This is a genomic window from Gilliamella sp. wkB112 (genome assembly GCF_001690685.1).
Taxonomy (GTDB): domain Bacteria; phylum Pseudomonadota; class Gammaproteobacteria; order Enterobacterales; family Orbaceae; genus Gilliamella; species Gilliamella apicola_J.
This window is the reverse complement of the sequence record NZ_LZGL01000018.1, coordinates 1-57,671: the sequence shown is the minus strand read 5'-3', so window position 1 is coordinate 57,671 and position 57,671 is coordinate 1. Positions and strand designations below refer to the sequence as shown.

Below are 57,671 nucleotides of genomic sequence, written 5' to 3'. Positions count from 1 at the left end.
TGGTGATTTTATTGCCGTTGATCATGTTAATTTTTCCATTAAACAAGGGGAAATATTTGGTTTTCTAGGATCAAATGGTTGTGGTAAATCCACCACCATGAAAATGTTAACCGGATTATTACCGATCTCATCAGGTGAAGCGTGGTTATTTGGTAAACCTGTTGACGCCAGTGATATTAATGTTAGGCGGCACTTGGGTTATATGTCACAAGCGTTTTCTTTATATAGTGAATTAACCGTTGAGCAAAATTTAGTTTTACATGCACGCTTGTTTGGAATTGAAGAGAGTAAGATTCCAGGACGAGTTGAAGAATTACTTAAACGTTTTGGATTAGAACAAGACTCACAAAGTCTACCGGATAGTTTGCCGTTAGGGGTAAAACAGCGGTTATCTTTATCGGTTGCTGTGGTGCATAATCCTGAAATTCTGATTCTGGATGAACCAACTTCAGGGGTAGACCCGATTGCTCGTGATGATTTTTGGCGTTTAATTATTGAACTTTCCCGCCAAGACAAAGTCACAGTATTTATTACTACCCATTTTATGAATGAAGCCGCGAGGTGCGATAGAATCTCACTGATGCATGCAGGTAAGGTTTTAGCTAGTGATACACCGGATAATATTATTGCCTCTAAAAAGGCTAAAACTTTAGAAGAAGCATTTATTAATTATCTGGTGGAAGCTGGTGCTGACGATACCGCTGAGGCAGAAAACACCACTGCAGTAACCAATACTGTCGTTAATAACGATGCTGATAAAACTACTGAAAAACAATTTGCTGGTTTTAGTATGACGAGAATGGTTGGCTGTTTATGGCGCGAAACCCTTGAGCTGTCACGTGATCCTTTAAGAGCAGTTTTAGCCTTGTTAGGTTCAGCAATTTTGATGCTAGTTATGGGCTATGGTATCACTTTGGATGTTGAAGACTTACGTTTTGCAGTGCTCGATCGTGATCAAAGTGGACTTAGCCAAAATTACACGCTTAATTTATCTGGTTCCAAACGTTACTTCGTCGAACAACCACCAATTACTGATTATGATAATATGGATGCACGCATGCGCAGTGGTGATATTGCTTTGGCAATTGAAATACCGCCTAATTTTGGGCGAGATATTCAACGTGGGGATCCGGTTGAAATTGGCATTTGGATTGATGGCGCAATGCCAATGCGAGCCGATACTATTAAAGGGTATGTGCAAGGTATGCATTTGGCTTGGCTGAATGAAAAAGCTAAGGAAAGTTTAGGGCAAACTGCTTCTAGTCTAGCTGATATAGAAACTAGGTACCGTTATAACCCGGATATTAAAAGCTTGCCAGCCATGGTACCGGCGGTTATCCCTATATTGTTGCTGATGATTCCATCCATGTTAGCAGCGCTATCGGTAGTGCGTGAAAAAGAAATGGGTTCGATTATTAATCTTTATGTTACGCCAGTTACCAGAGCGGAATTTTTATTAGGTAAGCAAGTCCCGTATATTATTATTTCGATGTTGAGTTTTTTGCTATTGTTAATAATGGCGATGACTATTTTTAATGTACCAATCAAAGGTAATGTGCTCACTTTGTGTGTTGCAGCTTTAGCCTATTGTATTATTTCGACGGGTTTTGGTTTGTTAGCATCAACCGTTACCCGCAGTCAAATTGCGGTTATCTTTTTAACCTGTGTGGGAACTATGTTGCCAGCAATCCAATTTTCTGGTTTGTTAAATCCGGTGTCATCACTCGAAGGAATAGGTAAATATATAGGTGAAGTCTACCCAACAACGCATCTATTAATTATTGCTAGGGGGGTATTTAACAAAGCTCTTAGCTTTGCTGATTTACATAGTTCTATATTCATTTTATTGATCACCATTCCGATTGTGCTTGGGGTCAGTATTGCGCTTCTTAAAAAGCAGGAAGGATAAATATTATGCAAAGTTTAACTAATATTTATCGTTTAGGTATTAAAGAACTATGGGGATTATTGCGCGATCCTATTATGCTGCTGTTAATCGCTTATTGTTTTACTTTGGATATTTATACCGCGGCTACAGCGACATCTGATTCACTGCATTATGCGTCGGTAGCAGTGGTCGATGAAGATGATTCGCCGTTATCCAGACAAATTATTCAGGCGTTTTATCCACCCATGTTTATAAAACCAGTAAAATTATATTCCATGGATGAAGTTGATCGGGGTATGGATACTGATCAGTTTACTTTTTCACTCAATATTCCACCAAATTTTCAGCGTGATGTGCTGAATAATCGCAGCCCGCAAATTCAACTTAATGTCGATGCAACACGTATGGGGCAGGCATTTGTTGGTAATGGTTATATTACCCAAATTGTGAATGGTGAGATCACTGAATTTGTTAATCGCTATAGTTCTACTAATAGTTTACCGGTAAGTATTCAAGTGCATACCTCCTTTAACCCTAATTTAACAAGGTCGTGGTTCGGTTCGGTTATGGAAATAATCAATATAGTAACCACCATATCGATTATTTTGACCGGGGCAGCGTTGATGCGTGAACGCGAACATGGCACTATCGATCACTTGCTGTCAATGCCGGTAACGCCATTTGAAATTATGATGTCGAAGATCTGGTCAATGGGATTAGTAGTGTTAGTTTCAACTTGGATTTCATTATTAGTGGTAGTGCATGCTTGGATAGGTGTTCCGATTACCGGTTCGGTAGCGTTATTTTTAACCGGAGCGGCGTTGCACCTGTTTGTAACCACATCAATGGGTATATTTATGGCAACGGTGGCGAAATCAACCGCGCAATTTGCCATGTTATTTATTTTGATTTTATTACCATTGCAAATGCTGTCTGGTGGTAGTACTCCACGCGAAAGTATGCCGGAATTTGTCCAGAATATTATGCTACTAGCTCCAACCACTCACTTTGTGGAATTAGGGCAAGCTATACTATATCGTGGTGCTGGCATCGAGGTTGTTTGGACTTCGTTTGTATGGTTACTGGCGATTGGATCGGTGTTCTTCGTCTTTTCCCTAATGCGTTTCCGTAAATCAATTGTGAGTATGGGATCGTAACAATCTATTAATTATTGAATCTGGACTGATAATTATTTAACTACCTTAAATGTTAAGGTAGTTAAATATAGTTTGAATAAAAATATATCTTCAAAAAATATTTTTATCTAACAAGCATAATGCTAAAAAACATATCTCACTGTTGCTCTAGCTCCTACTGTTACAGCAATAAAATCAATTTAGCTTGAAATAGTCAAAGTTAGGTTTAAGTACTATTATTTTGTTTATCAAAAAAATAAGGGGAATTAACATTTTGGATCTTCCTTTCATTTTGTTCTTGTGTACTATAACGATATTTTTGTGGACTTAATCCAATTCTTTTTTTGAAAACACGAGAAAAATAGAGTTGATCTTCAAATCCTATTGAGCGTCCAATATCGGCAATGCTCATATTAGTCGTTTGTAATAAAATTTTTGCTCTACTTACCCGTTGTTCTTGTCTCCATTCTCCAATTGACATGCCAATCTGATCTTTAAAAATATGTGCAATTCTTGATGTGGATAAACAGATTTTTTGAGCCACGGTATCTAACATAAATTCATGTTCATCAAGAGTATCAATCAAATAATTACATACTTGTAACACCCGAGTATCAATATTTGATGGGTAAGTATTAGACGTTTCTTGTGCACAACGAATTAAAAATTGTTCCAACATACTCATGGCTAAATTTTCAGAGTAGATAGTGGTAGATTGCCCCACTTCTACAATTTTAATAAATAGTTGTTCTAATTCCTCTTTTACTTTGGTGTTAGGACGATAAAACCCAGTTTTTTCAATCCGATTATCCCAAGATAATAAATATTTCCAAGTAGATTTTGGTCTGAAATAGATCCAAAAATGAAACCAATTGTTTTCATCTTCTTTTCGTCCATACAGATGCGGTTCTTTGGGGGGGAAAAGAACAAAATCACCGGGATAACAATTAAATGATTCATTATTACGATAAATAGTACCTTGTCCCGCATAGGTTAAATTAATAATATAGCCATTTAATCCTTTCGGACGATCAATAAAAAAATCAAATTTTCCTGCCTTCTCAATGGGAGTTAATCCAGATACAAGATGGACATTAAATGAATAGCCCGGTAGTAAAGGATCATTTTGTTGAACATTATTCATTTGTTATCTTCTTATTTTTTGAGATTATTTTTATTTTTACATAAAAAATTATTTTGAATAGTCTTAATTATGAGATCTATATCACAAAATAACTGACCTAGACAGAATCGTCTATATTTATAGCAGCAAATAACCTACTTGTTTCCAGTTAAATTAATTATTCTTCCGTAAAAGTTCAATTTACTTAGTCTTTGAGGTGCTATTCAATGAATGAAAAAATAACGATTGGATTAGATTTTGGCAGCGATTCTGTTAGAGCTTTAGCTGTTAATTGTCAAAATGGTCAAGAATTAGCGACTGAAGTTGTCTATTATTCGCGTTGGTCAAAAGGGCAGTTTTGTGATCCTAAAAAGAATCAATTTAGACATCATCCACTTGATTATATTGAGGCAATGACCCAATCAATTCAATCTGTTGTCAAACAATTGGATACTTATGCTAAAAATGTCGTGGCTATTGGTGTTGATTCTACCGGATCAACTCCCGCACCAATTGATGAAAATGGTGATGTTTTAGCACTAAAACCTGAATTTATGAATAATCCGAATGCGATGTTTATCTTATGGAAAGATCATACGTCGGTGAATGAAGCTGAAGAAATCAATCATCTGTGTTCAATTCAACCTTATTCAAAATACTTGGAATATTGTGGTGGTGTGTATTCTTCAGAATGGTTTTGGGCAAAAATCATGCATATTTTTCGTCAAGATAATGCGGTAAAACAAGCATCTGCATCGTGGATCGAACTGTGTGATTGGATACCGGCTTTATTGTCGGGCACAACAGCCCCCGATAAAATTAAAAGAGGACGATGTGCTGCAGGGCATAAATGTTTTTGGAGCGAAAAGTGGGATGGTTTACCTCCTTATGAGTTTTTTGAAAAACTGGATCCGTCATTGGTTAATGCATTGCCATACCCACTATTTAAAGAAACATATACCGCGGATAAAAAGATAGGAATCATTACACCACAATGGGCTACAAAGTTAGGTTTACCTTCATCAGTCGTGATCGCCGGTGGTGCTTTTGACTGCCACATGGGAGCCGTTGGCGCTGGAGCAGAGCCGTATACTTTAGTAAAAGTCATAGGTACATCTACATGTGATATTTTATTAGCAGAGCAAGATGTAATTCAAAATCGTTCTGTTAAAGGTATTTGTGGTCAAGTTGATGGTAGTGTGATGCCAAATTATATAGGGCTAGAGGCGGGACAATCGGCTTTTGGTGATATTTATGCATGGTATCAAAAACTTTTATGTTGGCCTATTGAACAGTTAGTGAAACAATCGCCAGAATTGCAAACTGGTGCTGAACAATTAAAAAATAAGCTATTACATGAGCTTGCTCTACAATGGTCTGAAAATCCAAATTTAGACAATATTCCCGTCATTCTTGATTGGTTTAATGGGCGTAGAACACCATTTGCGAATCAACGAATCAAAGGTGTTATCACCAACTTAACCATTTCAACCGATGCATTAACGCTATTTGGTGGTTTGATTTTAGCTACCGCTTTTGGAGCAAGGGCCATTATGGAGTGTTTTATCGAACAGGATGTTCCGGTCAATAACATTGTGGCATTAGGTGGGATAGCTAAAAAATCTCCGGTCATCATGCAAGCATGTGCTGATGTCATGAATCGTCCATTAAAAGTTGTAAATTCTGAACAGTGTTGTGCATTAGGTGCTGCGATATTTGCAGCTGTTACTGCCAATCTTTATCCGGATATTCCAACTGCACAAAAAGTGATGTCCAGTCAGATCGAAACCACATTTATTCCAAATGCTGAGCGGGTAGAAAAATATCAAGAACTGTATGAAAAATATTTAGTTTGGTCAGTATCTTGCGAACCTAACTATTACGTTTAGTTGTTATATTCAATTTACGAAACATTCGAAGGAGACCATTATGTTTGTTTATGAAGAAGCTGAAATTTGGTTTGTTGCCGGTAGTCAACATCTTTATGGGCCAGAAGCATTAGAACAAATTAAAAAAAATATTCAATATGTCACTGATTATTTTAATAAAGAAGCAAATTTGCCAATTAAAATTGTGCTTAAACCACTAGCAACCAGACCTGATGATATTTATACATTATGTCAAGAAGTTAACTATTCCAAAAAATGTGTTGGTTTAATTACATGGTTGCATACGTTTTCACCCGCTAAAATGTGGATTAATGGTTTAACCCATTTACAAAAACCATTGCTACAACTGCATACTCAATTTAATGAACTTGTTCCTTGGGGTTCAATGGACATGGATTTTATGAATCTTAACCAAACTGCACATGGTGGTCGTGAATTTGGTTTTATCGGTTCTCGTATGCGCCTTCCTCATTCTGTGGTAACGGGTTATTGGAAAGATAAAGAAGTACATGAAAAAATCGCAAAATGGATGCGGGTTTGTGTTGCGATTAATGAAGAAAAAAACATGAAGTTAGTTCGATTTGGTGACAATATGCGAGAAGTTGCAGTAACGGAAGGTAATAAAGTTTCTGCACAAATTAAATTTGGATATTCAGTTAATACACATGCTGTTGGTGATTTAGTGGCTGTTATTAATTCAGTTAAGGAAGGTGATATTTCTCAACTTATTGATGAATATGAAACACTATATCAAATTAGTCCGGTCGCACAAATTAATGGCGAAAAAAGACAAAATTTAATTGATGCTGCAAGGATTGAACTTGGTATACAGCAATTCTTGAAACAAGGTAATTTTTCAGGTTTTACTACAACGTTTGAAGATCTACATGGTATGGCACAATTACCAGGACTAGCTGTTCAGCGGTTAATGGCAAAAGGCTATGGTTTTGCTGGTGAAGGTGATTGGAAAACTGCAGCACTTCTTAGAACAATGAAAGTGATGGCAAAAGGTTTACCTGGTGGCACAGCATTTATGGAAGATTACACATATGATTTTACTAAAGGTAATGAACTTGTTATAGGTTCACATATGTTAGAAGTCTGCCCAAGCATTGTTGATGATGGTGTTAAACCATTATTAGATATTCAACCGTTAGGTATTGGTAATAAAGCTGATCCTGCTCGTCTTATTTTTTCATCCAAACCAGGCTACGCAATTAATGCAAGTTTGATTGATATTGGGAATCGTTTCAGATTGGTGGCAAATGCGTTAGAAACGGTCAAACAACCTAATCCGTTACCTAAATTACCAGTTGCTTGTGCCGTTTGGAAACCAAAACCATCATTGGATGTTTCTGCTGAAGCGTGGATTTTATCTGGTGCTGCTCACCACTCTGTTTATACCCAAGCACTATCAATGGATTATTTTAGACTTTATGCACAACTCCATAATATTGAATTATTAGTCATTGATGAAGAAACAAAAATTAGTGATTTTAGAAATGAGTTACGTTGGAACGAGATTGCGTATTGTAATCCTTATGCTTAAAGCAATTATTTAAATTAGATAATTGGAGATATTGTCTCCAATTGTTCTCAACAATACATAATGAAAGGAGTAAATCTATGGATATGGATACGCCTACTATGATGAATAAAACGACAAAAAGTTCTGCCCAAAAAATGACATTCTTAATTGGTTTTTCGGCTGCTATGGCTGGGTTACTGTTTGGTTTGGATATTGGTGTAATTGCTGGAGCTTTACCTTTTATCACCACCCAATTTGAGCTCACTACTCGACTTCAAGAATGGGTCGTAAGTTCCATGATGTTAGGTGCCGCTTTGGGAGCATTATCAAATGGTTGGTTATCTTTTTATTTAGGAAGAAAGTATAGTTTATTAGCTGGTGCATTATTTTTTATTGTAAGTTGCTTTGGTTCAGCCTTGGCTCCTAATGTGGAAGTGCTACTAGTTTGGAGGCTTATCTTAGGATTTGCTGTTGGGATCGCTTCCTATACTGCGCCACTATATCTTTCTGAAATGGCACCAGAAAATATTAGGGGGAAAATGATAGCTGCATATCAATTATTAGTAACAATTGGTATTTTATTAGCATTTTTATCTGATACATATTTTAGTTTTACTGGTAATTGGCGAATGATGCTTGGAATTATCTCAGTTCCAGCTATTATTCTTTTTCTTGTGGTTATATTCCTGCCAAATAGTCCAAGATGGCTTGCATCTAAAGGTCGTTTGAATGAAACCGAACAGGTATTAAAGTTGATCCGAAATGATCCTGTAAAAGTAAAACAAGAATTTGATGATATCAAAGAAAGTTTACAACAAAAACAAGAAGGGTGGACATTATTTAAGATTAATAAAAATGTACGCCGCACTGTTTATCTCGGTATGGCATTACAAGCGATGCAACAGTTCACTGGCATGAACATCATTATGTACTATGCTCCTAAAATTTTTAGTCTTGCTGGATTTGCAACAACCGAACAACAAATGATAGCAACAATTATTGTTGGTCTCACCTTTGTTTTAGCCACTTTTATTGCAATCTTTACAGTAGATAAATTAGGAAGAAAACCAATTTTAAAAGTAGGTTTCAGCATTATGGCATTAGGAACGCTAGTTTTAGGTATTTGCTTGCTACTAATTGAAAATGGTAATGCCTCATCAGTAACTTCTTATGCAGCCGTAGGTATGGCGATTATGTGTATTGGCGGTTATGCAATGAGTGCTGCTCCAGTAGTGTGGATTCTTTGCTCTGAAATTCAACCGTTAAAAAGTCGTGATTTTGGCGTGACTTGTTCAACTACCACAAACTGGATATCTAATATGATTATTGGCGCAACATTCCTCACATTATTAAATCATATCGGTGTTGCACAAACATTTTGGTTATATACCGGTTTGAATATTTTATTCATTTTTATTGTTATTTTCTTTGTTCCTGAAACAAAAAATATTTCATTAGAACACATTGAAAAAAATCTGATGTTAGGCAAAAAACTACGTTATATCGGTAACGATAAATAAAAAAATATGATAAGCAAAGGACAATTAGTATCAAAACGTCCTTTGCTATCATTTGATCGGTTTGGATTACTAAATAGGATGCTTTGCATGTATACATTATTAAAAGAACGAGTATTGGCCGCAAACTTATTACTGCCATTTTACCAACTTGTGACCTTTACATGGGGGAATGTGTCAGAAATTGATAGAAAAAATGGCATCATTGCTATTAAACCATCTGGAGTTGCTTATGATAAGCTTACGGTTGATGATATTGTGATTGTTGATCTTGATGGAAAAAAGGTAGAGGGGCACCTTAATGCTTCGAGTGATACTGAAACACACCTTGAACTTTATAAAGCATTTGACCAGATTGGTGGAATTATTCATACTCATTCGCGCAATGCCACCATTTGGGCACAAGCTGGACTGGATATTCCTGCTTTAGGCACCACACATGCTGATTATTTTTATGGCGATATACCTTGCACACGAACATTAAGGGCCACAGAGATAGCTACTAATTATGAGTTAAATACTGGTAAGGTGATTGTTGAGGAGTTTAGCAAACGTTCAATTGATGCTATGGCAATTCCAAGTGTGTTGGTATCTGGACATGGACCATTCGCTTGGGGAACAAACGCTAATAATGCTGTACACAATGCCGTTGTATTAGAAGAGGTTGCAGCAATGGCATTAGCTACACGTAACCTTAATATTGGTATTAAGATTCAATCTGAATTATTAGATAAACATTATTTTCGTAAACATGGTAAAGATGCATATTACGGACAAGGATAAACTATTATACTTATAGTCCATCAAACTAACCCTTATGAAAGTTTGGAACTAATTAACTTCCAGATATTTCAGTAGGGTTTTTAACTTTTAATAAATCTAGAATACCAGCTAATTTTAATATGATTAAACATTCATTATAGCGTTAAGTTTTATTCTACCTAATAGGGTAATGGTTAATTCCCTGCGATTAATGTCTTGTTTAAACCAAGCTTGGTATAGCATTGCTTTTAGTAGTTGTGAGCCTAATTGACCACCTATATGATCGCGATGTTCGGTAAAATCTATACAACGTTTGCCAGCAATTTTGTTGTCAAAGTCATCAGGTAATAATTGGTGGTGATTTAAGAACTTTTTTCCTGCAGTAGTAATTAAAAACAGATCTTCTTGAATTGCTATTAAGTTATTTTGTAGTAATGATTGCGTTAATGTTACCGACCATGAGCCGGCCAAATGCTTATAACAAGTTCGCGCTTGCTGAAATTTTTGTTTGTTGCTGGTATTGGTTAAAATTAGATAATCATTGGGCGGAATAATTCTAAAGGTTGATTCTATAAAATCGGCTGTATCTTGATTGTTAATTTCATAGTAATGGTGCCTGCCGCAAGTTCTTTGATGAATTAGTTGAGCATCTTCTAGTTTTTTTAAATGAAACCGCGTTGCCGATGGTGATAAATTTAATTGTTTTGCCAGCCATGATGCACAAAGGGCTCGACCATTCATTAACTCAGTAATAATCATTACTCGATTAAAGTCCGACATGACATCAGAAAAATGGATTAAATCTTCACAATATAACTTTTTACTCATCTATTTAATGGTACCCCAATAGATTATTAACCTACACAATCTTACTCCTCTTTTGCATTATATGTTTCAACTTAATTTTAAACATAATTAACTAATCATAAATAAACTCATGAAATATGATTATGATTAAAACTTGGCTTTATAGTAGGTAGCTAATGAGTGATCAAACCACTGATGCAAAACCCAGTTATTCTATTTATATTATTTGTGGTTTAGGCTTATTTTTATCAACCCTTGATACCGGTATTATTAATTTAATTCTGAATTCACTAGCAAATAGTTTTGCTACTTCATTAATGTTTATAGGATTATCGGTTACTTTATATTTATTATTTTTGATTATTTTGCTTATACCTAGTGGTTGGTTTGGCGATGTATATGGGCAAAAAGCTGCGTTAATGTTGGGTTTTTTACTGTTTACCATAACTTCATTTTTAGCTGGAATTAGTGAATCAGCTTGGCAATTTATTTTAGCTAGATGTGGGGAAGGGATAGCGGCGGCATTATTACAAGCAAATTGTTTAGGAATAGCTGGAATACAATCAACTAAGCAAAAATTGCAATTGAATGCGGTAATTATGTTAGCCATTAGTATAGGGCCAATATTGGGACCTAGTTTAAGTGGTTTTATTTTACAATATTGGCAATGGCGATTACTCTTTTTTATTAATATTCCTTTTTGTATTTTAGGTTTGGCAGTGACGTTGTCACTAAATAAATCACCTTATAACAGGCATCGTGCCGGTGCTTTATTCGCTTTCGAGTTATTACTTCAGTCAACTATTAGGTATGTGGCAGTTGGTAGTTTTATTTTTGGGTTTACTGCTGGAGTTATTTTTTCTGTTTCCCCAATTATGTTGATCAGGGAAACTAATTATCCTATTGATATTATAGGACTAATTTGTATGGCTTCACCAGTTGGGGTGACTTTAAGTGTTTTAATCAAAAAATTATTAGGCAAAGATGTTAACCAAATAATCTTGCTCTATGCTTTACCGGCAATGTTGCTGGCATTTACTTTATTTTGGAGCACGAGTTTAAATATTTCAGCATGTGCATATATTGTAGCAGCTTTAGGTTACGGTATTGGTGGTGGGTTATTGCAAAGTTCATTAATCCATGTAGCAATGCAACAACAGCCAGATAAACAATCTACGATTGGTGGAATGTTAAGACTGTGTCAAAATTTAGGCATTATTTTAGGTACCGAGTATGCTTTAGTTATTTTAGGCACCAATTTAAATTATTCTGATGCAGAATCCAATGTGGAAATGTATCAACAATTATGGGGATTAACTCTCATGATCCTAATCTGTATGTTTATTTATTCGTTCAGATATAACCAAGCGATTAAAAATAACCAATAGCAGAGGGTTGGCACTGAAGCTGATATCTTGTGACGAACAAAAATGAGTTGAAAAAAGCTAAATAATTGGCAAGTTGTTTGCCAACAAACAGTCATATTGTAATTAATCATGCATAGGCAAAAAATAATAACTAGCTACTAGATTTTAATTGGTAGTCAGGAAATTAATCACATTATCTACAAAAATTTTTCGTCCATATGGATTCCTATCCAAATGAACAAAATGAGTTCCATTTGCAATCTCAACTAATTTTGCATTAGGTGCTTCATTGATGATTGCTAAGGCATCTTCTTTACGGCTCCAAAAATCATTTTGTGAGAAGATCACTAACGTTGGCATAGTCAAATTTTTTGCTTGCCATTGCCGTTTGCCAATTGCCAGCTCGAAGCTATCAGCCATAGCACCATTAGGTGAACGGAATTGCGGGGGAGTATGGGTATAAGATTGTGGATCGGAAGCTAATGCTGCTTGTGCATACGCTTGGCTCACTAAAGGATCGCGCCACAAATTTTTATCTTCTACAGCAATACTGTTATCCCATGCTGGGAACAGACTCTCTTGGGTATTGAGTTGATAACCACCTATGTTTGGATTAAGTTGGCCTGAATGTGCAGGATCGTCCAAAAAAGAACCTTTACCAAGTATTGGATGATTTTGTGTTGTGCCATACAGTGAATTATAGATTACCAGTTTATTCACCGTTGCTGAATATTTAGTCGCATAAGCCGCAGACCAATGCCCACCGGTTGCCCATCCTAATAAATTGACTTTAGACGAAGCTGACAATTGCATAATGTGATTAATGGCACAGGCAATATCAGCTACGGCTGAATCTGTTCTAATTAAGGGTGCGGATTGTTCTGCTGGCTGTGACATCGCAGTTGGTCTAGTTGATTGACCATATCCCCTGAGATCTAATAAATAGGTATCTATTCCTGCTTTAGCGAGTTCCTCTGCTAATGATCCTCCCGCAACGGGTAAATCAAAAGAGCCTATTGCTGGTACTCTGGCTCCATGAATTAGAAGTACTGGGGCGGGTTTATTAACATTTTTATTTGCTGCAAGTTTAATTTCTCTAATAAATAAGCGTTGCTTGTCAAAGCATGACTCAATATAAAAATCCTGTTTTTGTAATGTATTGGCACTACTCATAGAAATAAATCCTAACGTAAATAGAAAAACTAAAAGTCTCGACATGTATTAATGCTTCCTATATTAACAATTATTTAAAGTAAGCCAATTTTTAGTATTTAAAAATATAACAAAATTTATTATTTTTTAATTAAAATTTCCGACTTTTAAATACTAACCAAAAAGGTATTAATAACAAGCAAATATAGATACTAAATAGCATTCGGTATTGCATTACGTTTAATATGAAACTGCCTAAATAAGTTCCTATCCCGCCACCACCAAAGATAGCCACGCCAATGAGTCCGGAAGATAAGCCTTTATTGTCACCTGCATGTTCAAGGGCTTTACTAGCTAAAATTGATTGAACTAATATATAACCAATTCCAAGCATCATAGTCGCCAGATAAGCTAAAGCAACACTATTACAACAATATAGTAATAACGAGATTAGTGAGCAACTTAAACCTAAAAATACGACATTTTTAGAGGCAATATTTTTTAAAAAAATCCTATTGATAAAACCGGTAAAAAAACAGGCTAAACCAAATAACATTAGTCCCAGACCAACATACTTATAATCGATAGCCAGCGATTTGAAAAAATACGAGCCGATAAAAGAATAACTGCCTAGTACTATAAATCCATTACAAAAAGCTAGAAAATATACCGTTAATAAGGCTTTATTTTTCAGTAATAGAACAGTTGTAGGGATAAAATTTGATTTTGCCATATTCTTCGGGCTAGTTGGCAAGCTAAAAAGTGTCATAAAAGATAACAGGGATAATATAGAAAATATTAGAAAAATATTTCGCCATGTGCTAATTTCTATTAGCCAACCACCAATAGCCGAACTTAATCCTTGCCCTAGAAAAATTAATCCCAGAAAAATACCAACTAGTTTAGTTAATATTTCATTTTTATATAACTCACCTAAAATACCTAGTGATACGGCGACAATGCCAGCAGCAAATAGTCCTGTAATAAATCTATAAATGGTTAGCAATAGCAAATTTGGTGCAAAAGAACAAAGCAGGGTGGCAAGTGATAATAACAACATTAAGGCAAGTAATATATTTTTTCTACCATATTTGTCACTATAATATCCATAAAAAGGCTGTAGTACACCATAAGGAAGCAAATAAGCTGTAAGCACGATACTCACTTGTGAGATGGCAAGTCCAAAGTCAGTAGCAATATTAGGCAATAAAAGTGAAGCAACCCAATTGTCAGCGGCAGAAATGAATCCCGCCAAACCAATAAGCATTACCAACCCATAATTTTTGATAAAGTTCATCTGCAAACTTCCAGCGTATTAACCAAATTAAAAATAATACTCTTATATTTGATTGAAAACACTTATTTAATAAATAATAGACACACTTAGCCAACCGAGACGATTCTAACTTAGAAGCGTAGTGATTATGTTAACTACGTTTTTTGAGCATGTCTCGGTGTGGTGCTTCACCAAATTGGCGTTTATATTCGCGGCTAAATTGGGATGGGCTTTCGTAACCAACTTGAAAGGCTACCGTTTTAACATCTTTGCCTTCCACTAACATTAAGCGTTCGGCTTCATATAAGCGTAATTGTTTTTGAAATTGTAAAGGACTAAAGGTGGTAACTTGGCGGAAGTGGCGGTGAAAGGTTGAACTTGACATATTGACAAATTTAGCTAATTGTTCAATATCTAGTGGCTTGGCGTAATTGTTTCTTAACCAATCAATAGCTGTTGATATTTGGTTAATTTTGGTGCCGCTGGAGTTGGCAAGGCGCAAACTTTCGCCAACCGGACTACAAAGCAAATAATAATGCAGTTCTTTAATTATCATTGGTGCGATGATTTGGATATTTTCAGGTTCATCTAGTAGATCCACTAAACGTAAAAAACTTTCGAGGATTGGTAGTGATACTTCCGCAACACTAACTTGTGATGTCGGTTTTCGCTTTAAAGATGTCGGTTTGATTGGCATTTCAGTTAATAACTGACTGATGATGTGTTTGTCAAGTTTGATTGAAATTGAAATAAACGGTTCTGCTGGAGTTGCTCCGGTTATATGGTAACTTCCTGGCAAATCGACACTAACTACCATAAAGTGGTTTTTACCATAATTAAACTCTTCATTACCAATCATAGATCGTTTAAATCCTTGCACTACTAAGGCAATCATTGGTCTATAAAAGCAATTTTCCTGCGGACTGTCATTATCATGGCGTGAGAGTATAAATCCCGGAATAACAGTAGATTTACGTGCAGATCGTGGTAAGTGCTGGATTATCTTTCGTTTGAGATAATAATTAGTTTGTTCTAGTCGATCATTTGGCATTCTGATCTTCCTGTCATTGAGAATAGTTTTTCTACAATAAAAGAACTTATTGATCAATATATCTCAATTAGGTGTTTTTAGGTATGCACAAAAATAGCAAATTATTACCCGATTCGCTCAACTCTATTAATATTCCAAATATTAATAGAGACAAATAATAGTCGATGTATTTATTTTATTAAGTAATTTTTTATTTGTCTAAATTGGCAAATTAGTAAGTTAATCTCATTAAAATCAAACTAACGAAAGTTTGTTTACCCAATCGACAACATCATTTTTGGCATTCTCAATTTTGTCTCGATAAATTGTCAATCCATCTTGAGCATGAAAATTAGTATGAGGTTGCAGTTTGGCTATAGTTGAGCGAGTATTGGCAAAGCCGCTACCGCCATGTGTTCCAAATGGAATGAGTTTTTTACCGGCAAAATCATGTTGCGACATAAAAGAATAAACGGGTGTAGGTAAATCTGCCCACCAAATAGGATAACCGAATAAAATAGTATTGTATTGATCGAGGTTGTTGAGAGTATGCTTAAGCGCGGGTCGATAATTACTATTTAATTCATTTTTGGCTTGAGCAATTAACTTGGCATGATCAGTAGTGTCATAAGGAACAGTGGTTTCAATACGGAATAAATCTACATTTTTTAATGCTTCTTGAATAACCATCGCCATATACTGGGTATTGCCTAAGATTTGATTATTAACCGTAACCGTACTATTTTCACGATGTTCAGGGAGAGTACTATTCGTTTCTGGTAATGAATAGTAAACAATTAAAATAGAGTTACCATTTGGCTGCGTGGTGGGTGATTGAGCGTAGACTTTATTATTTGATAATAGATAACCAGCGGTAATTGCAGTTAATCCGGTTGCCATGGTTTTTAAAAAATACCTTCTTGAAACGGTGTTCATCATTTACTTCCTTAATAATAACTTGAACTGGTGAAAATTAGTTGTTAAATGAGAGTAACATGTTGTCGCGAGCAACCGAATACATAATTAAGGCAATTTGTTGCATAAAATAGGCAATTTATCGCTTTTAAGGTATTAATATTTTAATGCATCGATAACTAGTTTGAATACGTTTGAGTGGCCTTGACGACTAGGGTAATAAATATAAAAAGAATCGTAACTAATGGCAAATTCAGCTAATAATTCAACTAGTTGACCGCTGGCTAATTCGTTTTCTACATCGGGTCGGCCTAACCAAGAAATGCCTAAACCATCTAATACGGCTTGTTTACGTATACTACTATTAATTTTAAATTGTGAGTGTGGTTGGTATTTTACTATTTTGCCATTTTCAATAAATTCCCATGTTAATTCCGTGCCATGTTGGGCAGAAATTTGCATGCCTACCAGGCGATGATTATCTAAATCTGTAATTTGTTTAGGTTGATCTTTACCTACTAAATAGCTAGGGCTAGCCACTAATGCCATTTTTAGCGGAGCCGAGATTTTGACCGCGATCATTTCTTTGGCAAGATCGTTACCTAAACGGCAACCCATATCAAAGCCTTGTTTAACAATGTCAGCCCAACTATTATCGGCTTGGATTTCGATTTTAATTTGTGGATATTTGGGTAAAAAATCACGTAATTTAGGATAGATGATATGTTCAATGGCAAAATCTGGTGCATTGATTTTAATAGTACCGGCAGGCGTATTAAGATAATTATTTAATGCATTAACTTCATGATTAATAGAATTAAATAAAGGAGAAATTTGTTGGTAAAGTTGTTTGCCTGCCTCAGTGAGTGAGACATTACGGGTAGAACGATTAAATAGACGTAAATTTAAGCGATTTTCTAATTTGCGTATGCTGTGGCTCACCGCAGAAGAGGAAATTCCCAGCCGTTTGCCTGCTTTTACAAAATTACCGGTTTGGGCAATGGTAATAAAATAGTTCAATTCATTGAAGTTATACATAATATGCTCGGGAATTGTTGAATTTTATTCATCATACCATAAAACAATAGCTAATTTATCTCAATAAAGGGAGTGTCTAAAATAACGATTAGTTAGTCTAAGCAAAATAGTTGCTGCCTGATCATCAGAAAATAGCGAATTCTCTCCATAAACAGTGACCATCGAGGTTAATAATGTCTACAAAAGTGATTGTTTTGAGTGGTGCTGGTGCGATTGGTATAGCCATTGCCAGGCGCATTGCGGTAGGTAAACAATTAGTGTTAGCGGATGTCAACATAGCCAATGCGGAAAAGCAAGCTCAAGAACTGCGTAATGCTGGATTTACGGTGCATACCATTGGTTGTGATGTATCAAATCCAGACAATGTTAATAAATTAGTCGATTTTGCAGTTAAACTTGGCGATATTATGGGACTGATTAATACTGCTGGTTTATCGCCATCACAAGCATCGGCTAAACGCTTATTTGCCGTTGATCTATATGGCACGGCGCTGTTATTAGATTCCTTTGCTGACGTGATGGCAAAAGGCAGTAGTGCGTTAGTGATCGGTTCGCAATCGGCCCATCGGTTAGAACCGTTACCGATTGAACAAACCAAAGCACTAGCATTAACACCTACCGAAGATTTACTTAAGTTACCCTTTATTCAAGCCGTTGATGACAGTTTAACGGCCTATCAACTTTCTAAACGCGGTAATGCTTTGCGTGTACAAGCGCAGGCAGTGAAATGGGGGCATCATGGTGCCAGAATAAACTGTATCAGCGCGGGCATTATTCATACTCCACTTGCTAATGATGAGCTTAATGGCGAACGTAAACAATTTTACCGTAATATGCTTAACAATTTACCGGTGGGGAGAGGTGGTTCACCCGATGAAGTTGCTAATCTGGCGGAACTGATTATGTCCGAAAAAGGCGCTTATATTACTGGCAGTGATTTTTTAATTGATGGTGGTGCCACGGCAAAATTCTGGTGGGGTCAAGCTGACTAATTTAGTTTAAGCTTAATAAGTAATTAAGGAATAAAAATGAACAAGGTAACCGCAGGTAGAGATGTTTTGGGCGATTTTGCCCCAAAGTTTGCACAACTTAATGATGATGTATTATTTGGTGAAGTGTGGTCGCGCGAAAAGCAGTTATCTAAACGTGACCGAAGCATGATCACAGTAACCGCATTGTTAGCCAGTGGTATTTTAGATAGTTCTCTGCAATATCATTTGCAAACAGCTAAAGACAATGGCATAACTAAACAAGAGATTGCTGAAGTGATTACCCATGTAGCCTTTTATATTGGTTGGCCAAAAGCCTGGGCTGCTTTTCGTTTTGCTAAAGATATTTGGACTGATTAATAGATTTTAAAAAGTGGAGATTATATGAACTACGTAAAACTTGGTAATTCCAATATTACTGTATCCAATTTTTGTTTGGGATGTATGAGCTTTGGTGATCCGGCAAGTAAAATGCATGCATGGACGCTTAACCCAACTGAAACCGAAACCATTATTAAACATGCATTAGATCTAGGTATTAACTTTTTTGATACTGCCAATACTTACTCTAATGGAACCAGTGAAGAATATGTTGGACGGGCACTTAAAAACAATATTGCTCGCGAAAAAGTCATATTGGCAACCAAAGTCTATTTTAATGAAGGGCATCTTTCCAAACAGGCAATAGCAAAAGAAATTAACGACTCACTTAAACGCCTTGGTACTGATTATGTCGATCTTTATATTATTCATCGTTTTGATTATAACACTCCGATTGAAGAAACCATGGAAGCGTTAGATGAGTTGGTCAAAGCGGGCAAAGTCCGTGCGTTAGGTGCATCAGCCATGTATGGCTATCAGTTTTTTAATCTCCAGCTTGCAGCTGAAAAGGGCGGTTGGACACCATTTGTTTCCATGCAAAATCATTACAATTTGTTATATCGCGAAGATGAACGTGAACTTATTCCCATTTGTAAACAATATAATGTTGCACTAACTCCATATAGTCCTTTAGCCGCTGGCAGACTTTCTCGTTTAAATTGGCAAACTGATACTTTACGTAGCAAGACAGATAAAGTCGCTATTGCTAAGTATGATGGTACCCAAAAGAATGACAGCAATATAGCACTAAGAGTACATGAACTGGCTGAAAAATATGGTGCTAGCATGACACAAATTGCGTTAGCTTGGCAATTTGCCAAAGGCGTGACTTCACCAATTATTGGCGCCACTAAAACAAAATATCTTGATGATGCAATTGGCGCGCTCAATATAAAATTAACTGAGGAAGATATTAATTATCTTGAAGAATTGTATTTGCCCCATCGCATTATGGGCGCTATTTAACTATTGTTAATATTAAGGATAATTAATATGAAAATAATCGACAAAACTGAATTTGCCAAGGCAGATATATTTGGAGTAGGAGAACCTAATACCTCCTATGCTAACTATTTTGTTGGTAATTCATTTCTTAAACCGTTAACCGATTCAGCCAATACATCCTTATTTCTGGCAAATGTAACTTTCGAACCGGGTTGTAGGAACAATTGGCACATCCATCATGCCAGTGAAGGTGGCGGGCAAATTTTGTTATGCACCGCCGGCAGTGGTTGGTATCAAGAACAGGGTAAAAAAGCAATTAGTTTACAACCGGGCTTTGTTATTGTCATACCGCCAGAAGTCAAGCATTGGCATGGTGCCAAAGCTGATTCTTGGTTTAGTCACATTGCTATAGAAGTACCGGGAGAAGATTTACGTAATGAGTGGTGTGAGCCGGTGTCGGAACAAGAGTATCAATTATTAAAAGGTTAATGTTATTTTTCTTAATGCATTGATTTATAGGGTAATAACAAGATACTAAAGAAGTATCTTGTTAGACAAACCTTATTTTAACTATAATCTGGTAAATGTTAGTTACTTTGATTATTGGCATTTGCGATTAAATATTCAACTAAACAAATAAATAGCGAACATTGGGATAGACTAGAGTAATCATTAGAGAAAAACTCATTTCCATAAATGTCAGTGATAGTGATAGTATTTTTCCAATTATGGGTGCCAATTGATTGTAACTGATTATAAGGGGATACATTGATGTTATCAAATTGGATTTGATTTTGAGTTAATATGATCTCTTTTTTCTGATCATCAAAATTTTTTAAATAATTACGGCCGACTAAATAGTTTAATAAATTATTCTTATTTTCTATATATTCAAAACTTAATGATTTATTTTGCGCAAGAAGCGCTAGTTTTTCTTCAAAGACTTCATCTATATAGTTTTGTAACCAAGCTTCTTTGTTGCCGCCACTTAATTTATTAGAACTATAATATGTTTGGTCATCATCCATTTGGATGCTAAGAATGGAAATAAAACCATGTTGATCAGGGAAAAAATAGAGATTTTTTACCTGATTGTATGAATAACTTACCGGTTGCCTACCTTTTTTAATTATTAAACCTTTTTCAAAAAATTGCATGTCAGTATTTTTACGTGCAAAAAAGGAAAATACTGCATAAAGAATTAAATCAACGATGGTTGCAATAGTAATAAGTACAATTGTTTCGTTTAAGGATAATAGATTGATTAGATAAAGAGCTAGAAGAGATATAAATTCGAATGCAAATAAAATATAAACTGTCAATTTCGGACCAAGTCCTAGTTTAGTAAGATGAACAATCTTTATTCCCAAGGGTGACGTTGTCATAGATTAATTTCCTTTTTTAGAAAATACTTTTAATTATAGATATTTATTAATAAATCTAAGTTAGCTATTATTCAGATTTTTGGTAGTGAAAGTTTAAATTTAACCTATTTTTATGGCTGATTTTATACAAAGTAAGGGATTATTTTAAGAACCATTTGGGCTTTTATCAATTTTTATTAACATAAATACTTTTGGTAAATAACTTCTTTAAATATATCCGACTTTGTAACAGGCACCATATCTATTAATATAAATACTGATAATAACTTAATAAATCCCATATACTGCTGTTCCTCACCATTTTTCATCGCTAATACCAAATATTATAGCGATTTTTGGATTCTTTTTCGTGGAATATGATGGACTATTACTATCGATTTACTAATTCTTGTATAATTATTTTATGGAATATAAGCTCTATAACTTGACAAGTTATGTGATCATATAATATTACATAAATATTTTTTTCAGTATGATTTATTAGCAAGCATAATGATAACTTTTTGAGGTAAATACATATGGGTACAAAATTAGCTAAGTAGTGTTTATTGTAATCTATAGATAGACGAGAAAAATATCATTTTTATGATAAAAAAAAATTATAAGGTATGTTGCTCCGAAACTTGGGGCTGGGAACTTAAATCTTTCTAGTGGCGGCAATAGCTTATTCATATTGATCCTTTTTAATTATATTTTTTAATAAACCATGAGTAAAAATATAGAATTACTACTAAACCCATACCGTCAGCTTGAAGCTTGGTATTTATATCATTTATATTCTTTAGAATATGGTGAGCGTTGTTTATCGGCGTTGCAGGCTATTTACGATAAAGTGATGGAGTATGACAAACTCAATAAAAAACGATATTCGCGCTGGTCATCAGAAAAAACGTTATATTACTTTTGGCAGGATTTTGCTATCGACCGCTTTATCGGTCCTAAGTTATCGGAACTTAAAGAAAAAGTAACTATTAAACGTAAATATCCATTGCAAGCAGTCAATTTCTCTATTGGAATCGCTGATTTTATGCGAGTTAAGTCGGATAGTTTGTTTTTTGATGATGCGCTACCACAAGGGATTGATGCTAATGCTCCTGGTGAAATTAATGACTTATTGAAAAAAGATTCTGGATTAGATGGTCGTATTCAAGAATTAATCAGTGATAGGGGAGGATGCCCTATATTATCAGTTGTTAGAAACCTATTCGATAATAAAGTGCGGGATTATTGGGATGTATTTGTTGCCAAAGATGCAAGCAATCCTTTTGTGCAAGGTTGTTTAACCGAACCAGCAGTCTATCCCAATTATTTAATTCACTGGTCAGAAACATTCCCTACTGGTAATCCTATTACTCAAACTGGAGTATGGATGCCGGAGCATAATTATATGCCTATGTATTACTATGATAAACCAGATGGTGAATTCCTAGAAATATCTTATCCTCAGGAAAAAATTATTCTTGGTCCAAAAGAATATGGTTTAACGCCAACGTTTAACTATCAAACTGAAACTAGCACAAGTCAAGGCAATATGAGAAGTCCTACTATTTGGACTTTTATTGAAGAAATTCCACCTAATACCGAAGGTATTCCTAATAACCCACTAAGGTTAGAGCATTTGCGTATTCCTTTAGAACCTGATTCGACGTTAACTAACAATGATAAACATTATGAAACTTATCAAGAGGTAGTTGAAAGATATAAAAACTTTTACCATAATATTAAGGATACTTTAAAATAAATTGAGTATAAATCTTTATTCATAATGTACGTGTTGGGCGATCTCTGTAGCAAAACAAGCGTTAATATATATGGAAATAAACCATGAGTAAAAATATAGAATTACTACTAAACCCATACCGTCAGCTAGAAGCTTGGTATTTATATCATTTATATTCTTTAGAATATGGTGAACGTTGTTTATCGGCGTTACAGGCTATTTACGATAAAGTGATGGAGTATGACAAATTCAATAAAAAACGATATTCGCGCTGGTCATCAGAAAAAACGTTATATCACTTTTGGCAGGATTTTGCTATCGACCGTTTTATAGGTCCTAAGTTATCGGAGCTTAAAGAAAAAGTAACTATTAAACGTAAATATCCTTACCAATCGGTCAACTTTTTGATTGGAATTGGTAGTTTTATGCGAGTTGCGTCAGAAAGTTTGTTTTTTGATGATGCGCTACCACAAGGGATTGATGCTGATGCTCCAGGTGAAATTAATGACCTATTGAAAAAAGATTCTAGATTAGATAGCCGTATTTATGATTTACTCAGTGATAGAGGGGGCAACCCCGCATTATCTGTTGTTATGGATTTATTCGATAATAAAGTGCGTGATTATTGGGATGTATTTGTTGCCAAAGATGCAAACGATCCTTTTGTGCAAGGTTGTTTAATAGAGCCAGCAGTCTATCCAAATTATTTAATTCACTGGGCAGAAACTTATCCTACTGGTAATCCTATTACCCAAACTGGGGTATGGATGCCTGAACATAACTATATGCCTATGTGTTACTGCGATAAACCTGAAAGGAAGTTATTAGAAATATCCTACCCACAGGAAAAAATTATTCTAGGGCCAAAAGAATATGGATTAATCCCCCCATTTAATTCGGAAACAGAAACTCAAACAAGCCAAGATACTATTGATAGTCCTACTATTTGGACCTTTATTGAAGAGGTACCACCTAATACTGAAGGTATTCCTAATAACCCGTTAAGGTTAGAGCATTTGCGTATTCCTTTAGAACCTAATTCGACGTTAACCAACAATGATAAACATTATGAAACTTATCAGCAGGTAGTTGAAAGATATACAAGGTATTACTTTCAATTTAAGCAACAAATGGAACGAATAGGAGTTGATAAATAGAACAAAATGGGAATAAAAAATAATTTCATCTAATTAACCAGTAAACAACATCGTGACTATTTTAAATTTTTATTATCCTTTTCAATGAGTGCCTCTAATATAGCTTTAATTTGCTTTCCTGGATTGTCGACATTTTGTAATAACAAACCTTCAGTGAGTGCGATAAATATTTGCGCTAAAGATTCAGGGGACAAGGATGGTTTGACTCCTTTAAAAGCAAATACTTTACAAATTATTTCCCCTAATGCTTTATTATTTTCTTGTTGGAACTGGTAATAAAAAGATTTAAATTGCGGATCCCTGCTAGCAATAAGTTGCATTTCTATATCTAAAATAACACAAGCAGTATTGTTTTTTATATGGTCAAAATAAGCATTTAAACCATTAGTAGAAATGGTGTGTTTTTTATCATTAATATTAAGTGATGACTTTAATAGGGTTCTTTCTTCATCCTTAAGCTTTTCTGTAAGTTGCAATAACAAGTCGTACTTATTTTCAAAATTAGAAAAAAAGGCACCTTTAGAAAAACCAGCAGCTTCTGTTATTGAGTTAATACTGGTTTTTTCAAAGCCAAACTTAGTTATTTGCTCCATTGCTGCCGTAAATAACATTTCTTTAGTTTGTTGTTGCTGTTGTGCTCTTGTCATTCTTTGCATTTCAAATGCTCTGTATATTCTTAAATGTTATTAAAAGTTAACTTAAAGTAGATTGTTAATTAACAGGTATTAATATATCATGCTTAAATACAAATACCAATTGGTATCTGGATTTTGCTTGGTATTTAAAATCGCTATCTTATTCAAAGAGGGGTATTCATAATGAACGTAGTCTTTGTTACTGGTGGAACGGGGTTGTTAGGTAGTAGTATTGTTAGAAATTTGATTGAGCGCAATGTCAAAATTAAAATTCTGGCTAGATCTGTGGATAAAGCTAAGAAACTATTTCAAAACCCACTAGTAGAAATTATTGAGGGTGATATTCTTAATGTCCAAGGGTTTGCTGACCACTTATCAGGTTGTGATACATTATTCCATTGTGCCGCTTTTTTTAGAGACAACTATAAAGGTGGAAAACACTGGGATGAGCTTTTTGATACTAATGTAAAGGGAACAGAGCAAATTTTAGAAGCAGCTTACAAAGCAGGAATTCGTAAAGCCGTGTATACCTCTTCGATAGCTACACTTTATGGTGAAAAAAATCAGTTGATTAATGAAACCATGGAACGTCCACTTGAAGGTACTGATAACTATTATAAAAGCAAAATATTAGCCGAGCGTAAAGTTAAAGAGTTTTTAAATAGACACCCTGATATGTTTACTACAATTATTTTACCTGCATGGATGTATGGACCATTTGACATGGGACCAACTTCATCAGGGCAATTGATTTTAGATTATATTGCCGGCAAAATGCCGGGTATTCTACCAGCAAGTTTTTCGGTAGTGGATGCCCGAGATGTTGCTGAACATCACATTGTGTCTTTGGAAAAAGGTCGAAGTGGTGAAAAATACCTTGCAGCAGGGCGTTATATGGAAATGAAAGATATTTTCGAATTACTCGAAAAAACGACTGGTATTAAGATGCCAACTAAATTTATTCCATTTTGGTTATTGAAAATTATTGCATTAGGGCAAGAAATCTATCATTTAATCACCCGTAAACCAATTCTACTTAGTTACTCTTCGGTTAAATTAATCGGAACAGAATACCAACGTACACATTTTAGTCATGAAAAAAGTGCTAAAGAGTTAGGTTGTGAATTTAGACCTTTAGAAGCTACCTTCAAAGATGCCGTCACTTGGTATAAGCAAAATAATTATATTTCCTAATTACTATCGCTTCCTTTTTTAAAAAGGAAGCAACATAGCCTATGATTTTCCTTCTGATTGATAAGTATTATTAGTCATAGGTTATGTTATTCATTTAATCATTTTACCTAAAAACATAATATCGAAGGCTATAACAACTATAATATGCTATATTTAAATTCACTTAGAACAATTCATTGGGAGTATAAGATGACTAAATTAAGACATGAAAATGGACTGAAAAATATCGCGCAATTATATGGAGAACTTGTTGCTAATGGTTTAAAAGAAAACGCCAAATTAGCAACTAAATTTGATGAATATATCTGTGATTTTGCTTATGGTGATATTTATAGTCGCAATAGCTTATCTTTACAGCAAAAACAATTAGTTACAATTTCATCCTTAATTACTCAAGGCTGTGTTCAAGATGAACTAAGAATGCATATGCATGGTGGTTTAAATGCGGGATTAACTGAAGAACAAATTTTAGATATTTGTGTACACTGTTTACCTTATGTTGGCTTCCCTCGAGTAACTAATGCTTTAAAAACCGCTCATGATGTTTTTAAAGAACGTAAAAAATGAAGCTAATTGTTAGATCCGGTTTGAGCTACTACAAATAAAATTTTCGTCACCAAAAACTAGTGATAATTTAGCTCATACCTAGAGATTTTTATTAACATAATTTTCAATGTATTCTTTAAAAACTCGCACCCGGTTAGGTAGATAATTTCTGTCCTTAAATATGAGATAGATTGATCTGGCGTTACCTATCCAATCCGGCAAAATTTGCACTAATTCACCATTAGCTAGGCTATTTTTGACAAATTGCGATGGTACAAAACAGATCCCCATTCCTGCTTTCGCAGCATCTATGATAAGTTCAGTATCGTCCATAACTAAGCAGGGATTAGCACGGACTTCGTAGTATTCGGGTTTATTGGTATTCTTTAAAGACCAACTTAGATTATTGCTAATATTAATCAAATTTTTATCCAATAAATCAGCAGGATTTGTACAACCACCTATTTGTTGTAAATATTCTTTAGAGGTACATAATATATTTTTCGATACCAATAGCCTTTTAGCGATCCAATCACTATCGGCTAGATCGCCAACTCTAATTGCAATATCAATGTTCATATCAGCTAAATCAACAAATTTATTAGTTGCCATTAAATCTATTTTTATGTCTGGATACTCTTTCTTAAATGAGTAAATACATTTACCAAACCATTGATGGGTTAAGCTAATTGGTGTGGTTACTTTAATGGTTCCACATAATTTTTGGTGATAATCATCTAGATTTTCTGCGGCTTCAATGAATTCATCAACTAAGTTAGTAAATTTAGCCATATACATTTGACCTAATGTGGTAAGAGTGATCTTCCTACTACTCCTATACATCAAAAGACCACCAATGGCTTGTTCTAATTGCGTTAAACGTCTGCTTATGGTCGGTGACGGTATTGAGAGTTTTTTAGCAGCTTTAACAATACTGCCTTCTTTAATTACGTTAATAAAAATTATGAGATCATCAAAAGATAGTTTCATTTTTGGAATTTAATGTTGTTATTTTGTTTATTGTACTATAAATGAAATGAAAATAAAATTGAACTCAGTTTACTAATAATCATCTAAGTTGACTCAAATTATAATGAGGCATTGAATCAAATATTAGCATTACGGAACCATAAAAATCATAAGCACCCAAGAGTAGTGATGTTGCCGTAATTTTATATTTGGAATTAATTCTCCAACAAGAATTACTGATAGCTTCAATAATCTTAGATGTCTTATTTTAGATATAATGGAGATTAAAATGAAAAATCGCCAAATGGCATTGTTGCTGGTTACATTATCTACTTTTTTTTGGGGATCTAATTTTAATGCTGGTGTGACAGTTGTCGCAGAAATGTCTCCTCTGATTGCCGCATCAGAACGGTTTATTATTGCTAGTTTAGTTATTTTTATTTACATGGTTATTAAGGCTAAAAATAATATAGTTGCATTTAAATTAAATTGGCTTGCATTCATTCTACTAGGGTTATGTGGTATTACAGGGTTTAATTTAGCGTTCTTTATTGGGTTGCAAACCACCTCGGCGATTAATGGTGCTCTTATTATGGCAACTTCGCCAGTAACTACCGCGTTAATTGCCTCAATCATAGATAAACATCAAGTAACTTGGTCACAAAGGGTAGGGATGTTAATTAGTTTAGTTGGTGTGGTTTTGGTGATCAGTAATGGCAATATAACAAATATCATCAAATTACAATTCAGTGGTGGAGATTTAATTATCTTATTAGGTAATTTAGCTTGGGCGATTTATACCGTTGGTTGTCGTAAATTTATCTCCAACTCAACCCCATTACAAACAACCAGTTTTACGATGTTATTTGGTACAATGGGCATAGTATTATATTCAGTTTGTCATGGTGGTTTGGCACCAAATTTTGAAAACATTACTCTATCTAATCATATGATTCTTATTTATATGGCAATAGCTGGCTCAGTTTTAGCTTATTTATTCTGGAATGTTGGCATAAAAGAACTAGGTGCTGCTACTACATCTGTATTTTTTAATTTAGTCCCAGTTTTTACGATGTTGCTTGCTTTAATAACAGGCTTAATTCCAAATGTATTACAACTAGTAGGTGCCGTTTTGGTGATTGGCGGGGTAATTTATGCCACAGGTGCTTATAGGATAATGATAAAAAATAGTTAAATTCTCTTTGATAAAGTTATGATTGCCTAATTGTAAAGTAGTGTGATTAATTGGTCACAGTATTTAATGAATTTAATCTGTAATAGTGATTAAATTCAGTTTTTAATAACTTAGCCAGCGATTTACTAAATACTTATGTATCATTATTTAAATGCAGTTTGATATTAATTTCATATCGCAAAATAAGTATTTTGGTATTGTTGGTTTTTGTTTTATTCTTGCAAACCTTTAGTTAATACCTTTATTTTCTATTTCTGCATTTTTCCTCTATTAGTATGGTTGATTAGCGTATTTTAGTTTTCATCTGCAATAATTAATTTTAGTAAACTTAATACTAGCGTTATGCCTTGATATTTTGCGATGGTTAAAATGCAGCGATGAGTATTACTCGCAATTTAAAAAGGAATTCAGATTATGGAATCAAATACTATTCCCGTAGTAAAACAAGCAAATACTAGTATTTTCATATCCGCTGCATTAATTGTGCTGTTGGTTGGTTCGGTCTATATAAGTCAACTGATTTTCCAAGAAATATCCAAAAGCTTTAATATAAATATCTTGGATGCAAGGTTTGTTTTCAGTTTATCTTGTTTTTTCTATGCAATTTCATTTTTCATTTATGGTCCCTTATCAGATAGAGTCGCTACTAGATTATTAGTATTATTTGGTTGTATTGGGACAATCTTCTGCTTAGTTATAGCCAGTGTGGCGGATTCATTCCAAATACATTTATTTATGATGTCTTTGACCGGTTTTTTTGCTGCATCAGTGCCTGCAGCTTTATTTGCCTATACAGCCAAAAATACGCCCAATGAAAAATTACCCCAAGCCATGGGAGTAATGCTTTCGGCTTCAATTGTAGGTATTATTTTTAGTCGTAGTATTGTTGCTATGATGGCTGATCTTTGGTCTTGGCAGTTGGCTTTTATTATTTATGCGGGTTTTATTTTGTTTGCCTGCTTATTTATTCCTTTTGGCATAAACAACAGTAATAATACTTCTAATGCTAATGTTAGTATTGCTAACATTTATTTAGCGGCGGCAAAATTACTACTTAATATCAAAGTGATTATATTTTTAATGGTCGGTTTTTTATTATTTTTTGTTTATCTTGGACTATCTTCATTTTTAACCTTTTATCTAAAAGGTGCGCCATTTTATCTTTCATCAACCGTGCTAGGATGGTTAAACTTTGCCGGTATAAGTGCCGTTATTGGTGCCACAATTACTGGTAAATTGTCGCAAACGGTTAGTGATAAGAAGTTATTAATTATTTGCCTATTATGCGTGAGTGCAGCCGTCATCACAATTGGATTCAGTCTAAACTTATTTTGTATTGCACTGGGTATTTTTGGTTTATTTCTTTTTGTTTTTGGTATTCAACCAATTGTCATTTCATTACTTAATCAAATTGTACCAATAAATTCACGTGGAGCCATTTCATCTTTATATTTACTCTCTTGCTTGGCTGGAGGCAGTATTGGTACCTATATGTTAGGTATTCTTTATGAAAATCTAAATTGGTATGGAGTAATTTTTGCATGTATTAGTTTGACATTAGTTAATGTAGCTTTGGCGTGGTTGGGAATGAAGTTAATAAAAAAATAACCAGAAACATAAACCACAGATAGAAGGGTTTTCAATTAAATATCCCATTGTTTTAAATGGTAAATCCAAGCTTTACCTGCATGCTATTAATTTAGTTGCTTGGATTAATCCATGAGAATAGAATAAACAAAGTAAAAAAGTAATAAGATGCAAGCAGGCAGGTTTATTTACATTAGACTTCCAAGATGGAGATTACATATTATGTATTGATACTTCTAAGTTTAATGATCTTCAAGAAGCTCCGTTAGTTTTAGTTGACCCGGTAACGAAGGAAAGCTGTTTGGTAAGTAATTCATTTATAGATTATTTAATAGACTATCTCAATGCTTAAAACATATGAGATATGTGGGGATGGGATCTTATTAGGTCGCGGGAAATAGCCTCAATCACTATGATGAATAATGGCATTATATTATTATGCTTTTAATTATCAGTACTGATTCATAGTTAAGTTCAGGAGTTAAATATGTTTGTATCAAAATATAAGGTGCCTCAAAATATAGATGGACTTTTTGATAAAATTGAAACAATCACTCAAATAAAACTTAGCAAAAGCTATTTGAAATTTTTAAGAAGATTTAATGTTATCGAGTTTGATGAAAATTATGATCTTAAATTAAAAAAAAATACCATTTCAATTGAAATGATATTTGGTTTCTCAAAACAAAAACAGGAAGATATTGAGGCTGTTAGTCTTTTTTATAAACATAGAATTCCCTCAAACTATTTACCTGTTGCTGCAATTAACTCAGGGGATATAGCTTGTATAGATTCTAAAGGTAAAATATATCACTGGAATCATGAAATAAATGATTTATATTTTGACAAAGCCCCTAATACCTATCAACAACAAAACGTAACACTACCTTTAATAGCTGTATCATTTGACAGTTTTTTAAAATTAATCACTATAAATACTGATGCCGAGGAAAAAACAGAAGTAAAGTATGATGTATATTTGGATACAACAGTGCCTTTTCCAGATCAAGTTCTCAATATTTTTTTTAAAAATCCTAAGCTATTTTTTTCAAATGATACTCAGAATCGAGTGAAAATATATTTGAAAAAATTAGAACTTTCTGAAAAAGGAAAAGAACTGTTAGCTTTGTTGAAAAAAGAAAATCTACTGTAATAGAAAATCAGGAAGTGAACAAAATCAAGGAGCTGATAAATTTGGTAGTAATCTATATAAAGTATCTACAGAAGATTTAGCTAATTCAGGAAAACCCGGATAATAATAGCAGAGGAGGCTAGGGTTATTACAGCAAATGATACTAATAAAAAAGTTAGTAGAGAAGCAAATAATGTGTACCAGAACATGAAGAGAAATAATGAGCTACTTGTACATGGAGAAGTAACAGAAAACCAAATATCTAAATGTCGATAGTTTAGGAGATATGCCAAATGTCTAAAATTAGTATTAGAATTGCAGGGAATACAGAAGCGGCATGTTTTTATGCTATACAGACTAAAGGTTATCAAATAGATGTTTCAGTGCACTATTTATCTGATGATGATACAGATTGTTTATATCAGTTTGATGCCCAAAAAGATAATCTATATTTTAGTGCTACTGATCCAATAGAGCTTCTTGGTTTAATTTGTCTGTGGGAAGTTAGAGGAAATAATTGGTTACCAACTAAAAATGAAGCAAGTCAGTATCTTAAAATAAGATATGATGCTCCAACTTATGATAAAAACAATAATTTAATTGAAGATTAAAAAATCTTTAAGATATAAAAAGTAATTTTACATTTAAGTCCAGTTAGATATTGTGCCCCTGATATAGGTAAATTTACCCGACCCGATAGGATTGTTAAGTTGTAATAACCTTTATCAGTATGCCCCTAATCCTATTAGTTGGATTGATCCTTGGGGATGGGCTAAAAGACCTTGCGGTGGAGGTAGTGATGAAAATACAAACCCGTATCAGACTCGTATTGATCCAAAAAATCCTGGGAGACCTGATCCTAGATACTCGATAGACTCTCATATGTTTACTAGTGGGGATATTACATCTAAAGGTGGCATTCATAATACTCAACAATTTTGGGAACAATGGAGTCAATTACAGCCAGAATCATTAAGTGCAAGTAATAAATATTTAAGTGAGAACTACTCTACATTAAAAGTTTCACCAAGAATTGATGATACGTGGATAAGAATGTTTCCTGAACATGCTAATTATAAAGGAGATGTATTAATACATCATCATGTGGATTTCGGGCAGTATGTAATACCTGTACCAGGTAAGACACATGTGGGTAGTGGTGGTATTTGGCATACAAAGTGAGGTTATATGCTTTTATCAATAGAAAATATTAAAGATGGTTTGGATAAAGTTTTTTTACCATTAGAGCCAATGATAAATGGTTTTCGACTTATTGAAAAAAAAACAAATATCCATGATATCAAAGTGATAGAAAAACAATTGGAAGTAACGTTTCCAGATAAATTCTTATTCTTAATTAGCCAGTATAACTTTGGTAGTTTTACACTTGGTCCGATAGTATTTGGTAGTTCTGGCGATTATTTAAAAGATTTATTAGTTATTAATCATAGTGTTTGGTGGGGAAAAGGAGAGCGACCAAATAATAAAATTGTCATTGCTATATCAGATCCATATACAATTATGTTAGATACTGAAAAGGAGAGTATTAGTGCTTTTTCTTCTGAAATAAATTGGAATGATGCAAAAATAATATCATCTGACTTTATTTTATTTTTTCGTGGTATTGGAACTATCTTTTTACAAAGAAATAATACAGATAATACAAAAATCATAGCCAATAATGTATCAAAAGCAGTAAATTCAAAAGATATTAACTTCTGGCTTAAATTAGCAGAGTAAATAATTTTGGATAAATAAATCACTCTTCATTTTTTCTAATGGGAATTGTTTAAGGGCTTATAATAGGTTTAGGCAAAATTATTGGAAAACAAGAGCAATGGATTTTTAATATGATCAATGAATTAAATACGTTAATTGAAAAAAATATTAATGATGGCGCTGAAATAAATATAGGGCAACCTGTAAGCTTTCAAACCATAGAAAAAGCAGAAATTTTGCTAGGTGTCCGATTTCCAAAATCATATATCTTATTTTTAGAAAAATTTGGCACAATAGAAATTGATGGGCGGTCTTTTGCTGGGTTAGAGCCTGAACAAGTTAATATTACAGGTGATGTAGTATCATATACAAAATATTTAAGAGTGGATGAAGGTTTACCAGATCAATATATAGCATTAGACTTTCAAAACGGAGATTATATATTATGTATTGACACTTCTAAGTTTAATGATCTTCAAGAAGCACCGTTGGTTTTAATTGATCCTGTAACGAAAGAAAGCAGTCTGGTAAGTGGTTCATTTATGGACTATTTAATAGATTATCTCAAAGGTTAAAGCATAAAATATATGGAGATGACGCCTTACTAGGTCTCGGAAAATAGCCCAAACCTCTATGATAGAGAAACAGGGTTACACCATAATACCTTTAGATACTTTGACCCCGATATAGGTAGATTTACGCAACCTGATCCGATAGGATTACTAGGTGGTAATAACCTTTACCAGTATGCCCCTAATCCTATTGCTTGGATTGATCCTTGGGGTTGGGCTAAAAAGCCTTGTGGTGGTAGCAATGTTTCAGAAGAACCAAAACCTTTAAAGCCTGAACCTGGGTATTTAAGAGGAAAACCTCATGGGATAAAGTGGACACAAGCTGATGCTTTAAAACGGGCTAGAGATCAAGCCGCTAGGACAGGAAGACCCCCTATGCCTCAAGGAAAGTGGGGTAGTAAGGCGGATTTAGAGTATGCTGGCAGTAAAGCCGCAACTTTGGAACCTGGACAAATGGCTGACTTCCCAATCAACTCAGGGAGTACTTCGGTAGTATTTAATCCTGATGGTAGCACAAGTATTCCTGACATGATAAGGGTGAGAAATAATGGCAATGGAACCTTTCATGGATTTCCTATTGACTCTAAAACTGCAGGCCCCATTTTTAATGGTTTTGAATAAGAGAATCGAGATGTTTAATATTGATTTTAATAATTCTGTTGAATTAGGTAGGTTAGATAGTGAAGACTCAACAGTATCAGAAGCAATATATACAATATATTTAGAGTATAGTGATAGCTTTACATTAAATTGGAATAATTACCTAGTTCCTTTGAGTAAAAAAGGAGATTTGAGTGAAATTTATAATGATATTATTAAAATGTTAGTTCTTATCAAGACGAATAAAGAAAAAGAATTTTATATAAATTTTTTATCAAGTACCTTTACAGCAAAATGGGATTTTACTCTATATAAAACAGAGCAGATTAGGATTAATGCAAAATGGAATAGTAATAGTATTTTTTCTAATAAAATAATAAATGAAATCGATCCTGATTTATATCAAGTATTGGTTAATAAAACTCATTTTGTGAATGAGTGGGATAATTTGCTGAGAAATCTTAAGCAAGACCTTAAGGCAGTTGGTTATACTGATAGTCTTGATGGGTTTAGCTATTTAGAAAAATTATAACTAAGTAACAGAACACCGTATAACTGAAATAAAACATACCCAACATGCCCAAACCAAATACATCCGCTTCAAATACGACCCCATAGGACGGCGCATAGAAAAAGCTATCTATCTTGCTCGAGATTCAGAGATACCTATCGCTAAAACAGAATTCTATTGGCAAGGAATGCGCTTACTGGGAGAAAAACAAAATGGAATTACTAGTTACTACATCTACGACAATGGTTACAACCCACTGGCAAGAATAGAAGGGACACCAGGCGAAGAAAAAATCAGCTATTTCCATAACAACCTAGCAGGGCTTCCCGAACAACTCACCGACAGCCAAGGCAATAGTATTTGGCAGGCAGAATACAAAATCTGGGGAAATGCTGAAAAAGAATGGAAAGAAAGCCGAAGCAACTTTGATCAAAATTTAAGATACCAAGGGCAGTACCTAGATAGAGAAACAGGGTTACACTATAATACCTTTAGATACTTTGACCCCGATATAGGTAGATTTACGCAACCTGATCCGATAGGATTACTAGGTGGTAATAACCTTTACCAGTATGCCCCTAATCCTGTTAGTTGGATTGATCCTTGGGGATGGGCTTGTAATAGATTGAGAGATGATAAAGGAAGATTTAGAAAAGCACTAAATGCTTCTGAAGAGGTTAGTTCATTACCAGATTTTACAGGAAAAAAAACTGGACAAATAAGACAGATATTAAAAAATAGAGGATACACAAGCACACCTGCAAACAGCGGAGGAGAAGTTTGGACAAAATCATTACCTGATGGAAATACTGTATCTGTAAGAATGGATCCAGCTAAGGTACGTAATCCTGCTTTAGGATATGCAGATGAAGTTCCGCATACCCACATTGAGACAGTTCCAACCAGTAGTGTTTCAGGAGGAAATTATCCTCCATCTACTGTTTCTGGAAGACACACAGCATCAGGTGGAACATCTACTAAAGCAAGTAATCCTAATCATAATCAAGATGTGCATATACCAATGGGTAAAGGCCGTTCTCCATATAACTAGGAGGTAAAATGAGTATACGTGAAAAATACGATATTATAGAAAAAGATTTTCATAAAGATAGAAATAAAGCATTAAAAGAGATGATTGATTTATACGTTTATGCTATTGATTCTTATGAAAATGATATTGTTGATGCAATAAACTTATACGTTTGTGACTTGGGAGACAAAGAGATATATAACTATTTAGAAAAAAAAATGAATTTAGTCAATAACGAATTTTTAAGAAATGAATTCAAGGATTGGATGAGAATAATAAAAAGTAAAAATAATAACATTTAAAACTTAAAGAAAATATATCCATGTAGAATTTAATAACCAAATTCTGTAGAAATGTAATGGATAGTTACTTGGGGACTTGTTACTATTCTTAGAGAGTGTACAAGAAAAAGAAAAAGAAAAAGAAAAAGAAAAATAAGCTACTTCCATAACAACCTAGCAGGGCTCCCTGAACAACTTACCGACAGCCAAGGCAATAGTATTTGGCAAGCAGAATACAAAATCTGGGGGAATGCTGAAAAAAAATGGAAAGAAAGCCGAAGTAACTTTGACCAAAATTTAAGATACCAAGGCCAATATCTAGATAGAGAAACAGGACTACACTATAATACCTTTAGATACTTTGACCCTGATATAGGTAGATTTACCCAGCCTGATCCGATAGGACTACTGGGTGGTAATAACCTTTATCAGTATGCCCCTAATCCTGTTAGTTGGATTGATCCTTGGGGATTGAAAAAAATATGTGCAAGCTCAAGAGATGAGATCACTAGAGGTAAAAATAATGAAATCACTAATGTAAAAGGTACTATCACTCCAGATGATGTAGCAAATGGAGGAACAGCAACTAATAAAAGCTCTAGAGATTATGCGAGGTCAATGGGGGCTGCTACAGACGATGCTGGACACACTAGAGGAAACCAATTAGGTGGAAGTGGTGGAAAAGACTATGTTTTCCCTCAAGATCCACATACAAACAGGGGTACTTTCCAAGTATTTGAAGGTAAGGTTGCAGATTATGTGAGAGATACAGGTAATAGCGTAACATTTGAGCAAACATATCATTATGATAATGGTGGAACTAGGCCGACACGAATAGACTATAAAGTGTATGATAACGGGATTAGTGTATTTGATGAAAGTTTTAGCAAGCCTCTTCCCACTAGCTCTAATTAATGAAATTTTATAGGTGATGAAATTATGAATACAGAAAAGGCAATTAAAGAAAAATTTTATTCTTTTTCAAAAGAAATGAATGAATGGGAGGTTGAAACTAAAAAAAAATATGATGAAATAGGAATGACTAATTATGCTCAGGTGGCTGGTGAAAACTTAAAGGTAATTTATAAAAAATATTTAACAAATAAAGACCGTAAACTTGGTCGACAATCTGTACCAAATGCGGGCTTTCCTCCTGAATATGACCCTCAGCAAGAGACTATTCAAAATATCTCAATAGATGGAAATAAAGCAATTATTGAAACTAAATGGGTTCACCCTGCCAATCAAAACTTTGCTGTTATTTATAGGTATACTATGAAGTTACAAAATGGAGAATGGTTACTTGATACTAAAAAGAAGTATTCTAAAGGGGCTGATAAATGGTCGAATATAGTCTTTTAGTAATAATGGTATGACTCTTAAGTATTAAAACTTAAAAAGGATGATCTATAGATTCCTGTGATCATCTGATGGTGTAATATTATTTAATAGTAATAGTATAAGATTTCATCACTAAAAAGAGTGAGTGCTAAACTACTTCCTTCATCACAACCTAGCAGGGCTCCCTGAACAACTTACCGACAGCCAAGGCAATAGTATTTGGCAAGCAGAATACAAAATCTGGGGAAATGCTGAAAAAGAGTGGAAAGAAAACCGAAGTAACTTTGACCAAAATTTAAGATACCAAGGGCAATACCTAGATAGAGAAACAGGACTACATTATAATACCTTTAGATACTTTGACCCCGATATAGGTAGATTTACCCAGCCTGATCCGATAGGATTACTAGGTGGTAATAACCTTTATCAGTATGCTCCTAATCTTATTGCTTGGATTGATCCTTGGAGTTGGGAATGCCGGATGGGTGAATATGATGAGTTAAAAAAGATTCTGCCCTAGGACAAGTACATCATATGAACCAAAATGCAGCATATAGAGATGTAATCCATCAAGGAAAGGGAGCTTCCATTAACTAAAATGCCTTTACTGAGTCAGGAATACCTCACTATAACGCACATGCCTCACTTGAAAACTTTTGGGAACGGTATGGGGAGAGAACTATATGGACAGCATCCTACAAACTTGCAGTATACACAGGCATTGAAGCACTTTTTAGAAGCTACATGTTTGTCATTTGTTGATGTTAATAGTTGCAGTCAGGTATGCTACGTAGTAATGAGTACAATATGGTTTATTTAGGGGAATGCCTGTGTCTAGAATACCAGGTAGAATTAATCAAGTACCACAATAGAAAATATATATGATGGAATTAATAAAAAGTCGACTTTCGGCGATCAAGTGGTTTGCTAATGTAGGCAAGCCTTTAGAGTCTTTTAAAAATATTAATCAGTTAAGTTCAATTTTTGAGGTAGGAGAACATCTGGGTAGTGCTATATGGGAAAATACAACTCTTGAAGCAGCAAATGAAATATCAGGTTTTCTTGTTAATAAACATTCTTCTCTATTTCAACATTGGAATATTATTGCATGCGAAGCTAGAAACTATTATAAAAAAAATATTGCGGATTAGGTTTATATAAATGGTATTGATAATAAATTATTAAACCAATGTGTAGGGTGGGATATTACCCATTTTTTAATTGAAGATTATTACAAGACTGTCTTAAAAGAACCTTTATTTTTCGAATGCTTACTAAAAGTTTATGAAAGTGGTCATTTGCCTTGTGGTTGGCATGGCTGCTGGCCTAAAGGTAATCTAATAATTTATTAATAACATTCGACAAATTAATTTACTTGGTAGCTTTAATTTAAATAAGTTAGCAATTTACACTATAATACCTTTAGATACTTTGACCCCGATATAGGTAGATTTACCCAGCCGGATCCGATAGGATTACTGGGTGGTAATAACCTTTATCAGTATGCCCCGAATCCTATTAGTTGGATTGATCCTTGGAGGTTATCCAAGTGTCCCCTATCAGATAACCTTCTGCTCTTAATAAAAAATCTTTTAGAAAAATGATGACTCTGGAAGCATCTTAACCATACAACATTCATATATGATATACAAAGAATGAAAATATTAATAAGTTAGTAGATAAGGTAATATAATTTTATTGATAATCTTAGTGCATAAAATCAACATAATTTCGATTATAGTAGTAGAAATAGACCTAAAGACACATGATCTGCTCATTTACTATTGACGAGTAATAATATGAACTATATAAAAAATGAAAAAGAATTTACTAGTTTTTTAGAGAGTATTGACTGGCATGACTCATTTATTAGAGAGTTATATGTACAATCCCCATCATATATTACAAAAGATGGAGGGACAGTAGCTTCAGATTCTCTATGGAGTGCAAAATTACTAATTATTATTTATGATTCGGTAGTATCAGGAGTTGAATTATTTTTTGAGGGTCTTGAAAGCTTCTCTCTTTCGGCGAATATCGATATAGAGCCTAAAGGTAAAGTTGAAAATAGCCAATACTATTTCTACGTTAACGCTTATAGCGTTCCGATTATTGCTAAAAAAATTAGTTATTATTGCTATGGTAAAGAAATACAAGGATATAGTAATAAATACGGTGTAATGAATCTTTTTGATGAGGATGGTTTTCCTCTAAAAGGCGACTATTTAAATAGTTCAGAATAATGTTCTTGCTAAGAGATAAATATGAATTTCCATAAGTTTAGTTATGCAAATGCGTTAATAGAAAGTGCATCAGAGCTAGATATAAAGTTAAATTTTATAACACACATGGATGCATGTAATTATATTGATCAAGTATTAAAAAAATACATGCCATGGAGAATAGAGGGGCATTTGGCCATAGGAGATAATGCCAAAAGATTATCTACAGATGATTATGAGTTTAAATTCTCATTATGTTTAGATAATAAACCTGGCTATATATTTTTTGAGCAAAATACAATCAATAAAGATGTTGTTGTAATTATAGAAGATGCTAGAAATATATCTAAGTTAATGGAAAATAGTAGTGGTATGGAGTATTTCATTTCTGACAAAGATATTTCATATCTTATATCCGTTAATTGGTATTCTATTGAGTATGTAGGAAATATAGAGCTAATATGTTAGAAAGAACTAAATCAATCTTCATTTAAAAAATATACTGTTCAAAAGAAGTGATGTGATAGATGATGGAAAAAATTAGATTCTAATATGTAACTTAGTTAATTCTAAAAATGAAGGGATTATATTTATATGGTGAATAATGAATAATGAAAAATTAATAAAGTTTCCTATTCCTGAGTGGAATAGAGTGGTTAGTTCCGATCTTGACTCAATAGCATATTGCATATGTTATCAATATAACATTGATTCAAGTGGTTTTGGACCATATGGATTTAATACAGTTACTGCTGAGAAGATAATTAGTAAAACCTTTGTCAATCTGATGTATTTAGAAAAGAGTGATAATGGAAATTTGTTATTAAGACATGTTGAAAATATCCGAAAGCATGGAGTTTATTTGTATGGTAATAACTCTAGATTAGAATCGCTTAATATAGATGCTAGTAAGTATTTTCTAGCAAAAAAGAAAAATGAACTTAAATTAAAAAAACGATTACAACAAGAATCTTTGCCTCCCGAACCTCTAATATTGAACTTGTTGAATGAAGATGGATATATAAGCGATGCTATAAACAATATATTATGTATGAATTTAGGCATAATAATTTGCCATAACTATATGCCAGAAGCTGGGCAAGCGCTTATATTATTTGATCAAAATATTATTTCTGATTTAAAAAGTAATGCTTCATATTATAAAGTTGAGTTTGTTGAGGTAAGTTCAATAGATAAGATGAAACCATGGTGATAAAAGCAATGATCAATAAGATTTATGTTAGTGAAGTCAATAACTACCAATCTGAAACTTGTTTTAGTGTTTTTTCCGCTTCAAAAAATAGAATATTGAATATTGGGTAAAAGTATTCAATATTTAACACCAAGAGTGAGATCTAATTTCAATAAAGAAACCGGTAAACTATATAGTATTTTTGGTATAGCAGAATAAGTAAGGATATGACAAAAGATGATTAAAAAGATAAATAAATCATATGTGACAATGATATGGCAGGCTTTATCTGATGCACCTAATGTTGATAATTGTTTATTTAAATTAAATTTAAATAATATAGAAAATATCAATACTCTAATAAATAAATTAATTTTACCATCATATGAAAAAATGCCTGATTTTTTAAAAGCAAGATGTAAAGATAGTTTTAAATATGCAATAAATTTTTGTAATGATAAAGAGTTAATTGAATATTATGAAGATTCTATTCCAGAAGTTTATTTACCATCATATATAAAGATAAAAGATTTTTATATTATTGTATGGACTGCTCTTTTTAATAAAGAAAGTTATTATATTGACGATAAATTCTTATACCAAGAAATTCCTTTTTCTGAATTGTATGAAAATTAGTATAAAATAGTACAGTGTTACTAGATGATTTATTTAATATTTTTGCATTAGAATCACTCTCAAAAACTGTTTTTTTCATTACAGCCTAGCAGGGTTCTCCAAACAACTCTGTTGCTGTGAAATGGCAGGTGTAACAAAAAAAGATGGTCAACTATTCCAGTAAACAATAAACGAATAACAGCTAAAATGTAGGTAATATTAATATATAAAATATATAGAAGTTACAGAATATTACGATGGTTAGTTGATGATTTCAATCTTTATCAGTATTTGCATGTTCAACTAGTATCGAACGAATACGTAAATGTGGAATAAAATATGAAATTAATTATTAAATTAGCTTGTGTGGCAAATGGTGTAAATTTACGCGCATGGGAACCAGCAGATAACAAAGCAATAGCTGAGTTTGTTTACCTTGAGATTGGCGAAAAAGGAACCAAAAGTTCCGATGGTTTTACTATAAGAGTGGCAACGCCACAAGGACTTAAAAATCTTTCATCATTAAACGGAATTATTGCTGAAAGACCACTGATTATTATGGATGAATATAATTTTCAGTATTTATGGAAATGGCTTGAAGATATAGTTTCTTCTTGTGAAGGGGATACTTGGTCTCAATGTGTTGAAAACCTTAGGCGCTATTTTGATTGGGAATATGATAACTATAATTATGGTTAGACTGTCATTATAATTTAAACTGACAAACATTTTTTATTAGTAGACACCTAATTCTATCGTTGTTTGAATTTTAATATAATGGTTAAATTAAAGAGATAATTACACATGCTAATTAAGAATAATTAACTATTAATTCTCAAAAGAAATGGCTAAGCGGAAAAGTTAGATAGAGGATTTATATATGATTACATTTGAAATAAATCCATTTACTAGTGTGAATGATTTTAAATTTGGATTAACACAATCAGCTATTGCTAAAAAAAATGGTAAACCATTTAAAGTTGAAATAGACAATATAATGGAAGAAATTAGAGAATACCGTGAAGGTAGTCAACTAACTTTTATAAAAAATAAATTAGTAGATGTAATCATTAAAAAAATGAAATGCCTATTTTTAACAATATAGATATATTTAATGACATTAATGCACTCCAAAAGTTACAGGAGCAGAGTAGTGTAATTAAGGCAAAAAATAATTCATATTGGCTTTTTCCCGATATAGGAATATGTGTAGGAGGATTATCTGAGAAAAAAATACCTGAGGGCAGATTACTGATAGTGTTTTCAAAAAATAGGCTTCCATATTATGAAATATTCCTTGGCATGTAAAAACATGTATTGTTGCCCTACAGATCAATCACAACTGATAACTTTGTTGAAAAAAACTTAATGCATTACAATTATCATATAGCCTGTTGTAGTTGTAAAAATGAATTTTTACAGAAAAAGTAATTAAGCGAGGGATAATATGAGCCAAAATCTTCCAGATATAGCTTTTTTCCATAAATTAGCGGAGGTGGCCAGTAAACAAACCCTACCTCGTTATCGATCTTCAGATAATTTAAATATAAATACTAAGCCAAAAGAGGGCTTTCGCTTTGATCCAGTAACTGATGCTGACCGTGAAGCAGAAAGGGCGATTCGAGCGCTCATTAATGAGGCCTACCCTGAACATGCCATTATTGGGGAAGAGTTTGGTACTACTGGAAGTGGTCCGATTAAGTGGGTCTTGGATCCGGTTGATGGTACTCGTCCGTTCCTATGCGGAATTCCCGTATGGGGTACCTTAATTGGTTTGTTATATAAAAATCGAGCTGTAATGGGAATGATGAGTCAACCTTTTACCAATGAACTATTCTGGGCTGATGGTAAACAGGCGTGGACTAAAGGACCTTTAGGTGAAATGCAGTTACATACTCGCAAAAATGTGACATTGTCACAAGCAATATTACATACAACATCTGCTGAATTAGCACCAAATTACCCACAAGTTAATTTCAAAGAGTTATCAGAACAGACGTTAATGACTCGCTTTGGTGGTGAGTGCTACGCTATGGCAATGTTAGCCGCAGGGCAGATCGATCTCTGTTTTGAGTTTTCATTGCAACCTTATGATATTGTTGCTTTGATTCCAATTATTGAACAAGCAGGGGGAGTAGTTACTACATTGACCGGTCAACGAGCTGAATCTGGTGGAACTATACTTGCTTCTGCTAATGCAGTTTTACATGAGCAAGCGTTAAAAGTGCTCAATTTTTAATTAAATTTGTTATTATTGCTATGAAAAAATCTAATTATGCGATGATGACTATTATGTTTAAAAATAGCTTGCGCTTGTTGTTTAGTCTAATCCTTTGTTGTACTTCAGTACAGGCAGATGTTACATTCCCTTTAAAGCAAAGTGCTGTGACAGACCAAATGGGTATTTTATCACCTCAAAGTTCTAAACAGATCGAAGATAAAATCCTCTCATTCGAAAAAATACAAGGGTCACAAATAGCAGTACTAATTATCTCAACAACTGCACCATTAACATTAGAACAGTATGCCAACCAACTTTTTAATTATTGGCGATTGGGGCGTTATAAGGTTGATGATGGGGTTTTGCTATTAGTGGCACTTGATGATCGAGCTGTCCGCATTGAAGTGGGTTATGGTTTAGAAGGGACACTTACTGATTTAACCATCCGAAATATCATTAATGATTATTTATTACCATATTTTAAACAAGAACATTATGAACAAGGTATTGATAAAGCAGTTGATGCACTTATTGCCAAAATAAAACAAGAACCTTTGCCAGCTATTGATAATCCGCAATTTTATATTGCTAAAAATCCTACTGACTTTGGGATGATTGATATTATTGCAGCAATTATTTTGGGTATAAGTTTTTACGTGTGGGGTGCTATTCTTTTTAAATCATTGAAAGCCTCGCCATTAAAAGTTGGTATTTTTCTTGTGATTATTTTGAGTATCACTGGTTATTTGGGAGGTTTTGATATAAATACTTGGAATGGCTTAGAATTGGGTGACGAATTTTTAGAAACTAACTTACCATATTGGGTACAAGAGTTGTTATTAAAAATTTTACCTATCTGGATGTCTGTGCTAATTTTATTTACGGTATTTTTGGTTTCTAGTTTTTTATGTTTAGTCCTATTTAGTTTGTTGTTTATTATACCGTTTATCATAATTAATAAATGGATCAAATCAACTAAGTTAAAACTGGCTGTAATGGGTGGACTCTTTTATGGCATAGTTGCCGGAATTATATTTGGTGTAATATTTAAATCTTTAGCCATTGGTATAGTAATATGTTTACTAATTACTATTTTGTTGGGGATCGGACTTTATATTGGCAAAATAAAACCAACTGATTTAGGTTCAAGTGGAAGTGAAGATAGTTCAATTGAGATCAACTCAAGTTATAGTAGCCACAGTTCTAGTTCCAGCACTAGTAGTGGTGGTGGCGGTCGAAGCGGCGGTGGTGGCGCATCGGGTAGGTGGTGATGTTCGATTTTAAAAGAAATTAATTTATTAAAGAAAAAAGTTAAATAAAATAGATGCTTTTCTGCAGAAATATGATTTAAATGGTGTTGTTCGTGATGGACGAACATTATTGAATTCATACTGTCACAATGTCTGTTTAAAACATTGAAAGAGGTATTGAGCAAAAACACTAACTTTTTTTGATGCATATTGTCGCTGATGATATAAAATGCTGATAGCTGCTCCAGGTTCTTCCCAGTCCGACAAGATACGAACTAATTTACCCTCATGTAGGTCTTGTGATACCTCCCATGCCTCCCGTAATGCTATACCTTTACCCAAAAGACACCATTTTTTTAAGACATCTCCACTGTCACTACTTAAATGACCTTTTACATGAATAATTTCCTTACGTTTCGCGGAACTTTTGTGAACTAATGTCCACTGATCCTGCCTATAACCTGGATAAGAGAATAAGAGACATTGATGCTCACCTAATTGTTGTGGATGCTCTATTAATGGACTTTCTTTTAAGTAAGAAGGAGCGGCCACCAAAATACGGTAATTTGTAGTCAAACGCTTTGCTACTAAGTCAGAATCAGGAAGTTTCCCTATTCGAATAGCAATATCTATACCTTGGGAATACAGGTCAACAATATGATCTGTTAAACTTAGATCTATTGTGAGTAGCGGATGCAAATCACGAAAGGCTGCCACAATTGGAGCAATATAACTACTCCCTAATAATATTGGTGCAGTAATACGCAGCTTTCCTCGTAATTGCTCTTGTTGGCTAATGGTTGTCTGTGCTTCATCCAATATCTCTAATGCTTTTTTTACCTTATTTACAAAGTTTTGTCCATCTTCGGTAATTTCTAAATGACGAGTATTACGTTTAAATAAACGAATACCTAGCTCTTTTTCAATTCTAGCAATCTGTTTACTTACTGTTGCAGGAGAGGTATTTTGTAGCTTTGCTGCGGCAGTAAAACCTTTACTTTTAGCAACTGTAATAAGCATGTTTAGATCATTTAAATTGTTTAACATTAATTCTCGATTTAAATTAATAAAGCATTATGCATGATATTATCGTACATTAATTATGATTAAATATAAAATACTGATCCAAACATGTAATCGCTTAGCATTCTGTAACTACCAATTTATTATAGTTTTTTTTCATAACCTTCCATGGGAGCTACCTGTCTGAGATATCGATCATTAGGTTTAGTGTTGTCAGTTGTAAAATCCATTACTTCACGAAAAGATTCATTTAAATAAATTTGCATAGCTGGAGGAATTTTTAACTCATCCATTTCAACCTCTGAAACACGATAACGAATGCTGTTTTCATCATGTTTTTCTACTTTTTGCACCCATAAAGGTTCTCTAATGAATTCGCGCCCCATTGCAACTAATGACAATCCTTTATCAAGTGCCCGCTGTACTTCGTCAGGAGATTGTACAGAACCTCCTCCTATCAAAGGAATACGGTCATTGATTACAGAAGATATTTGTTGAATGATAGGCGTTTGGTCATGCCCCTCATTAAGAGGGATTCTTCCTATATGTCCAATAGAAGAATGAAGATAATCAATCCCCGATGTTGTAAGCGTTTCAATAAATTTAAGTGTGTCTTGAAAACGTATTCCTGGCGTTTCAAACTCTTCTGGAGAAATGCGGTAACCTAAAATAAATGGAGATTCTGCGAAAGACTCAATAGTTTTTTTGACAGAATCAATGACAGCCAATGGAAAACGTGTTCTATTTTCAAAGCTTCCCCCCCACTGATCTACTCTTCTGTTGGAATGAGGAGAAAAAAATTGTTGCAATAAATAAGTATTAGCACCATGAAGTTCAACACCATCAAACCCCGCCTGTATTGCACGATGTGTAGCATGTGCAAAATTTTCAATGATGGTGTGAATTTCTGCTTCAGATAGCGCCTCTGGTATTTCTGCATTAGGTCTTTCTGCACTTATAGCACTAGCACTAACAGGCATCATTCCACGTAATATTTTCGAATTTGTCATTCTACCAGCATGAAATATTTGCAGAATGGCTTTAGTGTTATTTTGTTTAATCGTTTTGGAAAGGGCCTTCAATCCCGCTAAATGTAAGTCAGATGCTATTCCAAGCTGACCTTCAAATCCCTTGCCTCGTTCAGTAATATAAGCAACCCCTGTAATTAACATGCCAGGGCCACCAGCTCGTAAAGCATAATAGGCTAATTCATCACTGGTAATCTGTCCATTGAAAAAACTAGCCATCGTTGTCATTGGTGCCATAACAACTCGATTTTTGAGCACTAATCCATTTTTAAACTGATAAGGTTGCATAAAATTTCTTGAGTTCATTTTTCATTTCCTCTTTTCTTTAAGAAAATCATTGTGAACAAAATAAACCCGAAGAAAAAGAAGCTAAATGGCATATGATTTTTGCCAAATAGGAAAAAATAAACTAGAACATTTATATTCAACTGGATTAATTCCAGAAGAAAATATTATTTATTACGGATTGTAATAATTGATATTACATCCACGCTAACAAAAACCATTTACTAGGTCAACAATTTGTACCAACAAATGCGAGCTTTCTTTTAAATATGCCCCTTCGCAAAAAAACTATTCAAAATAAAAATTATTTTTTATTGTTATTAGAAGTTACAAAAAAAATTATCCAGATTATAATTTTGTGTTATTGGGGTAAAATTAAGGTATATCGTATGTGTGTAGGAATTGCTTTGTATAACACAGATGGACTTTCAGCATTAAATGCATATGAAATAGGTGAGTTTTTTAATCACTTAAATATTAAAATCACTACCGCTTCTTATAATAAACATTTAGTTAATGGTGATCAGACTTCCCAGAAAATTACAGCAAAAGGATTGGAAAAAAAATTAGAACAAAATAATGAATTACAATTTGGCTTATATTGTATAGAAAATAATGAAACTATCGCTACCTTTTATCACGTTACTAATGAATTCGGTAGTTTTTATAATTTGAATATGCAATATATAAATAAAATTGAGAATCAAAAACAGTTTATTATTAAATTAGTGAAAAAAATTAGTAACTATATAAATTTTCCTTATGGAATATCATTTGAATTAAGTGACATGTTTCAAACATATATATATACGGAAGGTGAGGGCTTTTATTCAGTTTTTGAGTATGAGAAACCTAATACTTGGAATCGAGAAACACCAGGAAGATTTAAAGGATCAGCTAGATATAAAGATTCAATGTTACGAATGATATATAAGTTTAATATAATTAACGATAAACATCTTGGAATCAAATTTAATAATAATCTCTCATTGAAAGATTGGATTTTATCAGATAGTAAACATGGTGATTTAATAAAAATAAATAATAAACTGTGGTTATGGAGTGTAGATGACGACCAATTGGATAATATTAATAACTTCTGTGGAGAGGCTGGTGTTCTTATCTCTTGGAGGAATAGCAAACTTAGTTCTAAAAAGAAGAAACTCCCAATATAAGTTTTTAGAATGTGTTTTTCGTCTGATCCATGACTTTCTCTATAATATCTAAATTTATTGTAGTTTCATTTAGTTTCATTTTTGTAATTCTCTTTTTTGCCTATTTTTGAGATTGAAAATGTAATAGTAAAACTAACAAGAAATCCATCAGGAACAGGAATGTTTGATATGAGTAATTCTGCAAATACTAATGGGGGATTAGGAGGTGGAATAATTAGACCATCTGCAGGTAAAGGAGGTGCTTTTGAAATTGCTACAGGTAGTAGTAAAGGTGATCCTTTTGGAGGAAGAGGTGCAACACACAATGCAACTTTCTGGTTATTACAGTATTGATTAGGATATTAGAGATGACTAAAGAATTAAGAGATGAATTCGAGAAAGAACTACAAGTTTTTTTAAAGGAAAAATTAGCAATATATCCACATATTAAAACTAATAGAAATAAAATTATAATTGACAACAAGAAAGGTACTAAAATAGAAATAAACTTTGTATATCTTAATGTTAGTTGTGAATATGCAATTAGTATGTCTATAAACTCATCTGAGATTAATAAATTCATTAATCAAATTACACCTCCTTATCCTTCAAATATATCAAATAATAATTTAGTTTATTATTCTTATTTTGCGAATGAAAAAAAATATTCCTCAATTTTATTACCTAGGACAGATCAAGGAAAAGAAAATACATATAACAGGATTTTAGAAATCTTAAAGTCTATCTATCTTGAAAGAGCTTATAATTTAATTGAAGTAAATAATAAGTTAATTACTAATATTATAGATAACCCAAAATATTACTCTTATCCATTTCTAATCAGTGTATATGTTATAAAACACAATAAACTTTCTAGTGATGACATTAATTTAGAATATTTACTAAGTGAGAAAAATTTAGGATTTGACAATAATAAAGATTTAAAAATCTCTTTTAATAAAAAGATAGCTCATAATATATTGAATTATAATATATGATCAAACAAGCCAAATTAACCCTGTAGCTGATGCTAGAAGTATCCTACGTGTCATTATATGAAGGAAGAAGTTGCAAAACAAACAACAAAAGATGGCATACTATATGAACAGTGTTGTAAATAAAAAACGCCAAGCATAAATTAAAAAATAACTTTAATAATCATATGGTTGGTTAATGGAGCAATATTATTAAAAATAATATACATTAGGTTAAAATTTAGATAGTATATATTAATCTATTTAAGTTGTTTTCTGAACTTATAATAGAATTTAAAAGTACATTAAAAGAATTACAATCTAGCAAAATTGTTGTAAAAAAGGTTACTTGCTACACTATTGAATGTATGTAAGGGTAGTTGAACATCAACAATAAAGATTGGCTAATTGATATTACTGCAATTCTATTCTGATCTACGATGTAGCAGATAGTTACTATATGAGGATATATTATGTATTTTCAATTATCTGAGTTTTATAAAAGAGAAATCTGTTTTTTTTATGATGAAGATAAAAACCCTATTCCATTTTATGATTTTGATGAGTATATATCTAAACAGACGATTGAGACTATTTTTTATAAAGTCGATAAAATAGATAGTTATATCAATCAATATGATATTTTACCCACCTCTGGCCCATTGTTAGTTAGTAAAAAATTTATAGACTCTTTTTCAAAGCTAATAAAGACAGAAATAGATTATTTCCCAGCTAATATCACTGATGATAAAGGAATTACAAATACCGATTTTTTTGCATTAAAAATAAATAATATTATTCCTTGTTTTGATTATGAAAACTCTACTTATGAAGAAGTAGATTATGATGATGGCGAACCTCCTAGTTTAGAGAGCATAGAATTAAAAATTCTGAATAACTCTTTAAGAGCTTTTTCAATAGTCAGAATGTTAGAAGATCCATATGTCATTATTATTTCCAGTAATTTTAAAAAAATCTGTGAAGCAAACAAACTAAAAGGATTTGATTTTATCCCTTTAGATTAAATTGTATAAAACTTGTCCAATAAAGGAATAACTTTTAATGATATTAGATGGGATTTTAAATGAATTACAATCTAATAATATTGTGACAAGAGAAAAGGCTGCCGTCTATATTAATAAAGTATCTAGGGGAAATTGGACAGCAGCCAATAAAGATTGGCTAACTGATACAAGAACAATTTCTATTCTAATTGATGCAATAGAACAAGAAACAGATGAAAAAATTTTATTAGAATTAGTTAATACCATAGGTAACATAAGTCAAAGATATGAATATTATAATCCAAAAATCTTAAATGTATTGATTCCTTTATATGATAGTCCCTCAATAAATATTCAAGTAGAAGCATGTGCAAAAAGTATACAGTTTAATGATCCAAGAACATGGAATGCTATTTGTAAAATATTTGAAAAAAAGACAACGAAAAATACAAACTTATCGCTTGGGCTTTATATAGCTAGATATGCTAATAATATTCTAAAAGAATTTATAGATAAACTATCTAATCTAATTGAAAATGCCTTTTTAAAAGAAAAGAACATCGATGCAAAAGATAATTTATTACTTGCATTAGGCAAGGTTGGTAATAAAAAAACCATTGGATTTATTAATGAGCAAGTAATTAAAAAAGAAACAGATAGCCTTTTAATAGAAAGAGCTAATCAAACTATTAAGGATATAACAGAGAGATTAAAATAATAACTTTGTATAATATTCAAATTATTACTAGGGATAAATAATGCTAATGCCAACAACTTATATTTATGAATTTAAGAATAATTTATTCTTTTTTATTATGAGTACTCATCAAATTGATGATAAAGCATTAATACCTATAGATTGCTTAAGTGTTAGTCTAAATACAAATGAATCTGAAATTGCTTCTACTGCGTTAGAGGCAATTAATAAATTTTCGATAGGAAAATCTAAATATATGCAATATGAAACAGATATTATTAACAAAAATATCTGTAAATGGGTTGGAGCTAGAGGAATAAAGTCTTTTGAAAAAAATTCTAGGTTCCTTACAATGGAAAAAAATGTAGAGACTGTAGAATATATTCTTACACCTTTTGATAACTTTAATAAATTTCCATATCAATGGGCATTTAATAAAGATCTTGTAAAAATTAATATGGATAGTGATTTATTAGATATTGGAAAAGCTATTTTATTAGCCCTAGAAAGAAGTACTTATCATCCAGAAAGAAAAGATCCCAAATATAGAGAAAGTAAGCCTAAATTTTTCTTACCTTAACTTTAATTTTCATAAGTGGAGAATAATTATATGCTTATTTTGCTGGAATAGTTATTATGGAGCTACTTACTAAGTAGAAATATAAATGAAAGAATTCTCGGATAAAAATTGTTACTCGTTGAGTTTTCTAAATAATTCATCACAACCTATTTTTATAGATTGGTATAATTTTTTTTATTAGCTTTTTTGATAAATATAATATCCAACTTTCTCATGGAGGTATTAGTTACCCTACTTCAAAAGGAAAGTTAGTAAAAATAAAAACCGTTCAAACTCACTTATCAAAAATAGATAACAATGATATAACAGCTATGGATTTAATATTAGTAAGAAGTAAAGAGCTTTTGGTGGGAATAAAGATGATGTAGTGTTTACTGAAGCAGTACGCCCCAGAAATCATCAAACACCTGTATGCAAAGGATGTGAGGGAACCATTTATTTAAGATACAATTATTTTTCAATCAGGCTTGGAATAATCCTATGTGGGAACTTGAACGTATAAATTGGGAAGAACTACAGTTAGAGAGTGCAGAAAAAATACCTAAAGAAATTAGTACATTGATAAAAGTTGGAGATAATGATACAGCTGAAAATATTTATTGGCGTCTTGAGTTTTGTCTAATCGATCATGGGAAAGTAAATCATGACACAATATTTGTCATTCCTAGTATTATAAATGCACTACAAGAAGCAAACGCTATATCGAGACAATATTTTATAGAATTACTTGTACAAATTTCTTCATCCATTGCACAAGATACAAGTTGTAATAAGACATTTAGAGTAGATTGTTTAAATATAATATCTAAAGGAGCAGAGATATATTTATATTATCTTGAAAATTGTACTGAGCATGAATTAGATCTTTTAATAGAGCTGTTAGGTAGATGCGCTGAGTATGACAGTAAAATGAAGGATAGAGTTATTTGGTATATGAGAAAACTAATAAATAATAAACTAAAAAATAAAGGCATAATTTCTTTAATAAGTAATTGGTTAGAAGAACTATCCAAATAGTCTAATTTGAGTATTTAAAGAAACGGGCTTACATTATAATACCTTTAGGTACTACGACCCTGATATAGGTAGATTTACCCAGCCAGATCCGATAGGATTAGCTGGTGGATTTAATCTTTACCAGTATGCACCTAATCCAGTCAGTTGGATTGATCCTTTAGGGTGGCGTTGTGGTTCGGTACATGGAAATAGTAATAAGAGTACACGACCAAACCATGTTTATGTAATTGTTGATACAAAAACTGGTAGAATGATGAAACCAGGTATAAGTGGTTTACCATTAAATAAGAATGGTACATCTCCTAGGGCAAATCGCCAACTTAATGCCTTAAATCGTGGGCAATCAGGAAGATATAAAGCTGTAATTGTTGCTAGAAACAAATCAAGAATAGGAGCAAAAACTATTGAGCAGCAAATTACAGATAAACATGCTGCAAGGAATAATGGTTCAATGCCTTCTTCCATTCATCAACGCCCGAAACCACAAACTAGTAGTAGAGAAGGGTATATTGATATATATGGAGTACCTGATAACCGATGAATGAGTTACGGAGTAAGTATGAATTTTAATTTACTGACAATTGAAACCTCTAAACAAGCATCTATACCAGTAAAGGTCTTACCTTTTCGATATATGGCATATTATATTAAAGAAATATATATGGCATTATTGCCAAAGATTAATATTAATAATAGTTCTAAAATTGAAATTATTTTTGGAGCAAAAAGTGAGGATGATGTTGAATGGGATAATATGTTGGGAGTTACAAGTATCTTTGTTGAGGATTTTGATTTTAAAAGTTTCTATAGTATTCCTTCAAGTGCACAAGAATTAACTATACTTAATTATATAGATATAAAATTACAAGAAATTGTTAGCAGAACAAGTAATCAAGCACATACTATTGAGCTTATAAAGGAAACCAGCAAGAAAGTTGTTGAGACAAATTTTGCTCTCAAAATACTAATTAAAAAATTATCAAAAGGTTTATTTAATAGAAAATATAATATTAATATATATAGGATATTGAATAGAGAGGTAGGTGAAGGTTGGTTATTAGAGGTTATAGATAAAAAAGAATCAATTATTTATAAAGAATGGCTAGAAGAAACTCCAAATTACCTTGATAGAAGAGATTATTATGGAAAAGCATTATTGCAAAGTAATACATATGTTATTTTTAATAAACTGGGTCAAAAAACATTCAGTGTAGACTTATCATTTCTAAAATAATTAGGTTTTTTGAATATTTATATTTGACCAATTGATTTAATATGCAAATATAGGAGGTAAAATATCATTTATTATTAGATACTCAACAATCTTTAAGTATTAGATGTATTTTATATATCCAATGAAAAATTGCTTTATGATTATAGATTATTTAAATAGTTAATAAATTAACTAAGAAGCAACCCCGTACAAGCCGACTATGAAATATAAGGCAATAGCAAAGAAGAATGGCATGACAACCAAACAAACTTCAAACAAAACCTAAGATACCAAGGCCAATACCTAGATAGAGAAACGGGCTTACACTATAATACCTTTAGGTACTACGACCCCGATATAGGTAGATTTACCCAGACAGATCCGATAGGATTAGCTGGTGGATTTAATCTTTACCAGTATGCGCCTAATCCGATAGACTGAATTGATCCTTGGGGTTGGAAACCTTGCTTTAGTAATAGTAAAGCCAAAACCGATACAGAAGCTATTATTCGTCGCCATGGTGGAGTAAAAACTGGTGAAAATAGATATCAAATGCCAAGTAGACGTGCTGCTAGGCAGGCTGCGTCAGAAATAGCTGGAGATTTAAGCTCTAATCCTGTTATAACTCGCAAACCAGATTTTAGAGGGGGGCCACATACATGGCAAAATAGTAAAGGTAGAATAGGTGCTCAAAATAGAGCAGGTAATGCTGGATGGCATGATGATATTTTAGGGCATCCAGAATTTGGAGCGGGAACACATGTAAATGCTTGGAATGAAGCAAAAGGTGTATTTAGTAATCTTCACTTGGATTATTGATGATATGAAAAAAGCAATATTTATGTTTAATTCTGATAGATTAAAAGCAAAAGAGCAAGGTGTAGATGATACTTGGTTTACTGTTATTAATGATGAAAATAATCTTTCCGATGTAGTGGATGACAATCCGTGGAATCAAGATTTAGCTGAAATAAAAAAAAATTTCTATTGCTAGATCAATGTGTAATTCTTTTTCGTCCAGCTTTCGCTAAAGATGAATATTCAAATCAAGAATATAACAAAGGATATTATTTCATAGAAATAATGAATCAAGATGGAAGTATTACATATAGCTCTAAGAAACTTTACAAATGGGAACAACTAATCTCTCTAGCATCATTGTTTAAAACCCTTTCTTTTTCATCTGCGTCAAGGGTCTGGAAGGCAAAAAAACTATAGTTCAAAAATAATACAAATAGTTTAATCGCTAGAACTGAATTTCAATGGCAAGGCATGAAGCTATTTGGCGAGAACCAAAAAGACCTTAAGAGTCTCATAAGTATTTGGCAGGCAGAATACAAAATTTGGTGAAATGCTGAAAAAGAATGGAAAGAAAGCCGAAGTAACTTTGACCAAAATTTAAGATACCAAGGGCAATACCTAGATAGAGAAACGGGCTTACACTATAATACCTTTAGGTATTACGACCCCGATATAGGTAGATTTACCCAGCCAGATCCGATAGGGTTAGCTGGTGGATTTAATCTTTATCAGTATGCACCTAACCCGATTACTTGGATTGATCCTTTAGGTTTTAAGTGTACAAATTTGGTTAACAATAAAAATGGTACGGTTACTCTACAAATTAGAAATAAATTTAAAGGTAATAATAGAGCCTACTCTAGGCAACTAAAACGTTTCGTTAAAAACTGGAATAAGCAAATTAAGAAAAATGGTGGTTCTATGACTAAGAGAGGTTCTTTAACGGCAGCACAAGAAAAATTGAGTGCAAGATGGAAAAGGCAGATGAGAAAAAGATTCCCTAATTTATATAAGGGTAAAGTAGTCGGTCATACTCCAGATGCTACTATGGGAGGGCCTGTTGCAAATGGCTCAGCAATGCCTCTTGATACATCCGTAAATAGCTATCTTGGGGGGATAGCAAAAGGAGTTCCTAATGGCACTGTATATCACAAAGTAGAACTCATAGATTAGGAGAAAAAAATGTCGATAAAAGAATTTCTTGATAATTATAAAAATAGCTTTGATAAGCGCTCTAAAGCTTTCATTGAAGAATGTATTTCATATGGCATGACTGAGAAAGAAGCAAAGCGTTATGCAAAACAAAAAATATTTCCTGGCTCTATAGTAGATAAGATACCTACATTAGATACATCTATATATCAAACAGTTACACCACAATTAAAAGATAGGTTTTTATATGCTGGTTCTTGGAAAGAAATTGGAGAAACTTTTTTGAGCATTGACGCAATGATTAAATTAGCCAATAAGCCTAAGTTTAAAAAATGGGTTAAATCTATGAGAGAGAACTGGGAGGATTCTGCACCATGGATTTATCTTGATAAACAGTTATCAGTTATATCCGTAATGAGTGAAGATGAGGGAGATTATACTCTTGCTGTGTGGAATAATCCTGTAGAACCTGAGATATGGAGATATTCAGGCCAAAGCGAGCAAAAGTTCAAAGATTTATTAGGTTGGTTAAATTGGTTAAATGGAAATTAAATAATATTATCAAAACAACTAACAGACCAACAACCTTTGGCAAGCTGACTATGAAATATGGGGCAATAACAAAGAAGAATGGCATAACAACCAAACAAACTTCAAACAAAACCTAAGATACCAAGGCCAATACCTAGATAGAGAAACGGGCTTACACTATAATACCTTTAGGTACTACGACCCCGATATAGGTAGATTTACCCAGCCAGATCCGATAGGATTAGCAGGTGGCTTCAATCTAAATGAAGCAACCAGAGTAAATGGAGGAGTTACTCCTCCAGGGCTGTCTGGTTCAACAATGAATACTGATTTTACGATGAAACATTATCGATTTCCAGGTGGAGTTAACAAACCTTGATAGGAATTATTTTATGAGTTGGACAAAGGCATTATTTAAAAAAGAGATCGATAATATAATAAGTTGTGAATTAAAAAAAAGATCATACAAGAAAAAAAGTAGGCTTTACTTTAAAAAATTAAGTTTAACTTATGCAGATATTAGTTATCAAATAACTCTTAACGATTGCCAAAAGACCGAAGTAGGCTTTCACTTTTGGGGAACTATATCTCTTGATGAGATCAATAATTTTTTAAAAAGATTTTATAAAGATGATAGAAATTTTTTCCCAATTATGACAGGGAATATAGGTCTATTTACTCCAGCAAACACAAATAAATCCTATTATTTTAATTGGGAAAGGGACTACACAGAGCAACTTAATAAATTTCTATTAGATTTATCATATTTTGAAAGTTTAGTAGAAAATATTAAAGAGGTAAAAGATTTATCATTGGATAATTTGAAGAAAATACCTTTTATTAGGAAAAACTTTTCAGAAGGATTAAGTAAAAACTATAAGTTTTGTCATCCCTCAGTAGAGGCTGCAATTAATTTTTTAAATGGTAATTTTGAAGAAGCTATTCTATTAGCTAAAGAGCAAGTAAAGAATGATATAATAAGTTTAAAAGCTAGTTTTGGTCTATCTGATGAAGGGAAGAAACAGTTAGAGAGAGAATTACAATATTCTGAAAATCTCTTAGCTTTTTTCGAAAGTATGTATAAAAATAAAAATGGATAGATCATAATTCCAATGAGTATATGGTATTACTATCATCACTACATTAAATAAAGATAATAACTTATCAATTTTAAAGCTTAAAATATTGATATAACCAACTGATTAATACAAATAAAATAAAAAAGACATGGACAGTCCGCATATATACGCTTTAAATACGATGACTTAGGTAGAAGAACAGAAAAAGCCACCTACCTAACTCCCCATCAACCACCTATTACCAAAACTACCTTTCAATGGGAAGGCATGCAACTGCTAGGAGAAAACCAAAACAACCTAACTAGCCTCTACATCT

At 33.1% G+C, this 57,671-nt stretch carries 62 protein-coding genes and 9 pseudogenes (1 of these 71 running past the window's edge); 59 read left to right on the top strand and 12 right to left on the bottom strand.

Annotated features, from left to right (window positions below; translation table 11 throughout):
• On the top strand, positions 1 to 1,909 hold the 3' portion of the coding sequence (gene rbbA / locus A9G12_RS09830; RefSeq protein ID WP_081299735.1) for a ribosome-associated ATPase/putative transporter RbbA. Its footprint begins 890 nt before the window's first position; only the last 1,909 of its 2,799 coding nucleotides appear in the window; its start codon lies off the left edge, out of view; it ends in the stop codon at positions 1,907 to 1,909.
• A 5-nt stretch (positions 1,910 to 1,914) separates the two neighbouring features.
• A complete protein-coding gene (locus tag A9G12_RS09825; RefSeq protein ID WP_065565678.1) occupies positions 1,915 to 3,045 on the top strand; it encodes an ABC transporter permease in 1,131 nt (376 codons plus the stop codon).
• A 205-nt stretch (positions 3,046 to 3,250) separates the two neighbouring features.
• Here A9G12_RS09825 and araC read toward each other — a convergent pair whose 3' ends face one another.
• Complete coding sequence (gene araC / locus A9G12_RS09820) at positions 3,251 to 4,168, bottom strand: arabinose operon transcriptional regulator AraC (RefSeq protein ID WP_065565677.1); 918 nt, start codon at positions 4,166 to 4,168, stop codon at positions 3,251 to 3,253.
• 206 nt (positions 4,169 to 4,374) lie between these two features.
• On the opposite strand from araC, the gene A9G12_RS09815 reads away from it, so the two are divergent.
• From A9G12_RS09815 to A9G12_RS09800, 4 genes are all read left to right on the top strand, one after another.
• On the top strand, positions 4,375 to 6,036 hold the full coding sequence (locus A9G12_RS09815) for a ribulokinase (RefSeq protein WP_065565676.1): 1,662 nt from the start codon (positions 4,375 to 4,377) through the stop codon (positions 6,034 to 6,036).
• 40 nt (positions 6,037 to 6,076) lie between these two features.
• Positions 6,077 to 7,585 (top strand): L-arabinose isomerase, encoded by a 1,509-nt coding sequence (gene araA, locus A9G12_RS09810; RefSeq protein WP_065565675.1) that lies wholly within the window; start codon positions 6,077 to 6,079, stop codon positions 7,583 to 7,585.
• 77 nt (positions 7,586 to 7,662) lie between these two features.
• Positions 7,663 to 9,084 carry a sugar porter family MFS transporter gene (locus A9G12_RS09805; protein WP_065565674.1) on the top strand — a complete coding sequence of 474 codons (1,422 nt, stop codon included), beginning with the start codon at positions 7,663 to 7,665 and terminating at the stop codon, positions 9,082 to 9,084.
• A gap of 87 nt (positions 9,085 to 9,171) precedes the next feature.
• Positions 9,172 to 9,864, top strand: coding sequence for an L-ribulose-5-phosphate 4-epimerase (locus A9G12_RS09800; RefSeq protein WP_065565673.1), 693 nt, complete (start codon positions 9,172 to 9,174; stop codon positions 9,862 to 9,864).
• 123 nt (positions 9,865 to 9,987) lie between these two features.
• Here A9G12_RS09800 and A9G12_RS09795 read toward each other — a convergent pair whose 3' ends face one another.
• Positions 9,988 to 10,671, bottom strand: a complete 684-nt coding sequence (locus A9G12_RS09795; protein ID WP_065565672.1) for an ArsR/SmtB family transcription factor — start codon at positions 10,669 to 10,671, stop codon at positions 9,988 to 9,990.
• A 155-nt stretch (positions 10,672 to 10,826) separates the two neighbouring features.
• Here A9G12_RS09795 and A9G12_RS09790 point away from each other — a divergent pair, with 155 nt between their 5' ends.
• Positions 10,827 to 12,038 (top strand): MFS transporter, encoded by a 1,212-nt coding sequence (locus tag A9G12_RS09790; protein WP_065565671.1) that lies wholly within the window; start codon positions 10,827 to 10,829, stop codon positions 12,036 to 12,038.
• 144 nt (positions 12,039 to 12,182) lie between these two features.
• On the opposite strand, the gene A9G12_RS09785 is transcribed toward A9G12_RS09790, so the two are convergent.
• The 5 genes from A9G12_RS09785 to A9G12_RS09765 all read right to left on the bottom strand — a co-directional run bounded on the left by A9G12_RS09785 (position 12,183) and on the right by A9G12_RS09765 (position 17,428).
• A complete protein-coding gene (locus A9G12_RS09785; protein ID WP_065565670.1) occupies positions 12,183 to 13,235 on the bottom strand; it encodes an alpha/beta hydrolase in 1,053 nt (350 codons plus the stop codon).
• 85 nt (positions 13,236 to 13,320) lie between these two features.
• Positions 13,321 to 14,466 carry an MFS transporter gene (locus A9G12_RS09780; protein WP_065565669.1) on the bottom strand — a complete coding sequence of 382 codons (1,146 nt, stop codon included), beginning with the start codon at positions 14,464 to 14,466 and terminating at the stop codon, positions 13,321 to 13,323.
• A 130-nt stretch (positions 14,467 to 14,596) separates the two neighbouring features.
• Positions 14,597 to 15,496 (bottom strand): AraC family transcriptional regulator, encoded by a 900-nt coding sequence (locus A9G12_RS09775; protein WP_065565668.1) that lies wholly within the window; start codon positions 15,494 to 15,496, stop codon positions 14,597 to 14,599.
• Between the two features lie 234 nt (positions 15,497 to 15,730).
• Positions 15,731 to 16,414 (bottom strand): flavodoxin, encoded by a 684-nt coding sequence (locus A9G12_RS09770; RefSeq protein WP_065565667.1) that lies wholly within the window; start codon positions 16,412 to 16,414, stop codon positions 15,731 to 15,733.
• A 132-nt stretch (positions 16,415 to 16,546) separates the two neighbouring features.
• Positions 16,547 to 17,428 carry a LysR family transcriptional regulator gene (locus A9G12_RS09765; RefSeq protein ID WP_065565666.1) on the bottom strand — a complete coding sequence of 294 codons (882 nt, stop codon included), beginning with the start codon at positions 17,426 to 17,428 and terminating at the stop codon, positions 16,547 to 16,549.
• Positions 17,429 to 17,601: 173 nt separating this feature from the next.
• Between A9G12_RS09765 and A9G12_RS09760 the strand changes: the two genes are divergently transcribed.
• The 4 genes from A9G12_RS09760 to A9G12_RS09745 are packed head-to-tail and all read left to right on the top strand — an operon-like array spanning position 17,602 to position 20,232.
• Positions 17,602 to 18,420 (top strand): SDR family oxidoreductase, encoded by an 819-nt coding sequence (locus tag A9G12_RS09760; RefSeq protein ID WP_065565665.1) that lies wholly within the window; start codon positions 17,602 to 17,604, stop codon positions 18,418 to 18,420.
• Positions 18,421 to 18,456: 36 nt separating this feature from the next.
• On the top strand, positions 18,457 to 18,777 hold the full coding sequence (locus A9G12_RS09755; protein ID WP_065565664.1) for a carboxymuconolactone decarboxylase family protein: 321 nt from the start codon (positions 18,457 to 18,459) through the stop codon (positions 18,775 to 18,777).
• A 24-nt stretch (positions 18,778 to 18,801) separates the two neighbouring features.
• Entirely contained in the window at positions 18,802 to 19,764 is a 963-nt protein-coding gene (locus A9G12_RS09750) for an aldo/keto reductase (RefSeq protein ID WP_065565663.1), read from the top strand.
• Between the two features lie 27 nt (positions 19,765 to 19,791).
• Positions 19,792 to 20,232 (top strand): cupin domain-containing protein, encoded by a 441-nt coding sequence (locus A9G12_RS09745; RefSeq protein WP_065565662.1) that lies wholly within the window; start codon positions 19,792 to 19,794, stop codon positions 20,230 to 20,232.
• Between the two features lie 98 nt (positions 20,233 to 20,330).
• Here the strand turns inward: A9G12_RS09745 and A9G12_RS09740 are convergent, their stop codons facing one another.
• A complete protein-coding gene (locus A9G12_RS09740; RefSeq protein WP_065565661.1) occupies positions 20,331 to 21,128 on the bottom strand; it encodes a hypothetical protein in 798 nt (265 codons plus the stop codon).
• Positions 21,129 to 21,834: 706 nt separating this feature from the next.
• Between A9G12_RS09740 and A9G12_RS09735 the strand changes: the two genes are divergently transcribed.
• Together A9G12_RS09735 and A9G12_RS09730 are read left to right on the top strand one after the other, a co-directional pair.
• Entirely contained in the window at positions 21,835 to 22,869 is a 1,035-nt protein-coding gene (locus tag A9G12_RS09735) for a hypothetical protein (RefSeq protein WP_065565660.1), read from the top strand.
• Between the two features lie 83 nt (positions 22,870 to 22,952).
• Positions 22,953 to 24,005, top strand: coding sequence for a hypothetical protein (locus tag A9G12_RS09730; protein WP_065565659.1), 1,053 nt, complete (start codon positions 22,953 to 22,955; stop codon positions 24,003 to 24,005).
• Between the two features lie 56 nt (positions 24,006 to 24,061).
• Here A9G12_RS09730 and A9G12_RS09725 read toward each other — a convergent pair whose 3' ends face one another.
• On the bottom strand, positions 24,062 to 24,661 hold the full coding sequence (locus A9G12_RS09725; protein WP_065565658.1) for a TetR/AcrR family transcriptional regulator: 600 nt from the start codon (positions 24,659 to 24,661) through the stop codon (positions 24,062 to 24,064).
• A gap of 162 nt (positions 24,662 to 24,823) precedes the next feature.
• Between A9G12_RS09725 and A9G12_RS09720 the strand changes: the two genes are divergently transcribed.
• Positions 24,824 to 25,834, top strand: coding sequence for an SDR family oxidoreductase (locus A9G12_RS09720; RefSeq protein ID WP_065565657.1), 1,011 nt, complete (start codon positions 24,824 to 24,826; stop codon positions 25,832 to 25,834).
• Positions 25,835 to 26,023: 189 nt separating this feature from the next.
• Positions 26,024 to 26,401, top strand: a complete 378-nt coding sequence (locus A9G12_RS09715; protein WP_065565656.1) for a carboxymuconolactone decarboxylase family protein — start codon at positions 26,024 to 26,026, stop codon at positions 26,399 to 26,401.
• Between the two features lie 78 nt (positions 26,402 to 26,479).
• On the opposite strand, the gene A9G12_RS09710 is transcribed toward A9G12_RS09715, so the two are convergent.
• Positions 26,480 to 27,370, bottom strand: a complete 891-nt coding sequence (locus A9G12_RS09710) for a LysR family transcriptional regulator (protein WP_065565655.1) — start codon at positions 27,368 to 27,370, stop codon at positions 26,480 to 26,482.
• Positions 27,371 to 27,638: 268 nt separating this feature from the next.
• Here A9G12_RS09710 and A9G12_RS09705 point away from each other — a divergent pair, with 268 nt between their 5' ends.
• The 27 genes and pseudogenes from A9G12_RS09705 to A9G12_RS09590 all read left to right on the top strand — a co-directional run bounded on the left by A9G12_RS09705 (position 27,639) and on the right by A9G12_RS09590 (position 44,838).
• Positions 27,639 to 28,544 (top strand): DMT family transporter, encoded by a 906-nt coding sequence (locus A9G12_RS09705; RefSeq protein ID WP_065565654.1) that lies wholly within the window; start codon positions 27,639 to 27,641, stop codon positions 28,542 to 28,544.
• Between the two features lie 414 nt (positions 28,545 to 28,958).
• Positions 28,959 to 30,152, top strand: coding sequence for an MFS transporter (locus tag A9G12_RS09700; protein WP_065565653.1), 1,194 nt, complete (start codon positions 28,959 to 28,961; stop codon positions 30,150 to 30,152).
• A gap of 466 nt (positions 30,153 to 30,618) precedes the next feature.
• Positions 30,619 to 31,284: an SMI1/KNR4 family protein gene (locus A9G12_RS09695; RefSeq protein ID WP_065565652.1), complete on the top strand. Its 666-nt coding sequence runs from the start codon at positions 30,619 to 30,621 to the stop codon at positions 31,282 to 31,284.
• A gap of 272 nt (positions 31,285 to 31,556) precedes the next feature.
• Positions 31,557 to 31,874 (top strand): hypothetical protein, encoded by a 318-nt coding sequence (locus A9G12_RS09690; RefSeq protein WP_065565651.1) that lies wholly within the window; start codon positions 31,557 to 31,559, stop codon positions 31,872 to 31,874.
• Between the two features lie 27 nt (positions 31,875 to 31,901).
• A pseudogene (locus tag A9G12_RS12690) lies at positions 31,902 to 32,034 on the top strand (RHS repeat-associated core domain-containing protein); the annotation flags it as partial.
• The gene (locus A9G12_RS12360) at positions 32,008 to 32,445 is read left to right on the top strand and encodes a hypothetical protein (protein WP_442903484.1); all 438 of its coding nucleotides are present in this window, start codon (positions 32,008 to 32,010) and stop codon (positions 32,443 to 32,445) included. The pseudogene A9G12_RS12690 and the gene A9G12_RS12360, both read left to right, overlap by 27 nt.
• A 6-nt stretch (positions 32,446 to 32,451) precedes the next feature.
• Positions 32,452 to 33,003, top strand: coding sequence for an SMI1/KNR4 family protein (locus A9G12_RS09680; RefSeq protein WP_065565649.1), 552 nt, complete (start codon positions 32,452 to 32,454; stop codon positions 33,001 to 33,003).
• A gap of 110 nt (positions 33,004 to 33,113) precedes the next feature.
• Positions 33,114 to 33,557, top strand: coding sequence for an SMI1/KNR4 family protein (locus A9G12_RS09675; protein ID WP_065565648.1), 444 nt, complete (start codon positions 33,114 to 33,116; stop codon positions 33,555 to 33,557).
• A gap of 60 nt (positions 33,558 to 33,617) precedes the next feature.
• A pseudogene (locus A9G12_RS12515) lies at positions 33,618 to 33,777 on the top strand (RHS repeat-associated core domain-containing protein); the annotation flags it as partial.
• 152 nt (positions 33,778 to 33,929) lie between these two features.
• Positions 33,930 to 34,175 (top strand): hypothetical protein, encoded by a 246-nt coding sequence (locus tag A9G12_RS12510; RefSeq protein WP_065565647.1) that lies wholly within the window; start codon positions 33,930 to 33,932, stop codon positions 34,173 to 34,175.
• A 10-nt stretch (positions 34,176 to 34,185) separates the two neighbouring features.
• Positions 34,186 to 34,686: a hypothetical protein gene (locus tag A9G12_RS09665; RefSeq protein WP_141674148.1), complete on the top strand. Its 501-nt coding sequence runs from the start codon at positions 34,186 to 34,188 to the stop codon at positions 34,684 to 34,686.
• Between the two features lie 166 nt (positions 34,687 to 34,852).
• The gene (locus A9G12_RS09660) at positions 34,853 to 35,716 is read left to right on the top strand and encodes an RHS repeat-associated core domain-containing protein (RefSeq protein WP_065565645.1); all 864 of its coding nucleotides are present in this window, start codon (positions 34,853 to 34,855) and stop codon (positions 35,714 to 35,716) included.
• An 8-nt stretch (positions 35,717 to 35,724) separates the two neighbouring features.
• A complete protein-coding gene (locus A9G12_RS09655; protein WP_065565644.1) occupies positions 35,725 to 35,997 on the top strand; it encodes a hypothetical protein in 273 nt (90 codons plus the stop codon).
• A gap of 123 nt (positions 35,998 to 36,120) precedes the next feature.
• Positions 36,121 to 36,456: pseudogene (locus tag A9G12_RS12685) on the top strand (RHS repeat domain-containing protein); the annotation flags it as partial.
• Positions 36,457 to 36,891, top strand: a complete 435-nt coding sequence (locus A9G12_RS12450) for a DNA/RNA non-specific endonuclease (RefSeq protein ID WP_442903483.1) — start codon at positions 36,457 to 36,459, stop codon at positions 36,889 to 36,891.
• 24 nt (positions 36,892 to 36,915) lie between these two features.
• A complete protein-coding gene (locus tag A9G12_RS09645) occupies positions 36,916 to 37,338 on the top strand; it encodes an NTF2 fold immunity protein (RefSeq protein ID WP_065565642.1) in 423 nt (140 codons plus the stop codon).
• Between the two features lie 136 nt (positions 37,339 to 37,474).
• Positions 37,475 to 37,795: pseudogene (locus A9G12_RS09640) on the top strand (RHS repeat domain-containing protein); the annotation flags it as partial.
• A gap of 403 nt (positions 37,796 to 38,198) precedes the next feature.
• A complete protein-coding gene (locus A9G12_RS12095; protein ID WP_081299730.1) occupies positions 38,199 to 38,468 on the top strand; it encodes a hypothetical protein in 270 nt (89 codons plus the stop codon).
• A gap of 249 nt (positions 38,469 to 38,717) precedes the next feature.
• Positions 38,718 to 38,870 (top strand): annotated as a pseudogene (locus tag A9G12_RS12680) (RHS repeat-associated core domain-containing protein); the annotation flags it as partial.
• 246 nt (positions 38,871 to 39,116) lie between these two features.
• The gene (locus A9G12_RS09630; RefSeq protein ID WP_065565640.1) at positions 39,117 to 39,560 is read left to right on the top strand and encodes a hypothetical protein; all 444 of its coding nucleotides are present in this window, start codon (positions 39,117 to 39,119) and stop codon (positions 39,558 to 39,560) included.
• Between the two features lie 21 nt (positions 39,561 to 39,581).
• Entirely contained in the window at positions 39,582 to 40,007 is a 426-nt protein-coding gene (locus A9G12_RS12355) for a hypothetical protein (protein ID WP_176701759.1), read from the top strand.
• A gap of 136 nt (positions 40,008 to 40,143) precedes the next feature.
• Positions 40,144 to 40,752 (top strand): hypothetical protein, encoded by a 609-nt coding sequence (locus tag A9G12_RS09620; protein WP_065565639.1) that lies wholly within the window; start codon positions 40,144 to 40,146, stop codon positions 40,750 to 40,752.
• Between the two features lie 216 nt (positions 40,753 to 40,968).
• Positions 40,969 to 41,367 (top strand): hypothetical protein, encoded by a 399-nt coding sequence (locus A9G12_RS09615; protein ID WP_065565638.1) that lies wholly within the window; start codon positions 40,969 to 40,971, stop codon positions 41,365 to 41,367.
• A gap of 318 nt (positions 41,368 to 41,685) precedes the next feature.
• Complete coding sequence (locus tag A9G12_RS09610) at positions 41,686 to 42,045, top strand: Imm8 family immunity protein (RefSeq protein ID WP_065565637.1); 360 nt, start codon at positions 41,686 to 41,688, stop codon at positions 42,043 to 42,045.
• Positions 42,046 to 42,226: 181 nt separating this feature from the next.
• Entirely contained in the window at positions 42,227 to 42,451 is a 225-nt protein-coding gene (locus A9G12_RS09605) for a hypothetical protein (RefSeq protein ID WP_065565636.1), read from the top strand.
• Positions 42,452 to 42,793: 342 nt separating this feature from the next.
• Positions 42,794 to 43,585: a histidinol-phosphatase gene (gene hisN, locus A9G12_RS09595; RefSeq protein ID WP_065565634.1), complete on the top strand. Its 792-nt coding sequence runs from the start codon at positions 42,794 to 42,796 to the stop codon at positions 43,583 to 43,585.
• 20 nt (positions 43,586 to 43,605) lie between these two features.
• Positions 43,606 to 44,838, top strand: coding sequence for a TPM domain-containing protein (locus A9G12_RS09590; RefSeq protein WP_081299729.1), 1,233 nt, complete (start codon positions 43,606 to 43,608; stop codon positions 44,836 to 44,838).
• Between the two features lie 123 nt (positions 44,839 to 44,961).
• Here A9G12_RS09590 and A9G12_RS09585 read toward each other — a convergent pair whose 3' ends face one another.
• Positions 44,962 to 45,864, bottom strand: coding sequence for a LysR family transcriptional regulator (locus A9G12_RS09585; RefSeq protein WP_065565633.1), 903 nt, complete (start codon positions 45,862 to 45,864; stop codon positions 44,962 to 44,964).
• 119 nt (positions 45,865 to 45,983) lie between these two features.
• Positions 45,984 to 47,174 (bottom strand): NADH-dependent flavin oxidoreductase, encoded by a 1,191-nt coding sequence (locus A9G12_RS09580; protein ID WP_065565632.1) that lies wholly within the window; start codon positions 47,172 to 47,174, stop codon positions 45,984 to 45,986.
• A gap of 368 nt (positions 47,175 to 47,542) precedes the next feature.
• Between A9G12_RS09580 and A9G12_RS09575 the strand changes: the two genes are divergently transcribed.
• The 17 genes and pseudogenes from A9G12_RS09575 to A9G12_RS09515 all read left to right on the top strand — a co-directional run bounded on the left by A9G12_RS09575 (position 47,543) and on the right by A9G12_RS09515 (position 57,376).
• On the top strand, positions 47,543 to 48,328 hold the full coding sequence (locus A9G12_RS09575) for a hypothetical protein (protein WP_081299728.1): 786 nt from the start codon (positions 47,543 to 47,545) through the stop codon (positions 48,326 to 48,328).
• 168 nt (positions 48,329 to 48,496) lie between these two features.
• A complete protein-coding gene (locus tag A9G12_RS12350; RefSeq protein ID WP_176701757.1) occupies positions 48,497 to 48,661 on the top strand; it encodes a hypothetical protein in 165 nt (54 codons plus the stop codon).
• A 14-nt stretch (positions 48,662 to 48,675) separates the two neighbouring features.
• The gene (locus A9G12_RS09570; protein ID WP_065565631.1) at positions 48,676 to 49,305 is read left to right on the top strand and encodes a hypothetical protein; all 630 of its coding nucleotides are present in this window, start codon (positions 48,676 to 48,678) and stop codon (positions 49,303 to 49,305) included.
• Between the two features lie 449 nt (positions 49,306 to 49,754).
• A complete protein-coding gene (locus A9G12_RS09565; protein ID WP_065565630.1) occupies positions 49,755 to 50,306 on the top strand; it encodes an imm11 family protein in 552 nt (183 codons plus the stop codon).
• A gap of 37 nt (positions 50,307 to 50,343) precedes the next feature.
• Entirely contained in the window at positions 50,344 to 51,003 is a 660-nt protein-coding gene (locus tag A9G12_RS09560; RefSeq protein WP_065565629.1) for a hypothetical protein, read from the top strand.
• A 40-nt stretch (positions 51,004 to 51,043) separates the two neighbouring features.
• Entirely contained in the window at positions 51,044 to 51,562 is a 519-nt protein-coding gene (locus tag A9G12_RS09555) for a hypothetical protein (RefSeq protein WP_065565628.1), read from the top strand.
• Between the two features lie 480 nt (positions 51,563 to 52,042).
• On the top strand, positions 52,043 to 52,579 hold the full coding sequence (locus tag A9G12_RS09550) for a hypothetical protein (protein WP_065565627.1): 537 nt from the start codon (positions 52,043 to 52,045) through the stop codon (positions 52,577 to 52,579).
• A 16-nt stretch (positions 52,580 to 52,595) separates the two neighbouring features.
• A pseudogene (locus A9G12_RS12240) lies at positions 52,596 to 53,120 on the top strand (RHS repeat-associated core domain-containing protein); the annotation flags it as partial.
• An 18-nt stretch (positions 53,121 to 53,138) separates the two neighbouring features.
• A complete protein-coding gene (locus A9G12_RS09540) occupies positions 53,139 to 53,813 on the top strand; it encodes a hypothetical protein (RefSeq protein ID WP_141674146.1) in 675 nt (224 codons plus the stop codon).
• A 252-nt stretch (positions 53,814 to 54,065) separates the two neighbouring features.
• Positions 54,066 to 54,230, top strand: a pseudogene (locus A9G12_RS12075) (RHS repeat-associated core domain-containing protein); the annotation flags it as partial.
• 114 nt (positions 54,231 to 54,344) lie between these two features.
• On the top strand, positions 54,345 to 54,611 hold the full coding sequence (locus tag A9G12_RS09535; protein WP_065565625.1) for a hypothetical protein: 267 nt from the start codon (positions 54,345 to 54,347) through the stop codon (positions 54,609 to 54,611).
• Between the two features lie 4 nt (positions 54,612 to 54,615).
• Positions 54,616 to 54,786 carry a hypothetical protein gene (locus tag A9G12_RS12445; protein WP_218056625.1) on the top strand — a complete coding sequence of 57 codons (171 nt, stop codon included), beginning with the start codon at positions 54,616 to 54,618 and terminating at the stop codon, positions 54,784 to 54,786.
• Between the two features lie 323 nt (positions 54,787 to 55,109).
• Positions 55,110 to 55,373 (top strand): annotated as a pseudogene (locus tag A9G12_RS12675) (RHS repeat-associated core domain-containing protein); the annotation flags it as partial.
• Positions 55,374 to 55,514: 141 nt separating this feature from the next.
• On the top strand, positions 55,515 to 55,766 hold the full coding sequence (locus A9G12_RS12500; RefSeq protein ID WP_141674145.1) for a hypothetical protein: 252 nt from the start codon (positions 55,515 to 55,517) through the stop codon (positions 55,764 to 55,766).
• A 9-nt stretch (positions 55,767 to 55,775) separates the two neighbouring features.
• Entirely contained in the window at positions 55,776 to 56,297 is a 522-nt protein-coding gene (locus A9G12_RS09520) for a hypothetical protein (protein ID WP_065565623.1), read from the top strand.
• 28 nt (positions 56,298 to 56,325) lie between these two features.
• Positions 56,326 to 56,580, top strand: a pseudogene (locus A9G12_RS12435) (RHS repeat-associated core domain-containing protein); the annotation flags it as partial.
• A gap of 88 nt (positions 56,581 to 56,668) precedes the next feature.
• Entirely contained in the window at positions 56,669 to 57,376 is a 708-nt protein-coding gene (locus tag A9G12_RS09515; RefSeq protein WP_065563851.1) for a hypothetical protein, read from the top strand.
• Positions 57,377 to 57,671: the final 295 nt, after the last annotated feature.

Coding starts and splice junctions, on each gene's coding strand:
- A9G12_RS09725 (WP_065565658.1), bottom strand. CDS start 24,661: ATGCAAAGAATGACAAGAGCACAACAGCAACAACAAACTAAAGAAATG.
- A9G12_RS09690 (WP_065565651.1), top strand. CDS start 31,557: ATGTCTAAAATTAGTATTAGAATTGCAGGGAATACAGAAGCGGCATGT.
- A9G12_RS09825 (WP_065565678.1), top strand. CDS start 1,915: ATGCAAAGTTTAACTAATATTTATCGTTTAGGTATTAAAGAACTATGG.
- A9G12_RS09560 (WP_065565629.1), top strand. CDS start 50,344: ATGATATTAGATGGGATTTTAAATGAATTACAATCTAATAATATTGTG.
- A9G12_RS12510 (WP_065565647.1), top strand. CDS start 33,930: ATGCCTCAAGGAAAGTGGGGTAGTAAGGCGGATTTAGAGTATGCTGGC.
- A9G12_RS09705 (WP_065565654.1), top strand. CDS start 27,639: ATGAAAAATCGCCAAATGGCATTGTTGCTGGTTACATTATCTACTTTT.
- A9G12_RS09575 (WP_081299728.1), top strand. CDS start 47,543: ATGTGTGTAGGAATTGCTTTGTATAACACAGATGGACTTTCAGCATTA.
- A9G12_RS09520 (WP_065565623.1), top strand. CDS start 55,776: ATGTCGATAAAAGAATTTCTTGATAATTATAAAAATAGCTTTGATAAG.
- A9G12_RS09715 (WP_065565656.1), top strand. CDS start 26,024: ATGACTAAATTAAGACATGAAAATGGACTGAAAAATATCGCGCAATTA.
- A9G12_RS09540 (WP_141674146.1), top strand. CDS start 53,139: ATGAATTTTAATTTACTGACAATTGAAACCTCTAAACAAGCATCTATA.
- A9G12_RS09605 (WP_065565636.1), top strand. CDS start 42,227: ATGATTACATTTGAAATAAATCCATTTACTAGTGTGAATGATTTTAAA.
- A9G12_RS09755 (WP_065565664.1), top strand. CDS start 18,457: ATGAACAAGGTAACCGCAGGTAGAGATGTTTTGGGCGATTTTGCCCCA.
- araC (WP_065565677.1), bottom strand. CDS start 4,168: ATGAATAATGTTCAACAAAATGATCCTTTACTACCGGGCTATTCATTT.
- A9G12_RS09790 (WP_065565671.1), top strand. CDS start 10,827: ATGAGTGATCAAACCACTGATGCAAAACCCAGTTATTCTATTTATATT.
- A9G12_RS09675 (WP_065565648.1), top strand. CDS start 33,114: ATGATCAATGAATTAAATACGTTAATTGAAAAAAATATTAATGATGGC.
- A9G12_RS09590 (WP_081299729.1), top strand. CDS start 43,606: ATGAAAAAATCTAATTATGCGATGATGACTATTATGTTTAAAAATAGC.
- A9G12_RS09660 (WP_065565645.1), top strand. CDS start 34,853: ATGCGCTTACTGGGAGAAAAACAAAATGGAATTACTAGTTACTACATC.
- A9G12_RS09515 (WP_065563851.1), top strand. CDS start 56,669: ATGAGTTGGACAAAGGCATTATTTAAAAAAGAGATCGATAATATAATA.
- A9G12_RS09615 (WP_065565638.1), top strand. CDS start 40,969: ATGATTAAAAAGATAAATAAATCATATGTGACAATGATATGGCAGGCT.
- A9G12_RS09630 (WP_065565640.1), top strand. CDS start 39,117: ATGAACTATATAAAAAATGAAAAAGAATTTACTAGTTTTTTAGAGAGT.
- A9G12_RS12500 (WP_141674145.1), top strand. CDS start 55,515: ATGACTAAGAGAGGTTCTTTAACGGCAGCACAAGAAAAATTGAGTGCA.
- A9G12_RS09645 (WP_065565642.1), top strand. CDS start 36,916: ATGAATACAGAAAAGGCAATTAAAGAAAAATTTTATTCTTTTTCAAAA.
- A9G12_RS09710 (WP_065565655.1), bottom strand. CDS start 27,370: ATGAAACTATCTTTTGATGATCTCATAATTTTTATTAACGTAATTAAA.
- A9G12_RS09750 (WP_065565663.1), top strand. CDS start 18,802: ATGAACTACGTAAAACTTGGTAATTCCAATATTACTGTATCCAATTTT.
- A9G12_RS09570 (WP_065565631.1), top strand. CDS start 48,676: ATGACTAAAGAATTAAGAGATGAATTCGAGAAAGAACTACAAGTTTTT.
- A9G12_RS09720 (WP_065565657.1), top strand. CDS start 24,824: ATGAACGTAGTCTTTGTTACTGGTGGAACGGGGTTGTTAGGTAGTAGT.
- A9G12_RS12095 (WP_081299730.1), top strand. CDS start 38,199: ATGATGGAATTAATAAAAAGTCGACTTTCGGCGATCAAGTGGTTTGCT.
- A9G12_RS09775 (WP_065565668.1), bottom strand. CDS start 15,496: ATGCCAAATGATCGACTAGAACAAACTAATTATTATCTCAAACGAAAG.
- A9G12_RS09700 (WP_065565653.1), top strand. CDS start 28,959: ATGGAATCAAATACTATTCCCGTAGTAAAACAAGCAAATACTAGTATT.
- A9G12_RS09795 (WP_065565672.1), bottom strand. CDS start 10,671: ATGAGTAAAAAGTTATATTGTGAAGATTTAATCCATTTTTCTGATGTC.
- A9G12_RS09550 (WP_065565627.1), top strand. CDS start 52,043: ATGTGGGAACTTGAACGTATAAATTGGGAAGAACTACAGTTAGAGAGT.
- A9G12_RS09535 (WP_065565625.1), top strand. CDS start 54,345: ATGCCAAGTAGACGTGCTGCTAGGCAGGCTGCGTCAGAAATAGCTGGA.
- araA (WP_065565675.1), top strand. CDS start 6,077: ATGTTTGTTTATGAAGAAGCTGAAATTTGGTTTGTTGCCGGTAGTCAA.
- A9G12_RS09805 (WP_065565674.1), top strand. CDS start 7,663: ATGGATATGGATACGCCTACTATGATGAATAAAACGACAAAAAGTTCT.
- A9G12_RS09655 (WP_065565644.1), top strand. CDS start 35,725: ATGAGTATACGTGAAAAATACGATATTATAGAAAAAGATTTTCATAAA.
- A9G12_RS09760 (WP_065565665.1), top strand. CDS start 17,602: ATGTCTACAAAAGTGATTGTTTTGAGTGGTGCTGGTGCGATTGGTATA.
- A9G12_RS12445 (WP_218056625.1), top strand. CDS start 54,616: ATGAAAAAAGCAATATTTATGTTTAATTCTGATAGATTAAAAGCAAAA.
- A9G12_RS09555 (WP_065565628.1), top strand. CDS start 51,044: ATGCTAATGCCAACAACTTATATTTATGAATTTAAGAATAATTTATTC.
- A9G12_RS09770 (WP_065565667.1), bottom strand. CDS start 16,414: ATGATGAACACCGTTTCAAGAAGGTATTTTTTAAAAACCATGGCAACC.
- A9G12_RS09680 (WP_065565649.1), top strand. CDS start 32,452: ATGCTTTTATCAATAGAAAATATTAAAGATGGTTTGGATAAAGTTTTT.
- A9G12_RS09735 (WP_065565660.1), top strand. CDS start 21,835: ATGAGTAAAAATATAGAATTACTACTAAACCCATACCGTCAGCTTGAA.
- A9G12_RS12355 (WP_176701759.1), top strand. CDS start 39,582: ATGAATTTCCATAAGTTTAGTTATGCAAATGCGTTAATAGAAAGTGCA.
- A9G12_RS09780 (WP_065565669.1), bottom strand. CDS start 14,466: ATGAACTTTATCAAAAATTATGGGTTGGTAATGCTTATTGGTTTGGCG.
- A9G12_RS09785 (WP_065565670.1), bottom strand. CDS start 13,235: ATGTCGAGACTTTTAGTTTTTCTATTTACGTTAGGATTTATTTCTATG.
- A9G12_RS09800 (WP_065565673.1), top strand. CDS start 9,172: ATGTATACATTATTAAAAGAACGAGTATTGGCCGCAAACTTATTACTG.
- A9G12_RS09765 (WP_065565666.1), bottom strand. CDS start 17,428: ATGTATAACTTCAATGAATTGAACTATTTTATTACCATTGCCCAAACC.
- A9G12_RS09620 (WP_065565639.1), top strand. CDS start 40,144: ATGAATAATGAAAAATTAATAAAGTTTCCTATTCCTGAGTGGAATAGA.
- A9G12_RS09815 (WP_065565676.1), top strand. CDS start 4,375: ATGAATGAAAAAATAACGATTGGATTAGATTTTGGCAGCGATTCTGTT.
- A9G12_RS09730 (WP_065565659.1), top strand. CDS start 22,953: ATGAGTAAAAATATAGAATTACTACTAAACCCATACCGTCAGCTAGAA.
- A9G12_RS09745 (WP_065565662.1), top strand. CDS start 19,792: ATGAAAATAATCGACAAAACTGAATTTGCCAAGGCAGATATATTTGGA.
- A9G12_RS09695 (WP_065565652.1), top strand. CDS start 30,619: ATGTTTGTATCAAAATATAAGGTGCCTCAAAATATAGATGGACTTTTT.
- A9G12_RS09665 (WP_141674148.1), top strand. CDS start 34,186: ATGTTTAATATTGATTTTAATAATTCTGTTGAATTAGGTAGGTTAGAT.
- hisN (WP_065565634.1), top strand. CDS start 42,794: ATGAGCCAAAATCTTCCAGATATAGCTTTTTTCCATAAATTAGCGGAG.
- A9G12_RS09610 (WP_065565637.1), top strand. CDS start 41,686: ATGAAATTAATTATTAAATTAGCTTGTGTGGCAAATGGTGTAAATTTA.
- A9G12_RS09580 (WP_065565632.1), bottom strand. CDS start 47,174: ATGAACTCAAGAAATTTTATGCAACCTTATCAGTTTAAAAATGGATTA.
- A9G12_RS12350 (WP_176701757.1), top strand. CDS start 48,497: ATGAGTAATTCTGCAAATACTAATGGGGGATTAGGAGGTGGAATAATT.
- A9G12_RS09585 (WP_065565633.1), bottom strand. CDS start 45,864: ATGTTAAACAATTTAAATGATCTAAACATGCTTATTACAGTTGCTAAA.
- A9G12_RS09740 (WP_065565661.1), bottom strand. CDS start 21,128: ATGACAACGTCACCCTTGGGAATAAAGATTGTTCATCTTACTAAACTA.
- A9G12_RS09565 (WP_065565630.1), top strand. CDS start 49,755: ATGTATTTTCAATTATCTGAGTTTTATAAAAGAGAAATCTGTTTTTTT.